57 protein-coding genes and 1 tRNA gene (1 of these 58 only partly in view) are annotated in these 55041 nt (G+C 68.9%); 25 read left to right on the plus strand and 33 right to left on the minus strand.

Features of this window, described 5'->3' with window-relative positions; translation table 11 throughout:
• A partial coding sequence (locus AB0E69_RS21520; protein WP_360150074.1) for an IS3 family transposase occupies positions 1 to 163 on the plus strand: 163 nt, incomplete at its 5' end.
• Between the two features lie 334 nt (positions 164 to 497).
• On the opposite strand, the gene AB0E69_RS21525 is transcribed toward AB0E69_RS21520, so the two are convergent.
• From AB0E69_RS21525 to AB0E69_RS21535, 3 genes are all read right to left on the minus strand, one after another.
• Positions 498 to 580: transfer RNA gene (locus tag AB0E69_RS21525), tRNA-Leu, on the minus strand.
• 19 nt (positions 581 to 599) lie between these two features.
• The gene (gene def, locus AB0E69_RS21530; protein WP_360148550.1) at positions 600 to 1151 is read right to left on the minus strand and encodes a peptide deformylase; all 552 of its coding nucleotides are present in this window, start codon (positions 1149 to 1151) and stop codon (positions 600 to 602) included.
• A gap of 74 nt (positions 1152 to 1225) precedes the next feature.
• Positions 1226 to 1732 (minus strand): ACT domain-containing protein, encoded by a 507-nt coding sequence (locus tag AB0E69_RS21535; protein ID WP_360148553.1) that lies wholly within the window; start codon positions 1730 to 1732, stop codon positions 1226 to 1228.
• A 104-nt stretch (positions 1733 to 1836) separates the two neighbouring features.
• Here AB0E69_RS21535 and AB0E69_RS21540 point away from each other — a divergent pair, with 104 nt between their 5' ends.
• Both AB0E69_RS21540 and AB0E69_RS21545 read left to right on the plus strand, forming a co-directional pair.
• On the plus strand, positions 1837 to 2949 hold the full coding sequence (locus tag AB0E69_RS21540; protein ID WP_360148556.1) for a histidine kinase: 1113 nt from the start codon (positions 1837 to 1839) through the stop codon (positions 2947 to 2949).
• A complete protein-coding gene (locus tag AB0E69_RS21545; protein WP_360148558.1) occupies positions 2949 to 3608 on the plus strand; it encodes a response regulator transcription factor in 660 nt (219 codons plus the stop codon). The genes AB0E69_RS21540 and AB0E69_RS21545 overlap by 1 nt, the downstream gene beginning before the upstream one ends.
• Positions 3609 to 3710: 102 nt before the next feature.
• Here the strand turns inward: AB0E69_RS21545 and AB0E69_RS21550 are convergent, their stop codons facing one another.
• From AB0E69_RS21550 to AB0E69_RS21560, 3 genes are all read right to left on the minus strand, one after another.
• Positions 3711 to 5018: an NAD(P)/FAD-dependent oxidoreductase gene (locus AB0E69_RS21550; RefSeq protein WP_360148561.1), complete on the minus strand. Its 1308-nt coding sequence runs from the start codon at positions 5016 to 5018 to the stop codon at positions 3711 to 3713.
• Between the two features lie 486 nt (positions 5019 to 5504).
• Entirely contained in the window at positions 5505 to 5975 is a 471-nt protein-coding gene (locus AB0E69_RS21555) for a GNAT family N-acetyltransferase (protein ID WP_360148564.1), read from the minus strand.
• Positions 5972 to 6472, minus strand: a complete 501-nt coding sequence (locus tag AB0E69_RS21560) for a DinB family protein (protein ID WP_360148567.1) — start codon at positions 6470 to 6472, stop codon at positions 5972 to 5974. The genes AB0E69_RS21555 and AB0E69_RS21560 overlap by 4 nt, the downstream gene beginning before the upstream one ends.
• Positions 6473 to 6535: 63 nt before the next feature.
• Here AB0E69_RS21560 and AB0E69_RS21565 point away from each other — a divergent pair, with 63 nt between their 5' ends.
• The 3 genes from AB0E69_RS21565 (at position 6536) to AB0E69_RS21575 (ending at position 9545) form a co-directional block, all read left to right on the plus strand.
• Entirely contained in the window at positions 6536 to 7297 is a 762-nt protein-coding gene (locus AB0E69_RS21565; protein WP_360148570.1) for a DUF4118 domain-containing protein, read from the plus strand.
• A gap of 177 nt (positions 7298 to 7474) precedes the next feature.
• Positions 7475 to 8296, plus strand: a complete 822-nt coding sequence (locus tag AB0E69_RS21570) for a Bax inhibitor-1/YccA family protein (protein WP_360148573.1) — start codon at positions 7475 to 7477, stop codon at positions 8294 to 8296.
• Between the two features lie 97 nt (positions 8297 to 8393).
• Positions 8394 to 9545 carry a VOC family protein gene (locus AB0E69_RS21575; protein ID WP_360148575.1) on the plus strand — a complete coding sequence of 384 codons (1152 nt, stop codon included), beginning with the start codon at positions 8394 to 8396 and terminating at the stop codon, positions 9543 to 9545.
• Between the two features lie 70 nt (positions 9546 to 9615).
• On the opposite strand, the gene AB0E69_RS21580 is transcribed toward AB0E69_RS21575, so the two are convergent.
• Together AB0E69_RS21580 and AB0E69_RS21585 are read right to left on the minus strand one after the other, a co-directional pair.
• Positions 9616 to 9846: a DUF4287 domain-containing protein gene (locus tag AB0E69_RS21580; RefSeq protein WP_360148577.1), complete on the minus strand. Its 231-nt coding sequence runs from the start codon at positions 9844 to 9846 to the stop codon at positions 9616 to 9618.
• A 130-nt stretch (positions 9847 to 9976) separates the two neighbouring features.
• Entirely contained in the window at positions 9977 to 10999 is a 1023-nt protein-coding gene (locus AB0E69_RS21585; RefSeq protein WP_360148580.1) for an SGNH/GDSL hydrolase family protein, read from the minus strand.
• 77 nt (positions 11000 to 11076) lie between these two features.
• On the opposite strand from AB0E69_RS21585, the gene AB0E69_RS21590 reads away from it, so the two are divergent.
• Positions 11077 to 12450, plus strand: coding sequence for a cystathionine beta-synthase (locus AB0E69_RS21590; protein WP_360148583.1), 1374 nt, complete (start codon positions 11077 to 11079; stop codon positions 12448 to 12450).
• Between the two features lie 400 nt (positions 12451 to 12850).
• Here AB0E69_RS21590 and AB0E69_RS21595 read toward each other — a convergent pair whose 3' ends face one another.
• Together AB0E69_RS21595 and AB0E69_RS21600 are read right to left on the minus strand one after the other, a co-directional pair.
• On the minus strand, positions 12851 to 14302 hold the full coding sequence (locus tag AB0E69_RS21595; protein ID WP_360148586.1) for an NAD(P)/FAD-dependent oxidoreductase: 1452 nt from the start codon (positions 14300 to 14302) through the stop codon (positions 12851 to 12853).
• 22 nt (positions 14303 to 14324) lie between these two features.
• On the minus strand, positions 14325 to 15572 hold the full coding sequence (locus tag AB0E69_RS21600) for a lactate racemase domain-containing protein (protein WP_360148589.1): 1248 nt from the start codon (positions 15570 to 15572) through the stop codon (positions 14325 to 14327).
• Between the two features lie 167 nt (positions 15573 to 15739).
• Between AB0E69_RS21600 and AB0E69_RS21605 the strand changes: the two genes are divergently transcribed.
• Positions 15740 to 17110 (plus strand): FAD-binding oxidoreductase, encoded by a 1371-nt coding sequence (locus tag AB0E69_RS21605; protein WP_360148592.1) that lies wholly within the window; start codon positions 15740 to 15742, stop codon positions 17108 to 17110.
• Here AB0E69_RS21605 and AB0E69_RS21610 read toward each other — a convergent pair.
• Entirely contained in the window at positions 17076 to 17624 is a 549-nt protein-coding gene (locus AB0E69_RS21610) for a hypothetical protein (protein WP_360148595.1), read from the minus strand. The two genes, AB0E69_RS21605 and AB0E69_RS21610, sit on opposite strands and share 35 nt — an antisense overlap.
• Positions 17625 to 17929: 305 nt before the next feature.
• Here AB0E69_RS21610 and AB0E69_RS21615 point away from each other — a divergent pair, with 305 nt between their 5' ends.
• Both AB0E69_RS21615 and AB0E69_RS21620 read left to right on the plus strand, forming a co-directional pair.
• The gene (locus tag AB0E69_RS21615) at positions 17930 to 18340 is read left to right on the plus strand and encodes a nuclear transport factor 2 family protein (RefSeq protein ID WP_360148598.1); all 411 of its coding nucleotides are present in this window, start codon (positions 17930 to 17932) and stop codon (positions 18338 to 18340) included.
• Between the two features lie 61 nt (positions 18341 to 18401).
• On the plus strand, positions 18402 to 19232 hold the full coding sequence (locus tag AB0E69_RS21620; RefSeq protein WP_360148601.1) for an AAC(3) family N-acetyltransferase: 831 nt from the start codon (positions 18402 to 18404) through the stop codon (positions 19230 to 19232).
• Here the strand turns inward: AB0E69_RS21620 and AB0E69_RS21625 are convergent.
• From AB0E69_RS21625 to AB0E69_RS21635, 3 genes are all read right to left on the minus strand, one after another.
• Positions 19218 to 19940, minus strand: coding sequence for a DinB family protein (locus AB0E69_RS21625; protein ID WP_360148604.1), 723 nt, complete (start codon positions 19938 to 19940; stop codon positions 19218 to 19220). The two genes, AB0E69_RS21620 and AB0E69_RS21625, sit on opposite strands and share 15 nt — an antisense overlap.
• Before the next feature lie 5 nt (positions 19941 to 19945).
• A complete protein-coding gene (locus AB0E69_RS21630) occupies positions 19946 to 20446 on the minus strand; it encodes a GNAT family N-acetyltransferase (protein ID WP_360148607.1) in 501 nt (166 codons plus the stop codon).
• Between the two features lie 65 nt (positions 20447 to 20511).
• Entirely contained in the window at positions 20512 to 21336 is an 825-nt protein-coding gene (locus AB0E69_RS21635; protein WP_360148610.1) for an alpha/beta hydrolase, read from the minus strand.
• A gap of 113 nt (positions 21337 to 21449) precedes the next feature.
• Between AB0E69_RS21635 and AB0E69_RS21640 the strand changes: the two genes are divergently transcribed.
• Positions 21450 to 21956 carry a DinB family protein gene (locus AB0E69_RS21640; RefSeq protein WP_360148613.1) on the plus strand — a complete coding sequence of 169 codons (507 nt, stop codon included), beginning with the start codon at positions 21450 to 21452 and terminating at the stop codon, positions 21954 to 21956.
• A 41-nt stretch (positions 21957 to 21997) separates the two neighbouring features.
• Entirely contained in the window at positions 21998 to 22888 is an 891-nt protein-coding gene (locus AB0E69_RS21645; protein WP_360148616.1) for a GNAT family N-acetyltransferase, read from the plus strand.
• Here the strand turns inward: AB0E69_RS21645 and AB0E69_RS21650 are convergent.
• The 4 genes from AB0E69_RS21650 to AB0E69_RS21665 form a co-directional block, all read right to left on the minus strand.
• Positions 22864 to 23823, minus strand: coding sequence for a protein phosphatase 2C domain-containing protein (locus AB0E69_RS21650; protein ID WP_360148619.1), 960 nt, complete (start codon positions 23821 to 23823; stop codon positions 22864 to 22866). The two genes, AB0E69_RS21645 and AB0E69_RS21650, sit on opposite strands and share 25 nt — an antisense overlap.
• The gene (locus AB0E69_RS21655; protein WP_360148622.1) at positions 23820 to 24452 is read right to left on the minus strand and encodes a VWA domain-containing protein; all 633 of its coding nucleotides are present in this window, start codon (positions 24450 to 24452) and stop codon (positions 23820 to 23822) included. Before AB0E69_RS21655 ends, AB0E69_RS21650 begins: the two co-directional genes overlap by 4 nt.
• A gap of 88 nt (positions 24453 to 24540) precedes the next feature.
• Positions 24541 to 25980: a hypothetical protein gene (locus tag AB0E69_RS21660; protein ID WP_360148625.1), complete on the minus strand. Its 1440-nt coding sequence runs from the start codon at positions 25978 to 25980 to the stop codon at positions 24541 to 24543.
• An 11-nt stretch (positions 25981 to 25991) separates the two neighbouring features.
• A complete protein-coding gene (locus tag AB0E69_RS21665) occupies positions 25992 to 26345 on the minus strand; it encodes a hypothetical protein (RefSeq protein ID WP_360148628.1) in 354 nt (117 codons plus the stop codon).
• Between the two features lie 193 nt (positions 26346 to 26538).
• Here AB0E69_RS21665 and AB0E69_RS21670 point away from each other — a divergent pair, with 193 nt between their 5' ends.
• Positions 26539 to 27297: a class I SAM-dependent methyltransferase gene (locus AB0E69_RS21670; protein WP_360148631.1), complete on the plus strand. Its 759-nt coding sequence runs from the start codon at positions 26539 to 26541 to the stop codon at positions 27295 to 27297.
• 21 nt (positions 27298 to 27318) lie between these two features.
• Here the strand turns inward: AB0E69_RS21670 and AB0E69_RS21675 are convergent, their stop codons facing one another.
• Complete coding sequence (locus AB0E69_RS21675) at positions 27319 to 29619, minus strand: CDP-alcohol phosphatidyltransferase family protein (protein WP_360148634.1); 2301 nt, start codon at positions 29617 to 29619, stop codon at positions 27319 to 27321.
• 144 nt (positions 29620 to 29763) lie between these two features.
• Here AB0E69_RS21675 and AB0E69_RS21680 point away from each other — a divergent pair, with 144 nt between their 5' ends.
• Together AB0E69_RS21680 and AB0E69_RS21685 are read left to right on the plus strand one after the other, a co-directional pair.
• Positions 29764 to 30792: a glycosyltransferase family 4 protein gene (locus tag AB0E69_RS21680; RefSeq protein ID WP_360148637.1), complete on the plus strand. Its 1029-nt coding sequence runs from the start codon at positions 29764 to 29766 to the stop codon at positions 30790 to 30792.
• A gap of 91 nt (positions 30793 to 30883) precedes the next feature.
• On the plus strand, positions 30884 to 31816 hold the full coding sequence (locus AB0E69_RS21685) for a lysylphosphatidylglycerol synthase transmembrane domain-containing protein (RefSeq protein WP_360148640.1): 933 nt from the start codon (positions 30884 to 30886) through the stop codon (positions 31814 to 31816).
• A 66-nt stretch (positions 31817 to 31882) separates the two neighbouring features.
• Here the strand turns inward: AB0E69_RS21685 and AB0E69_RS21690 are convergent, their stop codons facing one another.
• The 3 genes from AB0E69_RS21690 to AB0E69_RS21700 form a co-directional block, all read right to left on the minus strand.
• Positions 31883 to 33550 (minus strand): hypothetical protein, encoded by a 1668-nt coding sequence (locus AB0E69_RS21690; RefSeq protein WP_360148643.1) that lies wholly within the window; start codon positions 33548 to 33550, stop codon positions 31883 to 31885.
• Between the two features lie 172 nt (positions 33551 to 33722).
• Positions 33723 to 34367, minus strand: coding sequence for a peptide-methionine (S)-S-oxide reductase MsrA (msrA, locus tag AB0E69_RS21695; RefSeq protein ID WP_360148646.1), 645 nt, complete (start codon positions 34365 to 34367; stop codon positions 33723 to 33725).
• An 83-nt stretch (positions 34368 to 34450) separates the two neighbouring features.
• The gene (locus tag AB0E69_RS21700; RefSeq protein ID WP_360148649.1) at positions 34451 to 35878 is read right to left on the minus strand and encodes a PLP-dependent aminotransferase family protein; all 1428 of its coding nucleotides are present in this window, start codon (positions 35876 to 35878) and stop codon (positions 34451 to 34453) included.
• Between the two features lie 62 nt (positions 35879 to 35940).
• On the opposite strand from AB0E69_RS21700, the gene AB0E69_RS21705 reads away from it, so the two are divergent.
• Positions 35941 to 36609: a hypothetical protein gene (locus tag AB0E69_RS21705; protein WP_360148652.1), complete on the plus strand. Its 669-nt coding sequence runs from the start codon at positions 35941 to 35943 to the stop codon at positions 36607 to 36609.
• A 19-nt stretch (positions 36610 to 36628) separates the two neighbouring features.
• On the opposite strand, the gene AB0E69_RS21710 is transcribed toward AB0E69_RS21705, so the two are convergent.
• The 3 genes from AB0E69_RS21710 to AB0E69_RS21720 form a co-directional block, all read right to left on the minus strand.
• Positions 36629 to 37063 carry an SRPBCC domain-containing protein gene (locus AB0E69_RS21710; RefSeq protein WP_360148654.1) on the minus strand — a complete coding sequence of 145 codons (435 nt, stop codon included), beginning with the start codon at positions 37061 to 37063 and terminating at the stop codon, positions 36629 to 36631.
• 93 nt (positions 37064 to 37156) lie between these two features.
• Positions 37157 to 38899, minus strand: coding sequence for a hypothetical protein (locus tag AB0E69_RS21715; RefSeq protein ID WP_360148657.1), 1743 nt, complete (start codon positions 38897 to 38899; stop codon positions 37157 to 37159).
• A gap of 8 nt (positions 38900 to 38907) precedes the next feature.
• Entirely contained in the window at positions 38908 to 39489 is a 582-nt protein-coding gene (locus AB0E69_RS21720) for a hypothetical protein (protein ID WP_360148660.1), read from the minus strand.
• A 192-nt stretch (positions 39490 to 39681) separates the two neighbouring features.
• Between AB0E69_RS21720 and AB0E69_RS21725 the strand changes: the two genes are divergently transcribed.
• Genes AB0E69_RS21725 through AB0E69_RS21735 form a run of 3 tightly spaced genes read left to right on the plus strand, consistent with a single transcriptional unit; the run spans position 39682 to position 43464 of the window.
• Positions 39682 to 40836, plus strand: a complete 1155-nt coding sequence (locus tag AB0E69_RS21725; RefSeq protein WP_360148663.1) for a cystathionine gamma-synthase — start codon at positions 39682 to 39684, stop codon at positions 40834 to 40836.
• Positions 40833 to 42200: a glutamate mutase L gene (locus tag AB0E69_RS21730; protein ID WP_360148666.1), complete on the plus strand. Its 1368-nt coding sequence runs from the start codon at positions 40833 to 40835 to the stop codon at positions 42198 to 42200. The genes AB0E69_RS21725 and AB0E69_RS21730 overlap by 4 nt, the downstream gene beginning before the upstream one ends.
• Before the next feature lie 31 nt (positions 42201 to 42231).
• Positions 42232 to 43464: an AI-2E family transporter gene (locus AB0E69_RS21735; protein ID WP_360148669.1), complete on the plus strand. Its 1233-nt coding sequence runs from the start codon at positions 42232 to 42234 to the stop codon at positions 43462 to 43464.
• On the opposite strand, the gene AB0E69_RS21740 is transcribed toward AB0E69_RS21735, so the two are convergent.
• From AB0E69_RS21740 to AB0E69_RS21770, 7 genes are all read right to left on the minus strand, one after another.
• Positions 43444 to 43875: a hemerythrin domain-containing protein gene (locus AB0E69_RS21740; RefSeq protein WP_360148672.1), complete on the minus strand. Its 432-nt coding sequence runs from the start codon at positions 43873 to 43875 to the stop codon at positions 43444 to 43446. The two genes, AB0E69_RS21735 and AB0E69_RS21740, sit on opposite strands and share 21 nt — an antisense overlap.
• A 68-nt stretch (positions 43876 to 43943) precedes the next feature.
• Complete coding sequence (locus AB0E69_RS21745; protein WP_360148675.1) at positions 43944 to 45074, minus strand: hypothetical protein; 1131 nt, start codon at positions 45072 to 45074, stop codon at positions 43944 to 43946.
• Between the two features lie 10 nt (positions 45075 to 45084).
• A complete protein-coding gene (locus AB0E69_RS21750) occupies positions 45085 to 45666 on the minus strand; it encodes a hypothetical protein (RefSeq protein WP_360148678.1) in 582 nt (193 codons plus the stop codon).
• A gap of 165 nt (positions 45667 to 45831) precedes the next feature.
• Positions 45832 to 46173 (minus strand): hypothetical protein, encoded by a 342-nt coding sequence (locus AB0E69_RS21755; protein ID WP_360148680.1) that lies wholly within the window; start codon positions 46171 to 46173, stop codon positions 45832 to 45834.
• Positions 46170 to 46763: a hypothetical protein gene (locus AB0E69_RS21760; protein ID WP_360148682.1), complete on the minus strand. Its 594-nt coding sequence runs from the start codon at positions 46761 to 46763 to the stop codon at positions 46170 to 46172. The genes AB0E69_RS21755 and AB0E69_RS21760 overlap by 4 nt, the downstream gene beginning before the upstream one ends.
• 146 nt (positions 46764 to 46909) lie before the next feature.
• Complete coding sequence (locus AB0E69_RS21765) at positions 46910 to 48523, minus strand: MDR family MFS transporter (RefSeq protein ID WP_360148685.1); 1614 nt, start codon at positions 48521 to 48523, stop codon at positions 46910 to 46912.
• On the minus strand, positions 48520 to 49116 hold the full coding sequence (locus AB0E69_RS21770) for a MarR family transcriptional regulator (protein WP_360148688.1): 597 nt from the start codon (positions 49114 to 49116) through the stop codon (positions 48520 to 48522). Before AB0E69_RS21770 ends, AB0E69_RS21765 begins: the two co-directional genes overlap by 4 nt.
• A gap of 216 nt (positions 49117 to 49332) precedes the next feature.
• Here AB0E69_RS21770 and AB0E69_RS21775 point away from each other — a divergent pair, with 216 nt between their 5' ends.
• A complete protein-coding gene (locus AB0E69_RS21775) occupies positions 49333 to 50130 on the plus strand; it encodes a type II CAAX endopeptidase family protein (protein ID WP_360150077.1) in 798 nt (265 codons plus the stop codon).
• A gap of 4 nt (positions 50131 to 50134) precedes the next feature.
• A complete protein-coding gene (locus tag AB0E69_RS21780) occupies positions 50135 to 50857 on the plus strand; it encodes an SDR family oxidoreductase (RefSeq protein WP_360148691.1) in 723 nt (240 codons plus the stop codon).
• Between the two features lie 506 nt (positions 50858 to 51363).
• On the opposite strand, the gene AB0E69_RS21785 is transcribed toward AB0E69_RS21780, so the two are convergent.
• Positions 51364 to 52137: a class I SAM-dependent methyltransferase gene (locus AB0E69_RS21785; RefSeq protein ID WP_360148694.1), complete on the minus strand. Its 774-nt coding sequence runs from the start codon at positions 52135 to 52137 to the stop codon at positions 51364 to 51366.
• A gap of 93 nt (positions 52138 to 52230) precedes the next feature.
• Between AB0E69_RS21785 and AB0E69_RS21790 the strand changes: the two genes are divergently transcribed.
• The 4 genes in view from AB0E69_RS21790 to AB0E69_RS21805 are tightly spaced (at most 37 nt apart) and all read left to right on the plus strand, a layout consistent with a single transcriptional unit that may run on beyond the window.
• The gene (locus AB0E69_RS21790) at positions 52231 to 53178 is read left to right on the plus strand and encodes an ATP-binding cassette domain-containing protein (RefSeq protein WP_360148697.1); all 948 of its coding nucleotides are present in this window, start codon (positions 52231 to 52233) and stop codon (positions 53176 to 53178) included.
• 1 nt (position 53179) lies between these two features.
• Entirely contained in the window at positions 53180 to 53965 is a 786-nt protein-coding gene (locus AB0E69_RS21795) for an ABC transporter permease (protein ID WP_360148700.1), read from the plus strand.
• Positions 53965 to 54768, plus strand: a complete 804-nt coding sequence (locus tag AB0E69_RS21800; protein WP_360148703.1) for an ABC transporter permease — start codon at positions 53965 to 53967, stop codon at positions 54766 to 54768. Before AB0E69_RS21795 ends, AB0E69_RS21800 begins: the two co-directional genes overlap by 1 nt.
• Before the next feature lie 37 nt (positions 54769 to 54805).
• Positions 54806 to 55041: the start of a hypothetical protein gene (locus AB0E69_RS21805; protein WP_360148706.1), read on the plus strand. It continues 859 nt past the right edge of the window; the window shows 236 of its 1095 coding nt (coding positions 1-236); its start codon is at positions 54806 to 54808; its stop codon lies beyond the right edge, outside the window.

Raw genomic sequence — 55041 nt, forward strand, 5'->3', positions numbered from 1 at the left:
CCTCTACCACCGCCAAACCTGGCCCACCCGCACCCAAGCACGAACCGCGGTCGCCGAATACATCGAAATCTTCTACAACCGCCAAAGACTCCACTCCACCCTCGACTACCAAACCCCGTTCGAAGCCCTCACCAACCACCAACGAACAACCCCCGCCGCCTAACCAACCACCCACCACAACTGTCCAAGATCCTTGACACAGCCCACACGCGCGCGCCAGCGCGCGAGTCGCCGGCGCCAGCCGGTAGCCCGGCGCAGCCGAACAACCGGCGCCAGCCGGAGGGACCCGGCGCGAGCCGGCAGCCCGGCGCAGCCGAAGAACCGGCGCCAGCCGGAAGAGTCCGGCGGCAGCCGGATGCCCGGCGCAGCCGAGGTACGGCGCTAAGCCGGGGGTGGGTGGGAGCGCGTGGAGTGGGCGCGGTGAGGAGCGGAGCGACGAACGTAGCGCCCGCGGAACGCGCGTGGGTCGGACCTTTCCCCGCGCGTGGGCCTGCTCGTGCCCGGGACGGGACTCGAACCCGTATGCCTGTTAGGGCCGCGAGGTTTAAGCTCGCTGCGTCTGCCGTTCCGCCACCCGGGCGACCTGATGAGAGTACCGGTTATTTGTAGGTCTTTCGGGGGTAGATGGCGTGGGCGCCGGCGACCCGGTCGAGGAACAGCTTGCCGTTGCAGTGGTCGATCTCGTGCTGCAGGGCGCGGGCCTCGAAGGCATCCGTGGTGAGCGTGACGGTGGTCGTCGTACCAGGCAGGACACCGGAGACCGTCAGGCGGGTGGCGCGTTTGACGTCGCCGGTGAAGTCCGGCACGGACATGCAACCCTCGCGGGCCTTCTCGTTGCGGGAGGACTCGACGACGACCGCGTTGCAGAGGACGAAGACGCCGTGGCACGTGCGCGTCTTCGGGTGATCGGTGACGTCCAGCGAGAACATCTGCGCGGCGACGCCGACCTGCGGGGCCGCAAGCCCAACACAGCCGGGGGAGACGCGCATGGTTGCGATCAGGTCAGCGGCCAGCTGGATCATCGACGGATCGAGCGGGTCGACCGCGGCGCCCTCGGTCGCCAGCACGGGATGCGGTGCGCGTACGACGTCCAGCACCGAACCCGTCGTACCAAGAACATCCGGCGACCACTCCGCGATCTCCGGGCTCACCGGCAGCGGATCGCGAACCGGCCCAGCATCGGTTCGAACCGGAGCCGCTCCAGCAGCTGCTCGAGGATCTGCGGTCACAGGTCGTCGCTCTCCGCGGCCCGCAGGGTGACGCCGACACCGAGCTCCTCGGCGGTGATCTCCAGCGCCCGATCCAGCATCTCGAGCTCGGCCGACGCAGGCAGCTCCACCTCAGCCGTCAGCACATAAAGGTCGCCACTCAACCGAGTCGCGAGATCCGTGATCGTCCCGCCGGCCGCCGCGATCATCCGCGTCACTGCGGCGACGATCCCCGGCCGGTCCGCGCCGTGGACGCTCAGCATGTACGGCGCTCCGATCGGCGCGTGCTCGTGCTCCGGGCCCATCTTCCGGACCGTGATCACCAGCTCGCCGCGCAGCGGCTCCAGCGCCGACTTCACCTCGTCGAACGGGCCCGAGCAGACGATCATCATCGCGAAATGACCGCGCAGCAACGTCATCGTGGAGTCCTCGAGGTTGACCCCGGTACCGGTCAACGCCTCCGTGACATCCGCGATGATGCCCGGGCGGTCCGGGCCGATGACGGTGACGGCGAGCTGACTCATGCTCGTCAACTTATCGTTGACCAAAGTAGCCGACGAAACCGACTTCAGTATCCGGACGGCTCGCACTGGCCCGGAGAGCACTTACCCACCGCTACATTCGACCCATGGCCGAGTCCCGACGCAGTAGGCGCGACTGGGTCGTGGACAGCGTCGTGTTCGTCGTCGCGATTCTGTCCGGCCTGCTGCTCTACAGCGACGGCGAGAAGGATCCGATCAGCCCGAGCCTGCTCGCCGTCGACTTCTACGCCGGTACGGCGCTCTGCCTCGCCCTCTGGTTCCGCCGGCGCTGGCCGGTCCAGCTGGCGCTGATCAGCGCGGTCATCAATACGTTCTCCGACATGGCCGGCGGTGCAAGCCTGCTGCTGATCCTGACCGTGGCCGTCTACCGCCCGCTCCGGACCACGTTGCTGATATTCGTAGTGAACGCCGTCAGCCTGCTCATCTACATCGACGTCCGCGACAAGGCCGACGGACCGGCCGCGATCCTCGTTGCGGCAGTCTCCCTGTACGTCGCCGTCGCCGGCTGGGGGCTGTACATCCGCTCCCGCCGCCAACTCCTCCAGACGCTCCGGGACCGTGCCGACCGCGCGGAGACCGTCGCTCGCCTGGAGGCCGAGCAGGCGCAGCTCCGGGCGCGGGAGGAGATCGCCCGCGAGATGCACGACGTACTAGGTCATCGCCTCTCGCTGCTCAGCGTGTACGCCGGCGCACTGGCGTACTGGCCCGACGCATCCACCGACCAGGTCGCCGAAGCCGCGGAGGTGATCCGCGCCAGGGCACATGAGGCACTGCAGGATCTGCGCGAGGTGATCGGTGTACTGCGAGCTCCTGTCGGCGAACTGCCCCAGCCGGCATTCGCCGATCTTCCCGCCTTGATCGAGGGCTCACGGGACGCCGGCATCCCGGTCGATCTCGTTCTGGACGCGCCGGGTCCGTTGCCGGAGCACGTCGGACGTACGGCGTACCGGATCGTGCAGGAGGGGTTGACCAATGCCGTCAAGCACGCGCCCGGCGAGCAGGTGACGATCAGCGTCTCCGGTGCCCCCGGCAACGGCCTGTCGGTCGAGGTACGCAACCCGGCACCGAACCGCAGGCGAGGAGATGGGCAAGGCTTGAAGGGACTGGCCGAACGCGCGGCCTTGGTCGAGGGCCGCCTCGAACACGGCCGCACCGCAGAAGGCGACTTCCGCCTCTTCGCCTGGCTACCGTGGCCCTGATGACTATTCGGGTGCTGATCGTCGACGACGATCCGCTGTTGCGGGCCGGGCTCAAGCTGATGCTCGGCGGGGCCGAGGATCTTCGCGTGGTCGGCGAGGCCGGCGACGGATCCGGCGTACCGGGTCTGATCGATCGGCTCGCGCCGGACGTGATCCTGATGGACATCCGGATGCCTGGCACCGACGGGCTGACCGCGACCGAGACGGTACGCCGGCGTCCGGGCGCGCCGGAGATCATCATCCTCACCACGTTCGACGCCGACGAGCATGTACTGCGGGCGCTCCGCGCCGGCGCGGCCGGGTTCGTTCTCAAGGACACCCCGCCGGGCGAGATCGTGGAGTCGGTACGCCGGGTGGCGCGCGGACAGCCCGTCCTCTCGCCGACCGTGACGAAACGCCTGATCAGCCGCGTCGCCGCCTCCGGTCACGATGATCGCAAGGCGAAGGCGCAAGCCCGGCTCGGCGGGCTGAACGACCGCGAGCGGGAGATCGCGGTCGCGGTCGGCGAGGGGAAGTCGAACGCGGAGATCAGCGCGACGCTGTACCTCAGCGTCCCGACGGTGAAGACGCACGTCTCCCGGATCCTGACCAAGCTCGACCTGAACAACCGGGTCCAGATCGCCCTCCTGGTCCACGACGCCGGGTATCTACACGAGTAGAGACGCTGCCCTCTACACGAGTAGACACGGGGGGTTTCTACACGAGTAGATCGTGCGGGTCTACACGAGTAGATGGCCGTTCTACTCGTGTAGACCGCTCGCCTAGGACTCGATCGCGCGCTTGAACTCCTCGCGCGGCATCTGCAGGCTGCCCAGGCTGGTGACCTCGCGGCGGAAGAACAGCGCGAGGGTCCAGTCGAGGATGACGCGGGCCTTGCGGTTCGTGGTGGGGACGCGGGACACGTGGTACGTCCGGTGCAGGAACCAGGCCAGCCAGCCCTTGACCTTCACGCCGTACAGCTGCGCGACGCCCTTGTGCAGGCCGAGGCTCGCGACGGAGCCGACGTACTTGTGCTTGTAGTCCTGCGGCGGCTGGCCGTCGATGACGCGGAGGATGTTCGCGGCGAGGCGGTTGGCCTGGCGGACGGCGTGCTGCGCGTTCGGGGCGCAGTACGCACCGGTCTCGCTGGTCAGATCCGGTACGGCGGCGTTGTCGCCGGCGGTCCAGGCGTCGTTGACACCCTCGATCCGGAGGTTCGCCAGCGTCTTGATCCGGCCCTTCTCGTCCAGCGGGAAGTCGGTCGCGGCGAGCGCCGGGTTCGCCTTCACGCCGGCGGTCCAGACGATCGTGTCGGCGTCGAACTCGTCGCCGTCGCTGAGGATCACGTGGCCCTTCTCGCAGGACTCGAGCCGGGTCTCCAGCCGGATGTCCATGTTGCGCTTGCGGAGCTGCTCGACCGTGTACTTGCCGAGATCCGGGCCGACCTCCGGGAGGATCCGGTCGGTGGCCTCGACCAGCACCCAGTGCATGTCCTCGGGCTTGATGTTGTCGTAGTAGCGGGTGGCGTAGCGGGCCATGTCCTCGAGCTCGGCGAAGGCCTCGATCCCGGCGTACCCGCCGCCGATGAAGACGAAGGTCAGCGCGGACTTGCGCAGCGCGGGGTCGGGCTGGCTCGACGCGACGTCGAGGCGGTCCAGGACCTTGTTGCGCAGGGCAATGGCTTCTTCGACGTTCTTGAACCCGGTGGCCTCTTCGGCGAGGCCGGGGATCGGCAGGGTGCGGGCGATCGAGCCGAGCGCGACGACGATCTGGTCGTAGGCGAGCTCGTACTCCGGGCCCTCCTCGGGCATCACCTTCGCGACCTTGTGGGCGTGGTCGATGCCGGTCACGCGGCCGGTGACGACGCGGCAGCCCTTGAGGGTCTTGCGCAGCGGTACGACGACGTGGCGGGGTTCCACGGAGCCGGCGGCGGCCTCCGGGAGGAACGGTTGGTAGGTCATCACCGAGCGGGGGTCGACGACAGTGACGCGGATCTTGCCTTGTCTGGCCGCGCGGCGCAGGCCGTACGCGGTGTACATCCCGACGTAACCGCCTCCGACGACGAGGATGTGCGGCACCTGGGCTGTCATGCGGTTCACTCTCCCTGAGTGGTTCTCCGACTTCATGTTCACTTCAACGCTAAACGCTCGTGAAAGATTTCACAAACCCTCTCCCGAGTGATCTCACCCACCGAACATCCCCCACCCGAGGGACCACCCATGCCCCTCATGCTCCTGCCTCAACCCCGCCCCACCTAGCCCCCCACCCACCCGTCACCGAACCGCAAGAGCGTGAGGGGTAGGGAGGAGATGACCGGGTGGGGAGGTGGTGAGGGGGCGGGGAGGTTGGTGAGGGGCGGGCGGTGAGGAGATGAGCGCGCGGTGAGGAGGTGGGCGGGTGGCGAGGAGTTGAGTGCGTGGGAGGTGGTGAGGCGGGGTGCATCTCGGGTCGCCTTGCAGCTCGGGTCGCCTTGCAGGGGCGGCAGCTGCTGGGGGCTGGAGTGGGAGGCGGTGGGTGAGGCCGGGGGCGGGCTCGAAGGTGGTGTCTGCAGCGGGCGAGGTGGGAGGAGGGGTTCTTCAGGCTGTGCTGTCGGGGGGCCACTGGAGGATGGCTTCGGGGCCGTCCTGGGCTATCTGGGTGAAGCCGAGGCGGTGGTATAGGCGGCGGGCGGCGGGGTTGTTTTGTTCTACGTTCAGGCGTAGGGGGACGCCGCGGGCGGCGGCTTCGGCTTGGAGGTTCTGGATGATTGCCGTACCGATGCCCTGGCCCTGGACGCGGGGGAGCAGTTGGATGCCGGACAGCTCAATCAAGTCGGGGAAGCGGGTGATGCGGAGGCGGCCTACGGGTTTGCCATGCTGTTCGACGACGTTGACGCTCGTGGTGGGGTCATCGAGGGTTTCGCGGGTCCATTCTTCGAAGCCGTCGCGCCACTCGGCTTCGTCGAAGTCGGCGGGGAGGCGGCCCTGGGCGCGGGTTGCCTCGATCGAGACGTCGGCCAGGAAGGTGACGTCCGAGGACAGCGCGGGCCGGACCTCGTACTCCGTCACTGGCCGACCTTGCCGTCCGTGGACTCGCGGAGCAGGTCCAGGTGGCCGAGGTGCCGGCCGGTCTCCTCGATCATGTGGACCAGCGCGTACCGCAGCTTGAACGTCATCCCCTCCCCACGCGCGAGGTCATCGAGCGACGCCGCGGCCACGACCTCCCGAGAGCGTGCGCACTCGGCCCGGTACGCCGTCAGCAGTCCCTCGACCGTGTCCTCGGGAGCGATCTCGAAGGCCCCGTTCGGATCGTCGTCCGGCCACGGCCACTCGACATCCAGCCCGGCGAAGTCGATCGCGAACCAGAACCGCTCCGTCCCGGTGAGGTGCTTGACGACACCACCCGGCGTCAGCGAAGTGGGGTGGATCGGATGCGCGAACGCCTGCTCCTCGGTGAGGCCGGCCAGCTTGACCTCGACACCGGAGCGGAGGAAGTCGAGTACGCCGTTCAGTGTGGCGCGCTCGTCGGCGGCTTGGGGCGGGCGGATGCGCGTGATCTCGGACACCCGGATCACGGTATTGGCCGATAGACCTTCGTGAGAAGGGTTGATCGCTGAGCGTCAACGCGGGTGAATGGAAGAGTGAAGAACTACCGCGGTCCGGTGCTGCTGGCTGCTCTGGTGGCGCCGGCGGTTGTTTGTGCGCTGATGACGCCGTTTCGGGACAACTTCGACAACGCGAACGCCGCGCTGCTGCTGGTCGTCGTGGTCGTCGCCGTCGCCGCCTGCGGGATCCGGGCGGCCGGTGTGGTCGCGGCGATCTCGAGTGCGTTGTGGTTCGACTTCTTCCTGACCGTGCCGTACAACAGCTTCACGATCGAGAACGGCGACGACGTCGAGCTGGCCGTCCTGCTGCTGGTGATCGGCGCGGCGGTCACCGAGCTCGCGATCTGGGGCCGGAAGCAACAAGCCCGGGCGTCGCGGCAGCGCGGGTACCTGGACGGCGTGCTGACCACCTCGCAGGCGGTCGCGGCCGGCGGGTCGACGGACGAGCTGATCGACCAGGTCCGCGCGGAACTCACCGCCGTACTGGACATCGACGGGGTGAAGTTCGTTGCCGGTGACAAGCAAACGGACGCGCCGCGGCTCAACCTGGACGGGTCCGTGACGCGCGGATCGCACGTCCTGAAGGTGGAACGCGACGGCCTCCCGACGAACACCGAGATCGAGCTCCCGGTCCACCACGCCGGTGTGACCCGCGGTCGCTTCCTCCTGATCGCCGCCACCCGCATCGCCCGCCCCGACCTCGAGCAACGCCTGGTCGCCGTAGCCCTCGCAGGCCAGGTCGGCGCCGCCCTCACCACCCAAGAACCCCTCCACCCCCACCTCTGACCGGCCTCGGGGAGCACCACGCCCCGGGCTCGAACATCCGGGACCGATTGAGTTCCGCAACCGCTGGGAATGCAGGGGTTTTGGTGGGGGAACATAGATGTGATTCTCAGATGTTGTTAAGGGTGTGACCGTAGTATCGCGGTACTGGCCCCGGATGTGGGTCTTCAGGAGGATGAGATGCAGAGCAGTAACCCGGTCCTGAACCGGTCGAGTGCGTTTGCGCCTGGCCATGGCCAGGCCTATCCGGGGGCCGCTCCGTACGGCCAGCCGGGAGTCGGGTACGGCGGGCCGGGTATGCCACCGCAGCAGTACCACAACGCACCGGCCGCCAGCCGCCCGATGACGATGGACGACGTGATCCTCCGGACCGCCGCCACCCTGGGTGTCGTCGTGGTCGTCGCCGCGATCGCCTGGAACACCGTCCCGCTCAGCCTGGTCACCCCGGCGTTCTTCGCCGGCGCGCTGGTCGCGTTCGTGATCGCGATGGTGCTGTCGTTCTCCCGCCGGGTCAACCCGGCGCTGGTGATGCTGTACGCCGCCGCCGAGGGGGTGTTCCTCGGGATCGGCAGCAAGTTCATCGGCGCCTGGGTCGGTAACGACGTCATCGTGCAGGCCGTCCTGGCCACGATGGTGACGGCCGGCCTGACGCTGGCGACGTACAAGTACTTCGCGATCAAGGTGACGCCGCGGTTCACCAAGATGGTGATCATCGCGACCATGGGCTTCGCCGGCGTGATCCTGATCAACTTCGTCGCGAGCCTGCTCGGCTTCAACTCCGGGATCGGCGGCTTCGGCCCGATGGGCCTGCTGTTCGCCGCGATCGGCGCCGGACTAGCGGTGTTCAACCTGATCCTCGACTTCGACATGATCGAGCAGGGCGTCCGCCAGGGCGCCCCGCAGAACGAGGCCTGGCGGGCCGCGTTCGGCCTGACCGTCACGCTGGTCTGGCTGTACTGGAACCTGCTGCGGATCCTCGCGATCCTGCGCGGTGGCGACTGAGCTCCCACGACAAGTACGACGGAAGGCCGGTCCAGGTGGGCCGGCCTTCCGGCTTTCCGGACGGGTTTCGTCCGGTAACTGTTCTAGGTTGAGACGCATGGATGACTGGCGGGTGGTGGATGGTGCGCTGAGCGTCTGGTACGACGCTCCGTCGCACGCGGCGGGTGCTGCACTGGTGGGGCGTTTCTCCGGGCTGGATGCGGAGGTGCGAGCCCGCGGGGTGCGGGTGCGGATACCTGGGACGCGCGTGGAGGACGGCGTGGTGCTGGCCCGCCGGGTCTCGGAGGCGGCCGCTGAGCTTGGGTTGCGGGCCGATGCTTCCGCGCTCCAGACCCTACGGGTTGCTGTGGAGGCCGCCGAGCCCGAGGTGGTGCGTGCGTGGTGGGGGACCGTGCTGGGGTACGAGTGGATCGGCTTGGGCGGGCTGGATGACGCGCTGAGCCGGGATCCAGGAGTTCTCGTGCGACGGTCCACGGACTCGACGCGACTGCGGAACCGGATCCATCTGGACGTGGGTCGGCCCGCCGAGGTGGTGCAGCAGGCTAGGGCGACCGTCGGGCAGGAGCCGTACGGCGTGTACGGGCTGACGCTGGCCGATCCCGAGGGAAACGAGCTGGATCTGGTGCCAGGGGACGAGTTGCCGGGAGCGGGCGACTGGGTGGCCCAGTTCGGGGCCATGACGTTCTACCCGGGAGCGGCGGCAGAGTTCGTGCATGCCGTGGCAGAGCTTGCGGATGCTGCCGGGATCGAGCTACTCATCGACGTCCGGGCGGATGGAGTGGCGATCGACAGTGGGAAGGATCGATGGGAGGACGGCGAGGGCGACCCGGTCCCAGCGTTCGTCGCGTTGGCGCAGGAGATCCAGCAGGCCGCACGGGGGATGGGGCTGACCACGGCGCCCGACCGGTTGCGGTTCGTGCAGGTCGCGTTCGACGCGGTGGACATCCCCAAGGTCCAAGGGTTCTGGCTCCAGGCGCTCGGCTACGAGCATGATCCGCGCGAGTACCTCGCCGACATCTACGACCCGCGCTGGTTGAGCCCGGTGATCATGTTCCAGCAGCTCGACGCCGCCGACGCGCGCTTGCACGAGCGGAGCCGGATGTTCCTGGAGCTCGCCGTACCGGCAGATCAAGCAGCAGCCCGCATCGACACGGCCGTAGCGGCAGGTGGTCAGATCCTCCAGAACGGCGAAAAGCGTTGCCTGGTTGCAGATCCGGAGGGCAACGAGCTCGCGATCAACTGGGCGTAGAGCAGGAAAGACCTGCCCCTCCACCTGAGGGGGCAGGCCTTTCCGGAAAGTTGACTCCTTTGGGTGCGGTTCAGCCCATTCGCCGGTGCGCCTTCACGAGGTCGTACTCATGCACGATGGCTGTCGCGTGCCCGTGCGCGAGTTCGTACTCGCCGGCAAGCCATCGCACTCTGTCGTCGAAGCGCAGGAACGACGGTCCGTCGTTCATCAGCTGGAACCACTCTGTCATGCCGCGACCGGTGCATCTGGGCACTGCCTCCACCAGCCGCTGATGTGTCTCCTCGGAGTGGTTCAAGCCCATCTTCGCCTCCCGCTCATCGGGGTACCGCGTAGTTATCGACTGTGCACCACCGAGCTGCCTGGAATCAAGACTCCCTTCATGAAAGAAGAGAGCTCAGTAGAAAACGAAGCCGCTCAGCGGACACACAGGTCTACAACGATTGGCCCACTGGTACGGCGTCCGCGGGCTCCTCGACCCGCTCGACCTCGACCTTGGGGTGCCGCCTGCGGTGGCGGAGGGCAGCCCAGCGCCCCCGCGGACCACCGGGCCTACCAGCCACCTCCGTAGCGGCCACCTCGGTCCCCGCAGTACGCACAGCCTGTACGGCGGCCTCCGCGATCGGGAGGATCGCCTCGCCACGGAACGACTCCGGGTGCACGAACGACTCCGGCCCGACGCCCATCGCGGCCGCGACCGACGGCAGCAGCGCCGCCGAGGCAGCGGCGTACCCGGTCGCGGACGGGTGGAAGTTGTCGCGGCCCCACATCGCCGGGTCGGTCTTGAAGACCGGTCCGAGCAACGAGCCCAGGGAAACGGACCGGCCGCCTGCCTCGACCACGGTGATGGTCTGAGCGGCGGCCAGCCGGTGGCTCCAGGCCCGCGCAACCTGCCGCAGCGGCGGCATGATCGGCGGGACCACGCCCAGGTCGGGGCAGGTGCCCACCACCACCTCACAGTGCGCGGCGCGCAGCCGGCGGACCGCGGCAGCCAGCAACTGCACGGAAGCTGACGGGGACATCTGCGCCTTGACGTCGTTCGCACCGATCAGGATGACCGCGACGTGCGGTCCGGCCTGCAGCGCGGTGTCCACCTGTACGGCGAGGTCGGTCGACTTCGCCCCGGTCTTGGACACGTCGACGAGGCGCACCGGCCGGTGCGCGAGCTCGGCGAGCCCGGAGGCGAGCATCACTCCGGGCGTGTCGTCCGGCGACTCGGTGCCGTACCCCGCGGCGCTGGAGTCGCCGAGCATGGCGAACGTGATCGGAAGTCCTGGATACCGGCCGTACAGGCCGCCCCCTGGAGTCGGGTAGTACCGCATCGGTCCCACCACGCGCTTTGCATACTCGGCCTCAGCGGTCAGTACGCCGTACAGCGCGGCACCGATGAGTCCGAGTCCCCCGCCCCCGAAGGCTGCGGCCTGGGCCAGCTTCTTGGCTGCCCTGGCTCTACTCATGAGTACAAGGATTACACGCCGTGACGTACAGGCAAGCCAAATAACCGAAAGGCGCGCGTATCACTACAGTAAAGACCGTGCGCTACGCAGACTCTCTCCTGGACCTCGTCGGCAACACCCCGCTGGTGAGGCTGTCCAAGACCACAGACGGGGCAAAACCCCTCGTGCTCGCCAAAGTCGAGTACTTCAACCCCGGTGGCTCGGTGAAGGACCGGATCGCGGTCCGGATGATCGAGGCCGCCGAAGCTTCCGGCGAGCTCAAGCCCGGCGGCACGATCGTCGAGCCGACCTCCGGCAACACCGGCGTCGGGCTGGCGATGGTCGCCCAGCAGAAGGGCTACAAGTGCGTCTTCGTCTGCCCGGACAAGGTCAGCGAGGACAAACGCAACGTGCTCAAGGCGTACGGCGCCGAGGTCGTTGTCTGCCCGACCGCCGTCGCCCCCGAGCACCCGGACTCGTACTACAACGTCTCCGACCGCCTGGTCCGCGAGATCGAGGGTGCCTGGAAGCCGAACCAGTACGCGAACCAGAACAACCCGCGCTCGCACTACGAGACCACCGGTCCCGAGCTCTGGGAGCAGACCGAGGGCAGGATCACCCACTTCGTCGCGGGCATCGGTACCGGCGGCACGATCAGCGGCGTTGGCAAGTACCTCAAGGAAGCCTCCGGCGGGAAGGTGCAGATCATCGGCGCCGACCCGGAGGGCTCGGTGTACTCCGGCGGCACCGGCCGGCCGTACCTGGTCGAGGGTGTCGGCGAGGACTTCTGGCCGGAGACGTACGACCGGACCATCTGCGACCGGGTGATCGAGGTCTCCGACGCGCACTCGTTCGCGCTTACTCGGCGGCTGGCCCGCGAAGAGGCGATGCTGGTCGGCGGTTCGGCCGGGATGGCCGCCGCGGCCGCGATCCGGCTCGCGCACGAGCTCGACGACCCCGAAGCCGTCATCGTGGTCCTGCTGCCGGACGGCGGCCGCGGCTACCTGACGAAGGTGTTCAACGACGAGTGGCTGGCGCAGTACGGCTTCCTCGCGCACGCCCGGAAGGGCAAGACGCTCGGTGACGTGCTGGCTGGCAAGGACGGCAGCCTGCCGCCGCTGGTGCACACCCACCCGCACGAGACGATCGCCGAGGCGGTCGCGATCCTGCGCGAGTACGGCGTCTCCCAGATGCCGGTGGTCCGCGCCGAGCCACCGGTGATGGCGGCCGAGGTGGCCGGGGCGGTGTCGGAGCGGACGCTGATGGACGCGCTGTACTCCGGCAAGGCCCGGCTGGCCGACATGGTCGAGCTGCACATGGACCCGGCGCTGCCGTCCCTGGGCGCCGGCGAACCGGTCACCAAGGCGGTCGAGCTGCTCGAGGGTCGGGACGCCCTGATGGTGCTGGACGACGGCAAGCCGGTGGGCGTTCTGACCCGGCAGGACCTACTGGTCCACCTGTCCGTCGACTGACTCCCCGCAGGGAGACTTAACTCAACGGTCTACGACCGAGGGCACGATGGCGATCAGTGCCGTGACGACGATGCCGACCACGATCACGACCGCTCCGAGAACCTGAAGGATTTCCATACCTCAAGAGTCCTTCAGAACGGCCGTCCGGGCATCGGTCCTCGGATCGGTCTTCCGCTCATCCCAAGGTCGTACAGCCGATCACCCGGACTCCTACTTGGGGAGTCCGGGTAACCCCTAGGGCGTGTCTCCCGATCCCACGCCTACTGCGCTGCACTCGGCACGGCACCTCGGCGCACTGGAGCAAAGGCCACGATGGAAAAACATCGAGGCCTTCACTCCAGCACACCGAGGCACCGCACCGAGCACATGCTCGCTACGGCGTGGGATCGGGAGACACGCCCTAGTGGACCAGGACGTAGTCCGCGGGATCGAGCCGGCGGGTACGGCGCCAGTACGACACCGTCCACTCCGGCCAGATCGTGGAGTTGCGCCCGGACGCGTCCATGTACCAGCTGCTGCACCCTGACGCCCACACGGTCGAGTCGAGCTCGCCCTGGACCGAGTCGACGAACCGCTCCTGGACCTCCTCGCGGACCTCGACGTACGCCGCGTTCCGGCGCCGGAGCAGGTGCAGGGCCTGCATCACGTACCGGACCTGGGCCTCGATCATGAACACCATCGACGAGTGGCCGAGGCCGGTGTTCGGGCCGACCAGAAGGAACAGGTTCGGGAAGCCGGCCACCGTGATGCCGAGGTGGGCGCCCATCCGGTCGCGTTTCCAGTGCTCGCCGAGGTCGACGCCGTCCTTGCCGAGGATCGGCATCCGGGTCAGGTTCGCGGAGACGTCGAACCCGGTGCCGAACACGATCGTGTCGCAGGCCCGCTCGGTGCCGTCCGTGGTGACCACGCCGGTCGGGGTGACCCGGGCGATCGGGGTCGTGACGAGGTCGACATTCGGCCGGGCGAGCGCAGGGTAGTAGTCGTTCGAGATCAGGATCCGCTTGCAGCCGATCTGGTAGTCCGGCGTCAGCTTGGCGCGCAGCTCGGGGTCGGTGACCTGCTTGCGGAGGTGGCTCTTGGCCTGTAGTTCGAGACCCTTCATCAGCTTGGGGTTGCCGGCGAACCCGGCGCCGCGGCCCTCGAGACCCCAGTAGACCGCGTTCCGGATCACCCGCTGGCCGGCCGGGAAGCGCGCGTGCAGGCGCTGTTCCCAGGGCTTGATCGCGCGGTCCGGCTTCGGCGTGATCCACGGTGGCGTCCGCTGGTACACGTCCAGCTGCGCGACCTCCGGCGCGATCTGCGGCACGAACTGGATCGCCGACGCCCCGGTCCCGATCGCCGCGACGTTCTTGCCGCGCAGGTCCACCGAGTGATCCCACTGCGCCGAGTGGAACGCCGTACCCGCGAAGGAATCGAGGCCCGGGAGGTCCGGCACCTTCGGCTCGTGCAGGTTGCCGACGCCGGTGACCAGGGCCTGGGTCTCGATCGTCTCGTCGCCGTTCACGGTGACGGTCCACCGGCCGGTCGCCTCGTCGAAGACGGCCTCGGTCACCTCGGCGCCGTACCGGATCTTGTCCGTCAGCCCGTACTTCTCCGCGCAGTGCCGCAGGTAGGCGAGGATCTCGTCCCAGGGCGCGAACATCCGCGTCCAGCGCGGGTTCTGCTCGAACGAGAACGAGTAGAGGTACGACGGGATGTCGCAGGCGCAGCCGGGATAGGTGTTGTCCCGCCAGGTGCCGCCGAGGTCGTCCGCCTTCTCCAGGATGACGAAGTCCTCACAACCGGCCTGACGCAGCTTGATTCCCATGCACAACCCGGCGAACCCGGACCCGATGATGACGACTTCAGCCATACCGCCAGAGGTTACCGGTGGGTCACTCGGCTGGGAAGGTGTGTGCGAGCCGGTGCAGGGTCTCGCCGGCATTCGGTACGACGAGGGTGTCCGGATCGGCCGCCAACGCATCGAGGTCGACGTCGGCCGGATCGAGGTAACCGAGGTTGGCCCGCAGTACGACGTCCTCCGGGATGCCGGTCGCGAGCGTGACGTTGACGCGGAGGTGCTCGCCGGTCGCGGGATCCCAGGTGCCGGCGCCGCGGAGGTGGGTCGAGTGCGCGAGCACACCCCAGTGCAGGTCGCGGAACTTGTCCCACTGGCCGATGAAGTAGTCGCGGCAGTGGTACCCGATCTCCTCGATCTCGGGGTGCATCGCGGCCAGCTGGGTCACGTGCGGCGCGTAGAGGATGACCTCGCCGCCGTCCGCGACGACCGGCTCAACCTTGTAGAAGCCCTTGGCCGCGGTCCAGATGTCGGCGTACTTCGAGGGCATCACCGAGACCACGCGCTGGACCGGGTGCTCGAGGTACTTCACGTGGGTCCGCGCGGAGATCTCGGCGGCCGCGGCCCACGACGAGATCGTGTCACCGAAGGCGATCGCGTGCAGCGCGTCGGTGCCGGACTGCGCGACCACCGACAGCGCGAGCTTCTCGGCCGGGATCATCGAGGCGGCCTCGTCGATCAGCGCGCGGACCGGCGTCGTGCCCGGCGTACCGATGATGGTCGAGCTGGTGATCAGCGCGCCGAGCCAGTGCGACAGGTCGATCACTTCCTGGCCGGCCACGCCGGGAAAGAAGTACTTGTTACCGCCGGAGAAGCCGACCACCTCGTGCGGGAAGACCGGGCCGAGCACGAGCGCGACGTCGTGCTCGACGACGGCGCGGTTGAGGCGGACCGGTACTTCGTCGCGCAGCATCTCGTCCGAGATCTCGCCGACCCGGTCGGGGGTGATCGTGCCGAGGTCGGCGAAGGTGTCCGGTTTCCACCACTCGTGGTTGATCACGTTCGGGTAGTCGGCGCCGAGGTGCTTGCGGAGCTGCTCGCCGGTCAGCTCCGCATGGGTGCCGAGGGCAATCAAGATGGTGACCTTGCTGGCCCGGCCGTCGAGTGCTTCGGTGACCGCCTTCAGGAGCAGCGGGAGCGGGCAGCTGCGGGTCGCGTCGGGGACGATCACGCACACGCTGCGGCCCTCGAGCCCGGCGCCGGCCAGCGCGTCGCCGATGAACGCCGTCACCTCGTCCTCGGTGAGGACCTGGCCCGCACCGCCGATCACCGCCGCAGTAGTCACGTTCTCGACCCTACCTACCTGGAGACCGGTCGGCAGCCGGTCGGCGATTGTTGCCTCGGTCGAGGCGCGCTGTGAACGGGTGCGAACCCTTGGTAGTAAGGGCATCGGGGGCGTTGACCGGTGGTCGGGTGTGACGGACCATCGGAGCAGCGAGGGGGGAGCTTGCGATGGTCGGTCGTTCCAGGCCGCCGGGGTTCGGGGGTGTGCTGCTGCGCGGCGGGGATCCGGCGTACGACGAGGCGCGCACGGTCTTCAACGCGATGTTCGACCGGAAGCCGGCGCTGATCGCGCAGTGCGAGTCGGCCGCGGACGTCCAGGCGGCGGTGCGGTACGGCGTGGCGCACGAGCTGGAGCTGGCGGTCCGGGGCGGCGGGCACGGGGTGACCGGGGCTGCCGTGACGGACGGCGGGCTGGTGATCGACCTGCGGCGGCTGAACAGCGTGCAGATCGATCCGTTCGCGGGGATCGCTCGGGTCGGTGGTGGGGCGCTTTGGCGAGATCTGGATCGGGCGGGGGCGCAGTACTGCCTGGTGACCACGGGTGCGCGGGCGCCTGGTACCGGGGTGGCCGGGGTGACGCTGGGTGGGGGATCGGGGTGGCTGGAGCGGAAGCTCGGGCTGGCCTCGGACGCGTTGCTCTCGGTGGAGCTGGTGACTGCGGACGGGCGGTTGATCATCGCGGACTCGACCAAGAATCCGGAGCTGTTCTGGGCGTTGCACGGCGGTGGCGGGAACTTCGGGGTGGCGACGGCGCTGACGTTCCGGCTGACGCAGGTGGTGACGACGTCGTTGGCGTTGCTCGTGTGGCCGGTGGCGGCTGGGCCGACGGTTCTGCGGTCGTATCGGGATTTGATCGAGGGTGGCGCGCCGGAGGAGCTGGGCGGCGGGGTGATCTTCGTGACCGCGCCGGCGGCGGACTTCGTGCCGTCGGGGTTGTGGGGGCGGCCGGTCGTGGTCGCGGTGGCGGTCTATGCGGGTGAGGTGGCCGAGGCTCGGGAGGCGTTCGGGCCGCTGTTCGCGTTGGCGCCGGAGGGGTCGTTCGCCGCGGAGATGCCGTATGCGGACATCCAGGCGGCGTTGGTCGATCCTGCCGGGTACCGGAATTACTGGTCGGCGGAGCAGTTGTCTGCGTTGCCTGATCCCGCCGTACTTGCGTTGTGTGATCGGGCCCGGGAGATGATCACGCCGTCACCGTCGCGTCAGCTGGTGCTGCCGTGGGGTGGCGCCGTACGGCGGAAGGCCGGCGTGTGGCCGCAGCCGCATCGGTCGGCGGCGTGGGTCGCGCATCCGGCGGGGGCGTGGAGCGAGCCGTGTGACGATATGCGCGGGATCCGGTGGGTGCGGGACGTGTGCGCGGATCTGGAGCCGTGGGCGACCGGCGACGTGTTCCCGAACTTCATCGGGAACGAGGGGGAGTGCCGGGTGATCGCCGGGTTCGGGGCGGAGAACTACGACCGGTTGGCCCGGGTGAAGTGTGAGTACGACCCCGAGAACGTGTTCCACCTCAACCAGAATATTGAGCCTGCTTGGCGGGGTTAGGTGTTCGGGACCACTGGATTGCTGCGGTGGCGGCGTAGGTCACGGCCGCGACCGGTGCTGCCCAGAGGTGGATGATCGGGAACTTCGCGGTGAAGGCGGTCAGTAGGTAGATGACGCCGACGACCGTGACGCCGACGATCGCACCGCGGCGTCTGCTCGCTCTTGGCGTGCTGGGAAGCGGACCCAGGTGCCGATCGAGGACGGTCGCCAAGGCGCTGACCACGAAGAGGATGGCGAAGACGAAGCCGATGACACCGCCGAGGCCGCCGAACACGATCGCGAAGAGATTGCCGAAGTACAGGACGGCGACGGCGATCCCCAAGTCGAGCGCACCGAACGTGAGCTGATTGCGCCGGCGCTTCCTCAAATCCACACCGTCGGCTGTCCGCAGCGGCCCGGGATCGCCTCTGAGCTTCTGCACACTCAGCACCACGCCGACCACCAACACGAGAAGGATCAGACCAGCGACCACAGACAGTACGACGGTCTGCGCTGCCGAAATGTACGGACGCACCTCGCCCCCGACGACACAGTCAGCCGACGGCGGAAACCAGTTGGTCCGGACGGCAATCGACCGCTCGTCCCCCACCGCCCGCCGCGCACAGGACCCCGCCGGATCAAACCAATCCGGCATCATCCCCGTCACCACCACAGCCCAACCCAGCCCCGCCCCCACCCCGCCACCCAACACCCACCCCGCCCGCATCCCCATACCCGCACTCTCTCACCAGTGCTGGCCTTGTAGGTTCCTGGGTGGATTCCCGGGTGGGCGGGATGGGGTCCCTGGTGGGGGTGGGGGGTTGGGCGTTTGATCGGGGTATGGGTGAACGGGATGAGTTTCTGAGGTGGTTCGGGACGGAGCTTCGGGCTGCGGAGGTTGCTGTGCACAACGGGGACGCTGGGCAACGCCGGGCGCTCTGGTCGAGCCGGGATCCGGTCACGATCTTCGGGGCTTGGAAGACCGCGACGAATTCCGCCGAGGTGGGAGTCGTCTTCAAGCTGCTCGAAGACTCCTTCTCCGACAGTGTGTCGTTCGACTACGAACTGGTGTCTGCGGACGTGGCCGGCGATTTCGCCTACACGATCGGCTACGAACACACGGTCACGCATGTCGACGGCGAAGCCCGCACCTACTCACTCCGCGTCACTCAGCTCTACCGCCGCGAATCCGGCGCCTGGAAGGTCTTCCACCGCCACGGCGACCCGCGCACCGAGGACCAGAACCTGTAGTTGCCTCAGGCAACCAGAAAACCAGGGGCGGGGACGAGGGCGGGAATGGGACAGTAGGAGCATGTCCACCGGTGTCTCGTTCAGCGAGCTTGTCGACGGGTTTCAGCAGCTGGGCCTGGATCAGACGTCGAGCGTGCTGGTGCACTCCTCGCTCAGCTCCTTCGGGTACGTCGACGGTGGTGCGGAGGCGGTCTGTCGCGCGCTGACCGCGACGTGCGGGACCGTGATGATGCCGAGCGGCACCTGGGATCTCACCGGCATCCCCGCGCCGCCGGGTCTCGTCCGCCCGCACAACGCTTACTGGACTGCCGAGAGCTGGATCGACTTCGACGAGCGGTTGTCCCAGGCAACTGCCTTCCATCCGGACCTCCCGGTGGACCGTTGGCTGGGGCGGATCCCTGACGTCTTCCGCCAGACCTCCGCACCGGTGCGCGGCGACCACCCGCTGTTCGCCTTACAGGCGGCGGGTCCCGAGGCCGAACGACTGATCGCAGCCCAACGTCTCGACTGGCCGCTCGGTCCGATCGAGGCGCTCGACGGCGACATCCTCCTGATCGGCGTCGGCCACACCTCGAACACCACGATCCACCTGGCCGAGCAGTACCTCAACCGCTCCAACTTCTACCGCTACGCGAAGACCGCCGACGGGGTCTGGGCCGAGTTCCCGAACGTCTCCGGCGAGAGCCACCGCTTCGACGCCATCGAGCCCCTCGTCCGCTCCGCCACCCGCGAGGTCCGCATCGGTCAGGCGCGCGTACGCCGCATCCCGAAAGACGCCGTACTCACCGCAACCCGTGACCTGATCCTCGCCGACCCCGCCGCGCTCCTCTGCACCGACGATCCCGCGTGCCGGTGCGCCGCAGCGCTGGCGCAGCGGCTAGCGGTGGTGTGACTCCAACACCTGGAGATCGCGCTCGGCGTACAGGCGGTGCTGCCACTCCTCGTTGTAGACGATCAGCAAACACTCCCGCACCGGGAAACTCTCCGCCGGCGGCCACCCCGGACCGTCGACCGGCACGGTGTCGGCGGCGAGCAGTTCGTCGGTGAGGCTGTCGACGTACCGCCGCACCATCCCCATCCGATCCGCCCGCAACGCCAGCACCTCCTCGAGCGACGCCCGCACGTCGCGATCCCGCGGCACACCCTCCACCGCACCCAGCTCGTCGAACGGCAGATCGAGCGGATGCCACGGACTCGGATCCCCCTGGATCACCCGCCCGACCCACGCATCCGTCGCGAACGCGAGGTGCCGCAGGGTCTGCACGAACGACCACTCGCCTTCCACGCTCTCGTGCAGCATCTCCTCCGGCAACCGCCGCGCCCGCTCAACTGTCCCCGCCCACAACCGCTCGACGACGTCCCACCCCTCGCGGAAGCCGGCAGGGTCGGTCGGCCGCAGCTTCGCCCGGTCCGGGTACCGCCGATCGAGCTCGGCATCGATCAACGGCCACACCTCGACGCCGTTGACCATCAGCCCGTCGACGACCCCGTCGATCTCCGCCTGGCTCAGATCGACCCCGCGCATCCGCGCGTCCCGCAGGTCGACCCGCTGGAACCACGCCCCGCGCAGATCGACATCCCGGAAGACTTGCTTGTCCATGGGAGTTACTTGAGGGTCTTGGTGAACATCAGGGTGGCCCAGTCGTCGTTCTTGACGGTTTCCAGTGGGGGGACCTGCTTGCCGTCGTAGATCAGGCCGCGGCCGTCGGGGATGTAGCCGCGGCGGACGTACATGCGTTGGGCCTGGCCGTAGTCGGGGTAGAGGCCGACGCCGATGCCGACGACGTCCGACCGCTCGGCGACCAGTGCCTCGGCCGCGTCCATCAGCGCGGACCCGTACCCGCGCCGGCGGTACTTCGGCAGCACGTTGAAGTCCTGGATCTCCGGGATCCCACCGAACGGCTCGTACGGCGACACCCACCGCACGGTCACGTACCCGACGTACTCCTCGCCGAGCGTCCCGACGAGCACGTCCCGCACGCCGTCACGCTGCTGATCGAGGTACCGCTGGTACTGCTCCAGCGGCTTGTTCCACCCGATCGCGGCCATCGCCCCCGAGATCAGCTCCGGATCGCCTTCGCGCAGCTTGCGGATCGTGAGCTCCATGCCAAGGAGCGTAGCGATCGATCCGTGGTGGGTCGCCCGAATATCTCCGGGCGACCCACCCCGGGTCAGGACTGGAAGAATTCCAGCAGGTCCGCGTTCACCACGTCGGCGTGCGTGGTGGGCAGGCCGTGCGGGAGCCCCTGGTACGTCTTGAGTACGCCGTTCTTCAGCAGCGCGGCCGCCTTCGGCCCGGAGTCGGCGTACGGCACGATCTGGTCGTCCTCGGAGTGCACGACCAGGACCGGGATGGTGATCTTTCGCAGGTCCTCGGTGAAGTCGGTCTGGGAGAACGCGATGATGCCGTCGTAGTGCGCCTTCGCGCCGCCCATCATGCCCTGCCGCCACCAGTTCGCGATGACGGCCTCGGACGGCTCCGCGCCGGGCCGGTTGTAGCCGTAGAACGGACCCTCGGGAAGCGCCCGGTAGAACTGCGAACGGTTGGCCGCGAGCTGTGCCTGCAGGTCGTCGAAGACCTCCTTGGGCAGACCCTCCGGGTTCGCGTCGGTCTTCACCATCAGCGGCGGGACCGCGCAGAGCAGCGCCGCCTTGGCGGCCCGATCCTCCCCGTGCCGGGCCAGGTAGTGGGCGACCTCGCCACCACCGGTCGAGTGGCCGACGTGGATGCAGTCGTGCAGGTCGAGATGGTCGACGACTGCCTTCAGGTCGTCGGCGTAGTGGTCCATGTCGTGCCCGTCGCTGGTCTGCGTCGAGCGGCCGTGCCCGCGGCGGTCGTGCGCGACCACGCGGTACCCCTTGGACAGGAAGAACAGCAGCTGGTTGTCCCAGTCGTCGGCCGACAACGGCCAGCCATGACTGAACACGATCGGCTGACCCGACCCCCAGTCCTTGTAGAAGATCTCCGTACCGTCGCCACTGGTGACAGTTCCCACTTGAGAAGCCCCCTTGCCGCTGGATCGAACCGGACCCCAGGTCGTCCGGCTCAGCGTATCCCCGGATCTAGTAGAGGACAGTAGCTGGCCGGTACCACGCTTAGGGTCGGGGTATGACGATCAATGGTGAACGGGCCGACCTGCTCGAATTCCTGGCGAAGCACCGGTACTTCCTGCGGCACACGGCGCAGGGGCTGACGGAGGAGCAGGCGCGCGAGCGCAGTACCGTCAGCGCACTCTCGGTCGGTGGGCTGATCAAGCACGTGGCGGCGACCGAGAAGCACTGGGCCGAGTTCGCGCAAGGAAAGGACACGGGTACGCCGACGGAGTACACGCCCGAGGTGATCGCGGCATGGGAGAACGCGTTCCGGCTGACCGACGACGAGACGCTCGAGGGCGCGCTCGCCGAGTACGCCGAAGTGGCTGCCGCGACCGACGAACTGGTCCGCACCCTCGACCTCGACACGACCTACGAACTCCCGGCCGCGCCCTGGCAACCGCCCGGCGTCTTCTGGACCGTCCGCCGCGTCTTCCTGCACATCGCCGCCGAAACCGCCCAGCACGCCGGCCACGCCGACATCATCCGCGAATCCATCGACGGCCAGAAGACGATGGGCTGAACCGCGGTCTCGTGAACCGTCCCCGGGCTTAGGGTCCGGGGATGGAGATTCGGGTCGCCCGGGTGGCGGATCTCGAGCAAGCAGTTGCCTTGAGCAACGTGGTGCGGCCGTACGCGTTCGGGGTGCGGCACCGGCTCGAGCGCAACCTGATCGAACGGCTGGGTACCGATCGACATGCGGCGTTCGCGGCGGAGGTCGACGGGCAGGTGGTCGGCTGGGCGACCTTGTCGCCGGCCGACTGGCTCGGCATGGCGCATGCCTTTTCGCTGGACCTCATGGTCCATCCGGAGTACCGGCGCCGAGGCGTGGGGACACGGCTCCTACAGGCTTGTGACGAGTGGCTCGAGCGGCTGCCGTCGTCCTTCGTGCAGTCCTATGCGGACAGGGCGGGTACGCCGTTCGCCGTCGCCGCCGGGTTCACGGCGGCGGAGCAGCTGACGTACGCCGGCCTCGAGCTCGACGACTCGCTTATCGCCCCGCCGGTTCCGGCCGGGTTCACGCTGGTGCCGATCTCGCAGCTCGAGGCCGTCGACGTCTACCCGGCGTACCGCGCCACCGCGGCCGACACACCCGGCATGGCGGGCGTGGACTGGCCGTACGAATGGTTCAGCAACGACCTCTGGAAGGGGGAGCTGCTCGACCGCGACCTGAGCCTGGCGCTGGTGCGCGACGGCGTCGTCGCCTCCTTCACGCTCACCGATCGCGAGGGCGACCGGATCTGGTCCGACATGACCGGCACCCTCGCCGAGTACCGCGGCCGGGGTCTGGCCGCCACGGTCAAACTGACCTCCCTGGCTGCCGCTCGAAAGTCCGGCGCCACCCACGCCTACACGATCATGAACCTGACCAACGCCCCCATGCTCGCCATCAACACCCGCCTCGGCTACCGCACGGTCGACCTCCGCACCTACGTGACCAGGTCCCGTCCCTGATCAGCGGCGGCGCGCCTCCAGACGACCACGCCGGTGCGGTCGTCGTGTGAGCCCTGCCGGCGGTACCGGAGGCTGTCGGCCATCGCATAAGGGCCGACCGGCAGACGCCATTCCTCGGCGAGCCACTCCCGCAGGCTGGCGGAGTTCCGCAGGTCGGTCGCGAGTCCGTCGGTGGTCAGAACGATCTGGCCGTCGCCACTTGCCCGGACCTGTTCGGGCGCGGGGGTGCCCTTGCCCGGCAAGAGTGCGGGCACGATGTTGAGGGCCGCATCGTCGTGCTGGAACAACTCGGTGAACGAACTATCAGCCGCGAGCGCGAACGCGGACACGTCCCCGACACGCGCGATATCGACACTCTCTCCGTCGGTTTCGCTGAACACGGCCACAGCACCGACGAAGGAAATCTCGTCGTCAGTCAGACCGTAGTTGTGCTCGGCGATCGTGCTGGTCTGGACGGTGGCCTGCAGCAGGTACTCGGCCGCGGTGCAGTCCGTCGTACTGCCCAGGATCGTCACCTGCTCGCAGAAGATGCGCGAACCGACCTGCGCAGCCTGCCGCGAACCAAGACCGTCGACGATCACCACGACCAAGCGGCCCGTGGGTGTGAGTACGAAGTCGTAGGCGTCTTGGCGCGGTTCGCCCTTGATGAGGTGTGCGGTGCCGGCCTGCGACGCTGCTGCGACGTGGAAGGGACCTGCGATCAGTCCGTCGAGGGCGACCGTCGGCGTCCGATGTGCCACACCGGCGCTCACGTGCAGTGGCGGCAACGGTCGCACTTTGCCGATGACCGGCGCCGAGGTGGTCAGGTCACGGGCGTCCAGGCTTCGGTCAGGCTCCTCGGATACTTCGATCGGCGGCTGATCGGCCGAATCCGCCGGCGACTCGGTCTGCTCGTGCTCTGCCGGCTCGAGCTGAGCTTCCGGTCCGGCGGTCACAGCGACATCTTCGGTAGCGGTGTGAAGAGGGCGCTCGGCGCGTCGATGTGCAGGCCGTCTGCCTGGTTCGGATCGTGGAAGCTGCGCGAGGTCGTGCGGATGCTGCTGATCAGCGCGTTGATGATCTCCTTGACGGCGGCCGCCGGGTCGGTGTCCTTGGCCATGAACGCGAAGCGGGTCGCGATCTCTTGGAGCGCTTCCTTCCTGGCATCCCCCAGACCGAAGGACACGACCTCCGGGGCCAGCTTCCAGCTCGGGTCCTTCAACTCGGACAGCGCCTGTCGGTAGTCCTCCCGGGCGATGTGCTCGCCGTCGCTCATGAAGAACACCACCGGACGGTAGAACGGCGTCCCCTTCGGCAGGGAGCGCAGCCCGCTGTCGATGGCGGACTTCGCCTCGCGGAAGCCGGCCGCGAAGTTCGTCCCGCTCTCCACCATCACTTCCGGAATGCTCGCCTCCGCCAGGTCGCAGAGCGGGATGACGGTCCGGGCCACGTCCGAGAACGTCACCAGCGCGACCCGCGCGATCTCGCCGACGGTCGGGTCCGAGAGCATCGCCTTCTGGATCTCCGGCATCGCCGCGTTCAGGGCCTCGATCGGTCCGCCGGCCATGGACGCACTGACGTCCACCAGCATAAAGATCGGGAAAATCGTATAAGATTCTGAGTTTTCGCTCATTGTTTTTCTCTTTCTGCGGATTCAGCTGCGGGTTGATGGGTCAAGAACCGGCCGAGAAATAGCTCAGGACGACGAGGGCCGCGAATCCGCCGTAAATTGCCAGACTGATCCGGGCCCGTTTCACCCCGGGGAATCTGGAATCGGCGCGAGTCAGCTGGAGGAGCCCGATGATGCAGTAGATCAACGCGATCGGGGTCAGCAGGACGACTGCCAGCACACCCTTCAGGTACCAGGCGGGACCACCGAGGACCGCCCGCTGGGCCACGCCGCCGCGAGGCGGGGAGATGACTTCGTAGTAAGGGTTCGGAGCGCCCGGATACCCGTACGGGTTGACTGGCGGTGGTGGGTACCAAGGCTGGGGAACAACCGGTGGTGGCGGCGGTGGTGGTGACCACTGTTGTGGTGACCACTGTTGTGGCGTCGGCGGGGTCGGCACGGGCCGTGGTGGTGGAGTCGGTACGGGCCGCGGCGGTGGCGGTGGCTGAGGTGTTCCCTGATTCCAGTTCGTCGGCGGAAACGGATTGAACCTGGCCGGCGCCGGTTTCGGAGTGGGTTTCGGCTGCTGCTTCGGGGCCGTGATGGTGTCGAGTTCACGCAGCGCCTTCAGGTTGAACTGTCCGCCCGGGACGTAGGCGCGGACCAGCGCGTCGACCCACTCCTTGGGTCGCGGCCGCCGGTCCTGGTCCAGCGCGGACAGACCACGCCGCATCAGGCCGGCGATCTCCGGATCGAGCTGGCGCGGGATGCTGCCGGGCTCCGGCCAGCTGCCGTCGGCTGATCGGTCGAGCCGGCCCGGGGTCAGCAGCAGCCCGCGGTACATCGCGAGCGCGAGGCAGTACCAGTCGCTGTAGTGATCGTGCGCCGGGATCGCCCTGGTCACCACCCGGGGATCGGTCCAGCCGGCGGCCGCGACGCCCGTCTGCGGCGGCGGGTCGCGCAGGACCATCCCGTCACAGTCGATCAGGTACATGATCGGCTCGGGCTTCAGCGTCCAGGCGAGGTTCTTGGCGTTGAGGTCGCCGTGCACGAGCTGCTGCGCGTCGACGAACGCGAGGATCTCGGCCATCCGGAGCAGCAACGCCATCCGTTCCTTGGCCTGCGGCGGCCGGGCCCGGGACATGATCAGGAAGTCGAGGGTGCGGACCGTGCCGAGGTCGAGGTTGAACAGGTTGTCGGGAATTGCCGGCAGCAGTACAGCCGTGACGGTGTCGCGCCGATCGAGCACGAAGTCGACCGGCCAGTTCACCGAGGACTCTGGGGTCTCGCCCGGGCGCCTTCCCTGGGTGACCAGCACCTCGCGGCCGACATTGATCAGCGGAGCGAGCTGGGCCTGACTCGGCGCCTTGGCCGGACTGAAGTAGCGCTTGAGCACGAAGTGCGGGTCATCGGTCCGGTGGATCGAGCCCACTCCACCCTTGGCCAGGGTTGCCTGGTTCACCCGGTAGGTGCCGAACTGGCCGCGTTCGAGGTCGAATGCCATCGCCCCGCCTCTCAGCTGCTGCCGGTCGTCGAGATGGATTCGATGGTGCCGTCCGAGACCTCGCCGCGGTTGCCGCAGGTGGGGCAGGTGAAGTCCGGCCAGCTGTTGTCCCAGCACCCCAGGCTCTGACAACGACCGCACTGGACGAAGCTGTCGGCTCCGCAGCTCGGACAGCCGGTGTACGCCGGTCCGCGGACGAAACCGCCCGACTGCGACTGTCGCTCCGCGGCCACCGGACTGCTGTCAGGTCGCTGCCGCGACGCTCCGACGAGCTGCCACTGCTCGGCCTTCCACTCGAACCTGGCCACGCCAGGATGGCGGGTCGAGCTGCAGGTGAAGTTCACGAACAACGGCTGTGCGTTCACCATTCGCTCCGGCCCGGCCGCGCGCGAAACTCTTCCATGTGCATCCCTCCACGCCCCTGATTCCGCCCGCGCTGTACGACAGCCACGGGCCCGCCTCGACGTCCTTCGCCTGTCCCTGACGGACAGCGGGTCACGCCCTGTAGGTCGGGAAAATGGCGAGCGGTGGGGGATTGGGAGCTGTCAGGATGCTGGGATGGTTGCGCGGGGGTTGAGCTTCGGGGCGGTTGCGGCGGCGTACGAGCGGTTCCGGACCGGGTATCCCGTGGAGCTTCTCGAGCTGGTGATGGCGTACGCCGGTGAGCCGATCCAGACCGCTCTCGAGATCGGCGCCGGGACGGGTAAGGCGACGCGGCTGTTCGTGCAGGGAGGGATCGCGGTCACGGCGACCGAGCCCGACGCGGCCATGCTCGCGGAGCTGCGTAAACACCTGCCGGCGAACGTGACGACCGTACAAGCCGCCTTCGAGGACCTGCCGCTGGATGCGTCGTACGACCTGGTGTTTTCGGCTGCTGCGCTGCACTGGACCGACCCTGAGGGCCGGTGGGACCGGATGGCCGTGCTCGTCCGGCCGGGTGGTGTGTTCGCGTCGTTCGGCGTACCGATCCAGCTGGCCGACCCGGCTCTCAAGGAGGCGGTACGCGCGGCGCGTGCGCCGTACCTGGAGGACGACGGCGTCCCGTCGCCCGACGGCACACCTGCGGATCGCCCGATGCAATGGCCCGGCACCGAGCTGCAGCAGTCCGAGTGGTTCACGGACGTCCGGCAGTCAGTGATCGAACGCCGGCTGACGATCAGTGCCCAGGACTACATCGGACAACTCTCGACGGTCTCGGCGTACGTGCTCCTCCCGCCCGCCGACCGAGACGAAGTCTTCCGCCGAACACTCCAGGTGCTCCCGGAGACGGTGGAACTCAACGCCGAGATCACCGCTCACCTCGCCCGCCGCCACTAGTAGCTGGTCGAGCACGGCGAGCTAGTGGCCGTAGGTGATGAGGAAGCGGTCGCGGAAGGTGTCCATCGGCGAGACCGGTGCGCCGGCGTCGGGTCGCAGCCCGGTCTGCCAGCCCCAGTCCGCTGCGCGAGCCGTCACGGCTGGGTCGGCGGCGATGATGCTCACCGGTACGTCGTGGCTCGCCTCGTTGCCCGACACGATGCTCGCCGGCTGATGATCGCCGAGGACGACGAGCACCAGGTTGCGGTCGTGGAGCTGCTGGACGAACGAGGTCAGGGCGTCGAGAGAGTAGGCGATGGACTGTGCGTAGGCGGCCTTCACCCGGTCCGGCTGTCGCCATACGTCTTCGGGCGAGTCACCCTCAGCCGGCATCGGGTCGAAGACCGAGCCGTCACCCAGCTGGCTCCAGTCGACCAGCCGGGGGAGCGGCGCCCATGGCGTGTGGCTGGAAACCAGGTCGACCTCGGCCATGACGGGCGCGCGGTTCGGCTTGTCCAGCTCCAGCCGCTGGAGGGCGGCCAGGGTGTACTGGTCAGGCATCGAGGCATAGCTGAACGCCGGTCCGGCGTACCCCACGTTCCGGCGGTCGTAGACCATGTCGTAGTGGTAGTACGTCCTGGCCACCGACCAGTCCTCGTTGTTGGACGGTACGTCGGCGACTGTCCGCCACCCGGCCCGGCCGAACGCGTCGGTGAGGGTGACCCGGTCGAGGGTGACGAGGTGGTCGTACCGCTGCTGGTTGTTCACCCACAGCCCGGACTGCAAGGTGGAGTGCGCCAGCCAGCTGATGCCGCCGAACGTCGGCGAGGTGAGGAAGCCGCTGCGCGCGGAGAAGCCGGCCTGCTGCAGCCGTCGGTCCCCGGCCTCGAGCGCCGACCCGACGACAGGAGAGTCGAGCGCAGTACGTCCGTAGCTCTCGACGAAGACCAGGAGCACGTCCTTGCCTCTCAGGCCGGTCAGTAGGTCGTTGCCAGGGGTGTCGCGGAAGGGGTCCTGCTCGAGCGCCCGTACGAACTCTCGCTGGTCGCGGAGGTCGGCACGGACCTGTGTGGCGAGCCGGGCCGCGGAGGCCGACGCGGGCCGTCGTACGGGCTGCGGCCCGGCGCCGGTCAGCGCGGGCACGATCGAGATCGCGGCCAGGACGGCTACGACCCGGATCGTCGGCCGCCGGTATCTCGCCACGAGCCGGGTCACCCGCAGTGCCGACAGCGGCAGCAGGGCGAGCAGGACCACGCAGAGGAGTCCGGCTCCGATAAAGACTGCGATCGCGCCGACACGGCCGATCGAGTCGCCGAGCAGGCCCAGCGCGGAGCCGGCGTACGCCGCGTCGTACACGGGATGGAAGGCGCGGTCGAAGGCGAAGTAGAAGCCTCTGTCGAGCAGCCGCAGAATCAGCAGCACCCCAAGGATGAGACCGCCGATCAGTGCGAGGACCCGCGCGAGTCTCGACGGCAGTACGCAGACGAGGAGGATGAACACCAGGCCCTCGAGCGGGATCCGGAGGAAGGCGGCCGGCGACAGGTGGCCGGTGTGGTCCGGCAGGAGGAGCGCAGCCCAGAGCAGGAGGATCGCGAGCGCCGACGTCACGGTGGCACGAGTGCCGCGCGGGCTTCCGGCCTGGCGCCAGAGCCCCCAGATCTGACGGCCGAACGATTCGGCCAGCAGTCCCAGCGCGATCAGCACCAGCACCGTGGTCACGGCATCGGGCAGGATGCCGGCCACAACGACGGTCAGGGTGATGCCCTGGATCGCGGCGACCACCTTGGCCCAGTAGCGAGGCGGCAGCGAACCGCGCAGCCACGGCAACGCCCAGCCGGCGGCCACGAACAGATAGCGAGCCGCACCGATCGCGAGCACCCACCAACCTGTCGTACGGGCGACGTACACACTGAGGATCAGGATCAGGAACGCGTCGACTTCCATGTCGAAGCGCGCGCCGAATGCCGAAGCGGTGCCGGTACGCCGAGCGATCCGGCCGTCCACCCCGTCGAGGACCAGCGCGATCGTCGAGAGCGTCACGAGGATCGCCACCGGCGCCCGGCCGCCGAACGAGTCCGCCGTGAGCGCCGCGACCCCGCAGGCGAGGACCGCGCGAGCCAGCGTCACTCTGTCCGCGGGTCCAAGTCCGTCACGACGGTGACGGGCCATCGCTCGGGCGAGCAGCGCGGCAAGGCCGGCTCCGGAGACGACGCCGGTTACCCAGCCGGCGACGCCGAGGCCGGCGACCGCTGCGAGCCCGCCGAGGAGCACGAGCAGACCAGCGAAGCCGGCGAGCGGGCCGGTCGGGATGCGGCTGCGCACTCGACCCTGAACCAGACGCACAATGCCTCCGTATCTTCGGGTAACGAGCGTCATACGAGAACAGCGTCGCACCGGTTCATCCGGGCGGGCGAAGGAGGCTGCGGTGCCGACCGAAGCACGGGGATTCTGGATCGGCGAACTCGGCGCCGGCTGCGAGCGGTCGTTGTGAGACAGGTGCACGTCCTGGTCCCCGATGGGATCGACGATCCGCTGCGGCCGAGCGGCGGCAACGTCTACGACCGCCGCGTCTGTCGCGGGCTCATGGCACTCGGCTGGGCGGTCCACGAGCACGCCGTGGCCGGCCAGTGGCCCCGCCCCGACACGGCGGCCCGCTTGGCTGCGGTCGCGGCGCTGGCCCGGGTGCCGGACGGCGAAGTGGTGTTGGTCGATGGCCTGCTGGCTTCCGTGGTCCCGGAGCTGCTGGAGCCGGAGGCCGACCGCCTGCGGCTCGTCGTACTCCTCCACATGCCACGGGACGATGCGCGCGAGGTCGCTGCGCTGTCCGCGGCATCCGCGATCGTGGCTACGAGCGACTGGACCCGGCGGTGGCTGTTCGACCACTACGCCCTGGACCGCGTGTACGTCGTCCGGCCGGGCGTCGACAAGGCCGACCTGGTCTCGGGCTCGGTGTCCGGTGGGCGGTTGCTCTGCGTCGGAGCGCTCACCCCGGCCAAGGGCCCAGACCTCCTGCTCGAGGCGTTGGCCACGGTGAACGATCTGGCGTGGAGGTGCGTCTTCGTCGGTTCGTTGAATCTCGACCCGGAGTTCGTCGATGTGCTGCGCCGGCAGGCCAGGGACCGGCGGCTAGCCGACCGGGTGTGCTTCACCGGCCCGCTCACGGGGGCCGAGCTCGAGCACGCCTACGCAGAGGCGGACGCCTTGGTGCTGGCCTCCCAGTTCGAGACCTACGGCATGGTCGTCACCGAGGCGCTCGCCCGCGGGCTGCCGGTCGTGGCCACGAAGGTCGGCGGCGTACCGGAGGCTCTCGGCCACGCCGCCGATGGCAGCCGACCGGGCTTGCTGGTCGAGCCGGGCGATCCCAACGCTCTGGCGCAGGCGCTGCGAAGGTGGCTGAGCGATCCAGTGGAGCGCGCCCGGCTGCGCGTGGCGGCCAGCTCGCGGCGCCTGACGCTGTCCGACTGGGCGCAGACTGCACGCGAATTGGCGGTCGTGCTGACGGAAGTCGCCGGATGAACCAGCGGCAGGCGACAGCCGTGTTACTGGTACGAGCCCCAACTACGAGATCGGACCCGCCATCAGCCGAAACATCTGGACCTGGGCGCGCTTGGCAGGCGGCGCCGCGATCCTCGCCCTTCTTGTGTGGCGGGTAGGCACCGGCCCGTTGGTAGACGGGCTCCGGCTGACGACCGGTTGGCCGGTCGCCGCCGCGGTCGCGATCACGGCGCTGACCACGTTGTGCTGTGCCTGGCGGTGGCGGCTCGTCGCCGGCGGACTCGGCGTCGAGGTGCCGCTGCGGACCGCGGTGGCGGCGTACTACCGGTCCCAGTTCCTCAACGCCACGCTGCCGGGCGGGGTGATGGGCGACGTACACCGCGCCGTGCGTCACGGGCGCGAGGTCGGCGACCTGGGGCGTAGCCTGCGGGCCGTCGCGTGGGAGCGGGCGTCGGGATTTGCGGTACAGCTCGTGCTGACGGTGGGCGTACTGTTCCTGCTGTCCTGGCCGGCCCCCTCCTTTGTTCCTTCGGTCGCCGTGACGGTCGTGGTTGTCGCCGGGGTGGCGCTGATCGCCGTACCCCTTTGCCTGAACCGACGTCGCCTCTCCTCGCGGATCGGACGCGCCTTCACCAGCGATCTCCGTGGCGCGGTTCTCGCTCCGCGGGCCTGGCCGGGCATCCTGCTTGCCTCCACCGTCGCCGTGCTCGGCCACGCGTTGGTGTTCCTGATCGCGGTGCGAGCGACCGGGGCAGATGTTTCCCCGGCTCGGCTGTTGCCGCTAGCACTGGTTGTACTGACGGCCTCCGCGGTGCCGACGAATATCGCAGGCTGGGGCCCGCGCGAGGGCGCGGCCGCATGGGCGTTCAGCTCGGTCGGGCTCGGCGCGGGGCTGGGCGTCACTGTCGCGGTGGTGTACGGCATGCTCGCGCTGGTCGCAACGCTGCCGGGAGCCGTCGTCCTGCTGGTCGCGCGTCGGCACGCCCGGTCCGGCGCGCCCGGCCGGACCGATGCGCCGGAACTCGTCCAGCGCAAATACGCCTGACGCCCCTGAACTCGGAGAGTCCAGGGGCATCAGGCGTCAGCCGGCAACTTTGCGCCGGGGCTGCCTTCAGTGGTGGGTGGGGAGGATCTCCCAGGTGGTGTTGTCGCCGTGCTGCTGGGTCCAGAACAGGCGCCAGCCGGCGCGGAACGGCGTAGGCACCTTCGCGCCCAGGATGCCGTGCTCGGAGGCGTCTCCGTCGGACATGTGAATGCCGGTGATCTCGTTGTCTCCGTCGTTCTGGAATCCGGTCATGCCTGAAAACGCGGAGTCGATGGTCGCCGACGGGTCCCGGCCCTCGGCCAGGAAGCGCACCGGCTGCGCGCCGTGGGCGTAGTCGGCGTGGACGTCGAACAGGTAACCGGAGTCGAGCAGGCCGCGCTGGGTGTGGAGGCCGTCGCCGGCGTCCTCGACGTACGCGACGTGGTTCGCGTCGATGAAGGTGATGTTGTCCAGACCGGTGTGCGCCTTGTCGCCGTTGTAGACCAGCGACAAGCGGCCGGTGTCGGCCGTCGGGCCGGACTGGGTGAGCTTCAGGACCGCACCCCAGCCGCCGAACCCGTTGTTCGCGGTGCTGTCGGCGTTGGTGTCACCGGTCTCCTCGAACCAGAACTCGCCGAAGTGGGTGCCCGGCCGGAACTGGCCGTTCTCCGGTCGCTTGAACGGCGTCGCCTTGGCCGCCTTGGCCAGGGCGTTGGCGTCGAACGCGTTCCCGGAGGTGTCCGTGGCGGTGTCGTGGACCGTCACCCACCGCGTGCTGAACGAGAGCCCGTAGGTGTGCAGGTCCTTGGTGTCATCGCTGAACGTATTGCCGGTCGGGTGCGCGGCGTCGATCGGCTGGAACGCGATCGGCTGCCCGGTACGCCGCGAGATCACCTGCAGGGCCTGCAGTTTGCCGTGCTTGAGGTCGCCCTTCGCCACCGGTAGGAAGCGGTACACGAAGCTGTTCGGGAGCTTGGCCTTGTCGCCGGCGATCGTCGCGCCACCGGTGTCCTCGACCAGCCACACGTTGCCGGCGGAGTCGTTCTGCACACCTTCGTAGCCGGCCCGCCCGGTGGCAGCCGAGATGTCCTCGACCTGCGCGCCGACGGCGAGCGTCGACTGGTACACCCCGCCGTTGGCCCCGTTCTCGGCGGTGAGCAGCAGCCGCTTCGCCCACGGGTCCCAGGTGGATCCGTCGAACGGCGGCAGCGCCTTGCCGTCCGTGGTGGCCGTCGCCAGCAGGGTCACACGGTGGGCCGCGTCGGCGTCCAGGTTGATCCGGGTGAGCTCGCCGTCGCCGGAACCCTCGTGGCCCTGGAAGACGAAGTGGGTGCCGTAGTTGTAGTTGGGGTCGGCACCGTGCTGGCCCTTGAGTACCAGGTAGGTGTTCTTGTCCGGCTCGGTCTTCCCGGCCTCGACCTTGTGCGTGGCCGTCGGCAGGTCGCCCGGCGCCGGCAGCATCGGGCCGTCGCCGCGGTACCCGTAGAACGGCAGGTTCGCCGTACCGTTCTCCAGCTTGTCCGACCCCTGCGCGGCCACCTGCAGCGCCAACCCGGGCGACAGGACGTCAGGACTGCTCATCCCCGCGACCTTCGCGTTGGCGGGGACCGAGGTCAGCCGCGGGCTCCCGGCAGGCGCGGGCCCTCCCCGCGACCCGCCGCCGTCCGCCTGGGCGCCGGACTCGACTGCTCCGACCAGCGCCAGCGCCCCGATGGCGCCGACTGCCGCCACGCCGGCGATCGACCTGCTCTTCATCTACCCCTCCAGAAAGTTGATCCAGCAACAACCGCCATTCGATTCCAGCGGCGATCCTCGGGGCAGGTCAGACAGATGACATCTCGATGTACGTCCGGCCAACACCGAGCAACACGAGCAGCACACAAAACGAGGGCCCCACCGATGGTGGGGCCCTCGGTCTGCAGGAAACTCAGACGTCAGCCGGGAACTTCGCGCCGGTGTTGCTGTGGCAGCGGTAGCCGTTGGGGTTCTTGTACAGGTACTGCTGGTGGTAGGGCTCGGCGTAGTAGAAGGTGGTGGCGGGGGCTATTTCGGTGGTGATGTCGCCGTAGCCCAGGGGCTTGATGACGGGGGCGTAGAAGTCTCGGGTGCGTTCGGCTTCGGCGCGCTGGGCGTCGGTTGTGTAGTAGATGGCCGAGCGGTACTGGGAGCCCAGGTCGTTGCCCTGGCGCATGCCCTGGGTGGGGTCGTGGGTTTCCCAGAAGACCTTGAGGAGGTCGGTGAAGGTGGTCTTGGTGGGGTCGTAGACGACCCGGACCGCCTCGGTCTGGCCGGTGCGGCCGGTGCAGACCTCTTCGTACGTCGGGTTCGGGGTGTAGCCGCCGGCGTACCCGACCGCTGTCGTGTACACGCCGGGCTGCTGCCAGAAGATCTCCTCGGTGCCCCAGAAGCATCCGGTGCCGAACCAGACCTCCTCGAAGCCCTCGGGCGCGGCGGCGGTCTGCGGCGTGTGCAGGACGATGTTCTCGTCCGGTACGGCGAAGCCGGGAGTCTCCCGGCCGGGCAGAGCGGCCGTGGGCTCGACCATGGCGGTGTTGCGGCTGAAGAACGACATTCTCACGCCTCTCGCAGAGTTGCTTTCATGGTCTCTCAACGCCCGGGGTAAGGCGAACCTTCCCCACACCCCTTACGCCGCGATTACGCGATCATCACCGGCGCGCGGCGGGGCGCCGGCCCGACCGTCAGCGAGTCGTACGACGCGGCAAGCCGGCGTACTCCGTCACGCAAAGCGTCCACGTCGACCGTGAACGGCAGGCGGATGAACGACTCGAGCCCGCCGTCGGGGGAGAAACGCGACCCCGCCACCAGCAGTACGCCGTTCCGCTGAGCCACCCCGACCAGGCTGGAGCCGACCGGCTCGGGCAGCTCGCACCAGAGTGACAGCCCGCCGCCGGGCAGCCGGAAGCGCCACGACGCGAGGTCGGAGGCAACCGCCTGGGCCAGCACGTCGCGCCGATGAGCCAGTGAGGCCCGGCGCTCAGGCAGCAGGGTCGAGCGCTCGCGCAGCAACCCCGCCACCACGAGCTGCTCCAGAACGGGCGCGCCGAGATCGAGAGACGCTCGCGCGTCCAGCACCCGCGCGACCAGCGTCTCCGGCACCCGCAGCCACCCGATCCGCAGCCCGCCCCAGAACGACTTGCTCACCGAGCCCACCGTGATGACCCCGGCCGGGTCGTACGTCGCGAACGGCGGCGGCAGCTCCTGCCCGTCCAGCGACAGCTCGAAGAGCGTCTCGTCCACGATCGCCGTGGTCCGCGCTCGCGCAAAGGCGATCGCCAGCCGCTGCCGATCGGCCGCCGGCATCAGAAAACCGGTCGGGTTCTGGAAGTCCACCACCAGCCACGCCGCCCGCGGCGCCGTCTGCCGAATCGTTGCCTCCAGCAACGGTAGGTCCCATCCGCCCGGCGACATCGGTACCGCGACCACCCGGCACCCGCTGCGCCGGATCGCGTCCACCGAGTTCGGGTGGGTCGGGCTCTCGGTCAGCACCCGGTCCCCGATCTGCGTCATCGCGCGGACGGCGATCGACGTCGCCGCCAGAGCGCCGGCGGTGACGATGATCTGGTCCGGTGACGTCGGCAGCCCTCGTTCCGCGTACGCGGCCGCGATCTCCTCCCGCAGTACCGGCAGCCCCTGCGGGTGGTACCCGGGCGTCGCCAGGTGCCGCGGCAGTTCCAGAGCCGCCGACGTCACCGCGGTACTGATCCCCGGTACGGCGGCCGGCGCCGCGCAGGTGAAGTCGTACAGCCCGTCCGTGTCGATCCCCGGCGCGTGGTGCCGCCCGAGCTCCGGCTCGATCTTCGACGGCAGCGCGGTGACGCTGCCCGACCCGCGCCGACTAATCAGGTAACCGCTGTCGCGCAGTTCCCGGTACGCCGACGCCACCGTCGTACGGCTGACCCCGAGCACGTCGGTCAGCTCTCGCTCGCTCGGCAGCCGCGAGCCGGGCATGATCCGCCCGTCCGCGATCAGCAGGCGGAGCCGCTCGGCCAGGACCCGGTACGCCGGACCCGGTCCAGCCCAGTCGCCCAACAGGCCGGACAACGTGCTCGCAGGAAGGTGCATGCAGTCCACTATCCACGAATTGGCTATCGGAAACCAGGCCACTTGCGCGGGAAACTGGATCAGTGACCGCCACCTCCGACGCCCCACCGCGCCAACTCGCGCCGATCAACCCGATCCAGCAGCTGAAGGCGGGCCACCTGCCGCGCCGCCTGGTCCAGCTGTACGTCGGTCTGACCCTGTACGGCGGCTCGATGGGCCTGATGATCCAGGGCAACCTCGGCCTGGACCCGTGGGACGTCTTCCACTCCGGCCTCACCAAGCACCTCGGGCTGAGCTTCGGCACGATCGTGATCGCGGTCAGCTTCGTCGTCCTGCTGGCCTGGATCCCGCTCCGCCAGTGGCCAGGTCTCGGCACGATCAGCAACGCGATCGTCATCGGTCTGGTCACCGACCTGACGCTCGCCACCGTCGACCGCCCACAGCAGCTGTGGCTCCGGATCGTCTTCATGCTCGCCGGTGTCGTCGTCAACGCCCTCGCCGGCGCCCTCTACATCGGTGCCCAGTTCGGCCCCGGTCCTCGTGACGGCCTGATGACCGGGCTGGTACGCCGTACCGGTCTGAGCGTCCGGCTGGTCCGCACCTCGATCGAGCTCACCGTCCTGGCGACCGGCTTCCTGCTCGGTGGCTCGATCGGCGTGGGAACCGTCGTCTACGCGCTGTCCATCGGCCCGCTGGTCCACTTCCTCCTGCCGCTCTTCACCGTCCGGCTGAAGACCCAGCCGGCCGGCTGACGAGCAACGCCCTGGTGGTTCAGGCGGTCTTGTCGAGGTACTCGGCGAGTTCGCCGAGCTCGCTGCCCCAGCCGTCGGTGTTGGCGCTGAACGCGGTCTGGTACTCGTCGTCGGGGAGCTGGGAGAAGCCGGACTCGATCACCGTCAGCCGGGTGCCCGAGGTGACGGGCTCGAGGGTGAACTCGACGTACGTCCGGCGCGGGTCCTCCGCGGGGAGGCCGTAGATGTGCCAGGTGAAGCCGAACGTCGTCGGCTCCTCGATCCGCTCGATCCGCATCTCGGCCCGGTCGCCGCTGGACCAGGTCATCTCCGCGGTCCCGCCCGGGCGCAGGTCGATCGTCGCCGTATGACCGAACCAGGTCCCGAGCCCCTCCGCGGTGGTCAGCGCCGCCCACACCTTGGCCGGCGGATGCGCCAACTCGACCGTCCGCTCAATCCGATCAGGAAACCCCATCACAACCTCCAAGTGGCAACCAGCAAGTTGCGATCAATGTATGGCAACTTGCTGGTTGCGTCAATTTCTCGTCGGGGTTGGTTGCCGGTGTCGCTAACTTTCGCGGTTGGGCTGGTTGTTGGTCTTGGCGGCGGCCGTCTGCGGACCGCGCTGGGTGCCGGCTGCAGATGCTGAAGCGGCCTGCGTCGCCAGCTTGGGGTCGACGGTCTTCAGCGGAGGCTGGCCGGCGGTGGCCTTGTCCATGGCGCTGACAGAGTCTTCCTTGGCGGTCCGCTGCTGGTCCTTGGTGGGAATGGCCTCACCCTGCGCGTTCCGCTTTACGTCGCCCGCCGACTGGAACACCGGCTGTCGCACTGGCTCCCGCGCCGGTGCCTGCTGCGACGGTGCCTGCGCATTTGCTGCGGCGTTGTCCGTATCGACTGTCGGCGAGGCCGGCTCGTTCGTCACCGCCGGCTGTACCTGTGCCGCTTCGCCTGGCTGGGCCTGTGCCGCTTCGGCCGGCTGAGCCTGGGCCGCTGCGGCCGGCGCGGCTTGCGCCTGGGCGTTGGTCTCCGCGGCCTGCTCGGGCTGCGGCGTGAGGACCTCCGGTGGGCGCTCGGCGTCGTTGCCCACGGCGTTCCAGGTCTCGGTGGCGTTCTCCGCGGCTACCGGTTCAGGCCCGCCGCGAGTCTCCGCCTGCTGCGCGGCGTCCTGCTGAACCGCCGGCTGCTCGCCCGTACGAGCATCGACAGCAGGTCCCTGCTCTCCCAGCCGCGCCTCCCGGTCCTGGAGCTCCGCCAGTTGCGTTGCAAGCTGCTGTTGCAGGGCCTGGAGCGCCTCTGTGCGCTGGTCCAGGTCGACGCCGTCGCGAACTGCATGGGCGTAACCCGCGGCATAGGCCTCGTTGACGACCTCCCGGTCCTGCCCCGCTCCCTGCTGCTGGTAGGCATTGAAGGCTTCGTCCATGTTGGCGAAGGCCTCGGAATAGGCCTCAGGCTCCGCGCCGGTGACCTGCGGCCCGGTGACCTGCTGACCCGTGACCTGCACGCCGGTGGCCTGTGCGAGCTGGTTCTGTAGCTCGGCCATCAGCTGCTGTTGCTGGACGAGCAGCTGGTTCGCCATCTGGATCAGCTCGAAGATGGCCGGAGCCGCCCGGCGCAGTTCTTCCTTGAGCGCGCCGCCGAACCCCTGCTGCTGTCCCTGGGAACCTTGCGCCGGTGCGGCTTGCTGCTGGGCGTGGGCGTGCTGCTGCCGGTCGATCGGGCCTTCCTGCTGGCCTATGTAGCCCTGTTGCTGACCGGTCGCGGGGGAGTAGTACGACCCGCCGAGTGCGTCGGGCTGGAAGGTGTCGAAGATCTGGTTGTTCACCATGTTCGCGACGTCGGTCGGAGTAAACGCGGACTCGCCGTAGGCGCGGCGAACGTTCGCGTCCTGCCTCCTGGCGTTGTGGGCCGCGATCGACAGCCCGCCCTTGAGCCGCTTCCGGCCGCGCCGGACCGCCCGCATCTCGGAGACGGCGTTCCGCATACCGACGAACAGCCCTCTCCGCATGGGCTGGTTCTCCATGGCCTGCTGCGCGAGCTGGTTCAGCGCGTAGGCGGACCGGTCGGCTGTCTGTTCCCGGCGCGGATCTGCCGTTGCGGCGAGCTGGTGGTGGGCCAGGCGGGCCAGGTCGCGCTTGCTGAGCTTCGCCCGGCCCACTGCCTCGAGCACGTTCCGGTCGAAGTTCTTCGCGTTCTTGGCGGCCGCGGCCAGGGCGGCCTTGGTCTTGTTGGTGCCGGCCTGCTGCGGGTTGTGGGTCTCCGCCGACTGCCGCCACCGGTTCGACGAGGCGGACTCGGGAGGTTGCGCGCTCATCTGGACTCCTAGTCGATGTACACGGCGTAACTGACGCCGACGGCGGTCGTGAGCGGGTCCTTGGTCGGCTTGGTGCTGTAGAGGTGGATCTGGGCGCCCGGGCGCAGCCAGACGGCCAGGTGTCGCCGTCCGGTGCCGGCGCCCGGCTCCCACTCGTCCACGAAGGTCGGGCTGTTCTCGTCGCCGAGGTAGTCCGGCCGGCCCCAGTGCCGGGTCGCGAGCGCGAGGTGGTCCGGCCAGTGCTGGTCCAGCCCGGCCTCGGCCTCGGCGATGTCGTCGGGGCCGATCTCGTACGCCGACCAGCCGCTGTCGGGGCAGTCCGGGAACGCGAGGCCGTCGAACACGATCATCGTGGTCCCGCGCCGGGTGACGAAGCCCCAGGAGACCATCTCGGGGTCGATCACCTCGCCGGGCTCGAGCGGCCACGGCTGCCAGGGCGTATGCCGCATCACCCGGTGCACGAGCGCGCGCACGACCGCCGGACCGGACTCGTCGTTGTCCGGACCCGCGATCACGGTCCAGTCCGGAACCTCGGCGAGGTCCGCCATCGCCAGGTCGTCCTGGTCGAGCGGCCTGTCCTGCGTCTTCATGCCGGCCCGTCGTCCTTCCTGCTCGGTGTCCCGCGGCAACCACTGTGCGCAACCGTAGGCGGCGGAGTGGGTCATCCGCCAGCCGGTTCGACGCAGCTGTGGACAACCTGGATCCCTCCGGACGGCGGCAACCCGCTCCGCGCGCGTGGACGGGTGCGCGGAGCCGATCAGACCAGGCCGTACGCTGGTCCGGTGAACAAGGAACACCACTACGGTTTCGAGACGCTCGCCATCCACGCCGGGAACGAGCCCGACCCGACCACCGGTTCGGTGGTCCCGCCGATCTACGCGACCAGCACCTACAAGCAGGACGGCGTCGGCGGGCTGCGCAACGGGTACGAGTACAGCCGGTCGGCGAACCCGACCCGCACCGCACTGGAGGAGTGCCTGGCCGCGATCGAGGCGGGCAACCGCGGGTTCGCGTTCGCCAGCGGGCTGGCCGCCGAGGACACCCTGATCCGCTCGCTCTGCGTCCCGGGTGACCACGTGGTGTTCCCGGACGACGCGTACGGCGGCACGTTCCGGCTGTTCGCCCGCGTCCTGGGCAACTGGGGCGTGGAGATGACGCCGGCCGCGGTCACCCACCCGGAGGCGATCCGGGCGGCGATCCGGCCGGGCAAGACGAAGGTCGTCTGGCTGGAGACGCCGACCAACCCGCTGCTGAACGTCGCGGACATCGCGATCGTCGCGCAGGTCGCGCACGACGCGGGCGCACTGCTGGTGGTGGACAACACGTTCGCCTCGCCGTACCTGCAGCAGCCGCTCGAGCTCGGCGCGGACGTGGTCGTGCACTCGACGACGAAGTACATGGGCGGTCACTCGGACGTCGTCGGCGGTGCGCTGGTCGTGCGCGACGCCGAGTTGGCAGAGAAGATCGCCTTCCACCAGAACGCGATCGGTGCGGTCGCCGGGCCGTTCGACTCCTGGCTGGTACTGCGCGGCATCAAGACGCTCGGCGTGCGGATGGACCGGCACAGCGACAACGCGGAGAAGGTCGTCGAGTTCCTGCAGCGGCACAAGTCGGTCAGCCAGGTTCTGTACCCGGGCGTCGACGGGCACCCCGGGCACGAGACGGCCGCGAAGCAGATGAAGCGGTACGGCGGCATCGTCAGCTTCCGCGTCGCCGGCGGCCTCGAGCACGCGCTGGACATCTGCAACAAGGCGGAGGTCTTCACGCTGGGCGAGTCGCTCGGCGGCGTCGAGTCGCTGATCGAGCACCCGGGCAAGATGACCCACGCCTCGGTCGCCGGCACCCCGCTGGAGGTCCCCGCCGACCTCATCCGCCTGAGCGTCGGCATCGAGACGGTCGACGACCTCCTCCTCGACCTCGATCGTGCCATGGCGTGAGCCTGGTTGTAGCTGTCGACTTCGGGTCGACCTTCACCAAGGCGGTAGCGGTTGATCTCGGCTCGGGTGACCTGGTTGCCCGGGCCGAGTATCGGACGACGATCGACACGGACGTCATGGACGGCTGGCAGGCCTGCCGCGCGGTCCTGCGCGAAGCCGACCAGGCAGTCGACAAGGCTGAGGTGCTGGCCTGCTCCAGCGCCGGTGGTGGGCTGCGGATCGGTGTGGTGGGCAACGAAGAGTTGGTGACTGCTGAGGCCGGGAAGCGGGTTGCGCTCTCCAGTGGCGGGCGGGTCGTGGCTGTGGTGAGCGGCGGGTTGAGTGCCGGCTCGCAGAAGGAGCTGCGGAAGGAACGACCCGACGTCGTGCTCTTGCTGGGCGGGACGGACGGCGGCAACTCGGCGGTACTCGTGCGGGCCGCGACCACGCTGGCGAAGTACAAGTGGCGGAAACCGGTCGTTGTCGCGGGCAACATCGACGCGCGGGACGAGGTCGGCGGCCTGCTCGCGGACGCCGGTGTACCGCACGTGCTGGCGGACAACGTCGTACCGGAGATCGGTGTCTTCGCCCCCGACAGTGCGCGCGCGGCGATCCGCGAGATGTTCCTGGAGCACGTCATCGGCGGCAAGAATCTCTCCCGCGACCCGTCCTTCCAGCAGCTGGTCCGCGCCGCGACGCCGGACGTCGTACTGCGTGGTGTCGAGGTGCTGGCCGGCCTGCACGGGGATGTGGCCGTCGTGGACATCGGCGGGGCGACCACGGACGTCCACTCGGTGATCGAGCTCGACCCGGAGGACGCCAACCTCGGCCGCGAGGTCGTCGCGACCCACCCGGTGACCCGGACCGTCGAAGGCGACCTGGGCATGCGCTGGAGCGCCGTACCGGTCGTGGCGGCCGGTGTAGAGGCTGGGCTGGTCTCGGACAGCGGCCTGCGGGCAGCGGCCGAGCGGCGGCACGCGGACCCGGCGTACCTGCCTTCGACCGACCAGGAGGCGACGTACGACGAGCTGCTGGCCGGCGTGGCGGCTACGGTCGCGCTGCGGCGGCATGCGGGCCGGCAGCGGATCGTGTTCGGGCCAGGCGGGCGAGTGATCGAGCGGTCCGGGAAGGACTTGCGGGAGGTCGACTTGCTGGTCGGGTCCGGGGGAGTACTGCGGCACAACCCGCCCGAGGTTGCCGCCCGCATCCTCGGTGCGATCGGGACGAACGCCCAGGAGGAGGGCTGGCTGGTCCCGCAGCGCGCGGAGGTGTGCGTGGACAAGGACTACGTGCTGGCCGCCGTCGGCTTGCTGGCAGAGGACGAACCGAAGGCCGCGGAAGGGCTTGCCGCCCACATTCATAGAACCGGCATTCTCGGGCACTAGTCTCTGCAGCAGACCGAGCTGCGGAGGTGGGATGAGCAACACGGGGCGGGACGAAGCAGAGCGCGACGAAGAGAGTCCGGTCGCGGACAACCAGGTTCTGGAGGGGGTACCGGCGGAGACCCCCGAGCCGTACGCTCCGGTGGACGAGGCCGGGGTGACGCGGGGGATGTACATCGCCAGCACCTGGGCGTGGCGGTTCCTCGTGGTCGTTGCCGCTGTGGCCGTGGTCGGCTACGGGATCCGGTACCTCTCCGAGGTGTTCGTCCCGATCACTGTCGGCGTACTGCTCACCGCACTGCTCGTCCCGATTACCAACGGCCTGCAACGGCTGCGCCTTCCCCGTGGCCCGGCGGCCGGTATCACGGTGATCGCAACGATCGTCGTGGTCGCCGGTCTGCTCACCCTGGTCGGCACGCAGATCGCGGGTCAGTTCGACAGCCTTTCCACTCAGGTCGGCGAGGGCGTGCAGAGGCTGCGCGAGCTGGGCCGGATCAACTTCGGGCTCACCGATCAGGACGTCACCAACGCCATCAAGGCGGTGCGCGAGCAGCTCGCGTCCGGTGGCGGACTCGGTCACCAGGCGGCCGCGGTGGGTACGACGGCCACGCACGTCATCGCCGGGCTGTTCATCTCGCTGTTCTGCCTGTTCTTCTTCCTGTACCAGGGGGAGCAGATCTGGGCCTGGCTGGTCCGGCTGTTCCCGCGGCGCGCCCGCGACAAGGCCGACTCGTCCGGCCGGAAGGCGTGGGTCTCGCTGACCGCGTTCGTCCGCGCGACGATCATCGTCGCGGCCGTCGACGCGATCGGGATCTCCCTCGGCGCGGCGATCCTCGGGCTGCCGCTGGTGAGTGCGATCGGCATCCTGGTCTTCGTCGGCGCGTTCGTGCCGGTGGTCGGCGCACTCGTCAGCGGTATCGTCGCGGTCCTCGTCGCGTTGGTTGCCAAGGGCCCCATTGTGGCGATCGTGATGCTGGCGGTCGTGATCGGCGTACAGCAGCTGGAGGCGCACGTCCTGCAGCCGTTCCTGCTCGGCCGCGCGGTCAGCGTCCACCCGCTCGCCGTCATCCTGTCGATCGCCACCGGCGTCGTCATCGCCGGCATCGTCGGAGCCCTGGTCGCCGTCCCGACCGCCGCCGTCCTGAACGCCATCGTCAATCACCTGGCAGGCAACGACGTGGACCCCGAACCACCACGCCCGTTGCCACCCCTCCCCAGACGCAGGAACCGCACTGCCGAGCCGGCGTCATCGGAAGGGGAGAGCTAGCCGTCCGCTCCCGTCGTCCTCGAGCGCGTTGAGGGCGGCGGTGAGCTTTCGCTCTTCGTAGGTGAAGTGCGTCTCGATCAGCGCGGCAACGGTGTCGAGCTCCAGCGCCCGCTGCCCTGACTCGAGCTCGTCCAGCTTCTCCAGGCGGCGCAGGGCGTCCGCGATCAGGACGTGATCGCGGGCCAGCTCGTCCAGGACGGGTCGGAGTTCTGGGTACTCCGCCGCGAGCACCGGGAACGCTCCGGTGTCCTCGCCGGTGTGGTGACGGGTCAGTGCTCCGCAGAAGGACAAGCAGTGCGCGACGAGGTCCCGCCCACCCGGCTCGGCCGCGTCCCGCAGTACGTCGAGCTGCTCCCGAAGCCGCTCGTGAAACTCCACCAGCTGACTCCCGAACCCCAGCAGCCTCGACATCACCCGCAGTCTAACGCCCGACCGGCCGCCCTCCGAAGCGGAGAACGGCCGGTCGAACGAACTGCGGATCAGAGCTGCTTGCCGTCTTTCTTGCCGGGTTCAACGGTCGGGCCGGTCCGCTGCGCCTCGCCGAGGTTCGGCGCCTGCGACTCGTTGGCGAGCTGGCCTGCGTTGGTCTCCGCCGCCTGGCCGGCCGGCAGCATGCCGACCATTGCCGCTGACTGGGCGGTGTCGGTCTCGAGTCGCTGCTGCAGGCGGCCCGTCTCAGCCTGCAGGATCGCGATCCTGCCCTGGAGGTCCGGTGCGGTGGCGTAGGCGCTGTAGAGCTCGCCTGCCTCCTTGGCGTCCCGCGAAGCCACGTCCTTGAGGTTCGGGTCGAACTTCAGCTGAGCGGCGGTCGCCTTGACGCCCTCGGACATGATCGTGACGCGCGTCTTCTGCCGGTCGTACCAGCGCGAGACGGCGCCGGCCACGTCCTTGGCCGTGTCCGCCATGGCCGTACCCGCTGCTACCGCCACGTCGCTGATAGCGCCGCCAGTGGCGACAACCGCCCCGGTCACCGCTGTGCCTGCGGTAACCGCAGCGCCGCCTACTGCCCGGCCGGTCGCTGCCGCCGCGCCGCCGACTGCCCGGCCGGTCGCAACAACCGCCCCGGTCGCCGCCGTGCCTGCGGTGACCGCGGCGCCGCCGACTGCCCGGCCGGTCGCTGCCGCTACGCCGCCTACTGCCCGGCCGGTCGCCACAGTCGCGCCGCCGACTGCCCGGCCGGTCGCCACAGTCGCGTCGCCGACTGCCCGGCCGGTCGCCACAGTCGCGTCGCCGATTGCCCGGCCGGTGGCCACGGTCGCGCCGGCGGCTGCTCTGCCCGTGGCCTTCGCTGCGTCGACGGCGACGTCGCGGCCGGCGAGCGCGTACCGGTGGGCCTGGCCCGGCAGCGCGACTGCTGCTTCGGAGAGCCGGTGGTAGGTGTCGGAAACCGTCTTGTTCACCGCGGCGACCGCGTTGGCAGCGGTCCGGTGCAGGCGCTCCCTGAGCGGATCCCTACTGAGCACCCGGTTCAGCCGGCGAACCTGGTCGTCGTCCAGGTTGAGAACCATCTCGAGCCGCTGCTGCTGCTGCGGAGTCAAGTTGGACAGGTAGTCCCACGGTTGAACGATGCTCCCCTGCTGCCACAGGGGGCCTTCGCTGGGTTGAGACATCCGAGATCTCCTAGTCGATGTAGACCGCGTAGGTCACACCTACGGCGGTGGTCAGCGGGTGCTCGGTGGGTTTGACGCTGTACAGCTGGAACTGCGCGCCCGGCCGGACCCATACGGCCAGGTGGCGCCGATTCGCCCCCGCGCCCGGACCCCATTCGTCGAGGAAGTTCGGGTTGGTCTCGTCACTCACGTAGTTGGGCTCGCCGAAGTGCTTCTTGGCGAGCTCGAGGTTCGCCGGCCAGGTCTCGTCCAGCCCGGCCTCGGCGGCCGGAATGTCCTCCGGCTGGATCTCGTACGCCGACCAGCCGCTCTCGCGGGTGTCGGCGAAGGCCATCCCGGGGAACACGATCATCGTCGTCCCGCGCGGCGTGGTGAAACCCCACGACGCGGAGACATCGGGGATCTGCTCGCCGGCCTGCAGCGGCCAGGGCCTCCAGTCGGTCGCCGCGGTGACCCGCTGCACGACGGCCCGGACCACCTCGACACCGGTCTCGTCGTTGTCCGGGCCGGCGATCTTGGCCCAGTCCGTGATCTCGGCGAGGTCGGCCATTGCCTGGTCGTCCTGGTCGAGCGGTCTGTCCTGCGTCTTCATTCCGGGCTTGTCCTTCCGTAGCTTCGTCAAGCCGTCGTCGGCCACCGTAGGAGCCGGTCAGGGTCAAGAACAACGGGCTCTTTGTTGCCTGTGGATAACTATTCCGAGTTCCGAATTGGTCCAGTGGCGGCTGCTGAGACGCAGAACGCGGGCGACACGTTCCCGCTAGCGGCCGGAGTGGCTGGGACCGGTGTTGCCGGGACCCCGCTTGTCCGTACCTCGGTTGGCCGGGCCGGTGGTGCTGCCGCGGGCGCCGGTGTTGTCGCCGACACTGCGGACCTTTCCGGGCGCGGGCATGCCGGCCAGGAAGGCAGGGTCGTCCGCCAACGCGGTACCGGCGCTTCGTCCGGCGGGTCCGCCGGCCGAGATCGAGGCCACCGCCTCCGGGCTGAGGGTCCGTGGCCGCTCGGGAGCCTGATCCGGACCGTTCGGGAACTGCTGGGCGTCCCGGCCCGCGATGCGGCGTGCCTGCCTGGTCGACACGTTTTCTGGGGCGGCTTCGGTCATGTCCCCTCCTCGTTGAGGTAGACCACGTAGTTGATGCCTACCGACACCGACAGTGGGCGGCGGCGCGGTTTGTTGCTGTAGAGATGAATCTCCGCACCGGGCGGTGTCCAAACCGCCAGGTGCCGCCGGTCGATACCGGCGCCAGGGGCCCACTCGTCGTCGAATCCCGGTTTGCTGTCGAGTCCGACGTACGCCGGCTGTCCCCAGTTCCGGCAGGCGAGGTCGAACTTCACCGGCCAGTGCTCGTCCAGGCCGGCGGCGGCCTCGTCGACGTCGTACGGCTCGATCGCGAACGCGACCCAGCCGCTGAACGGGCTGTGCGGCAGCACCTGGTCGTCGTACACCGCCATCTCGGTGTTCCGCCGGGTCAGGAAGCCCCAGCCGTCGAGCTGGTCGTCGATCACGGTCTTGCGGTTGATCGGCCACGGCTTCCAGTTGGTCGCCGACTTGACCCGCTTGATCAGCCGGCGCACCGGGACCGGGCCGGTCGCCCCCGAGTGCGGCCCACCGAGCCGCCGCCAGTCGCGGACCTCGGCCAGGTCCGCCATCGCCCGCTCGTCGTCGTCCAGCGGCCGGTCAAGTGTCTTCATCCGGTGGATGTCTCCAGTCGCTCCGTCCGTGACCTACCCACATCGAAAACTAGAGGGTCGGCGGGGTCAGCCGGGCGGTTCCGTCTCAGGCAGCAGAACGGCCGCCCCGGGAGATCCCCGGGACGGCCGTTCGTGGTCCGGACCGATCAGTGCATCGCGCCGGCGGCCGATGCCTCGAGCGACTCCTCGCCCGCGGGCTTCGGGCCGTCGTTGCGCCCGGCCAGCTTCTGCTCCGGCGTGATGATCGCCAGCACCAGCGCGATCGCCAGGAACGGCAGCGAGACCAGGAACACGTCGCCCATCGCGTCGACCAGGCCGTGCAGCGCCCAGCCCTTCATCGGCTCCTTCAGCATGTGCAGTGCCTGCACGCTGTTGGCCGCCTCGGCCAGCTTGCCGACCATGCCCTGCGCGGCCTGCGGCACCAGGTCGCCCAGGTGCACCTTGAGCCGGCTGGTCAGGACGGCACCGAAGACCGCCGTACCGATCGCGCCACCCATCGAGCGGAAGAACGTCATCGTCGAGGTCGCGGTCCCCATGTGCTGCCGGGGAACGCTGTTCTGCGCGGCGGTGACGGTGATCTGCATCGAGAGGCCGAGACCCGAGCCCATGATGAACATGTAGATGGCCAGGTGCCAGTAGGGCGTGGTCAGGCTCAGCGTGGACAGCAGCAGCATCGCGCCGCTGACCAGGATCGCGGAGATGATCGGGTAGATCTTGTAGCGGCCGGTCCGGCTCATCAGCTGGCCACTCGGGATCGAGGCGGAGAAGATGCCGACGATCATCGGCAGCAGCGCCAGGCCCGAGCGGGTCGGGGACAGGTCCTTGACCGCCTGCAGGTAGAGCGGCAGGAAGATCAGCGCGCCGAACATCGCGACACCGAGCAGGAACGCGAACCCGGCGTACCCGGAGAAGATCCGGCCCTTGAACAGGTCCATCGGGACGATCGGCTCGGCGACCCGAAGCTCGATGAAGACGAATGCGACGGCGAGGACGACGGCGGCGACGAGCAGACCGATCGTGGTGCCGGTGCCCCAGCCATTGGTCGGGCCGCTCCAGGAGATGGCCAGCAGCAGCGTGGTGACCGCGGCGGTCACGACGGCCGCGCCGAGGTAGTCGATCTTGTGCGAGCGCTTCACGTGCGGCAGCCGGAGCACGGCGCCGACGATGCCCAGGGCAACGAGGCCGATCGGCAGGTTGATCCAGAAGATCCAGCGCCAGCCCGGACCGTCGGTGAGCAGGCCGCCGAGCAGCGGGCCGGCCACCGAGGAGAGGCCGAAGACGGCGCCGAAGTACCCCATGTACTTACCGCGCTCGCGCGGCGGGATCACGTCGCCGATGGTGGCGAAGGCCAGCGACATCAGACCGCCGGCGCCCAGACCCTGGACGGCCCGGAAGCCGATCAGCATCTCGATGTTCTGCGACAGCGCCGCCAGCACGGAGCCGGCCAGGAAGGTGACGATCGCCGCGATGAACAGCGGGCGGCGGCCGTAGAGGTCGGAGATCTTGCCCCACAGCGGGGTGGAGGCGGTCGAGGTCAGCAGGTAGGCCGTGACGACCCAGGACAGCTTGTCCAGGCTGTTGAAGTCGCTGACGATCCGGGGCAGCGCCGTACCGACGATGCTCTGGTCGAGAGCGGCCAGGAACATACCGGCCATCAGTCCGCCGAGGACGACCAGGATCTGCTTGTGCGAAAGGTAGTTCGGACCGCCGTCGGACGGAGCTGAAGCTCCGCCGGCGGTGGCGGGCTCTGTGGTGCTCATGTGGTGCTCTCCAGGTTCTTCTCGGTGTTCCCCCGGGCGGTGTCGCCATCGGCCGGGAAGTCTGTGTTCAATTCGGTACGGCGCTCCGCGCTGAGCCGGGGCGCGACCGCGGCCCAGCCCTTGTCGGCCCAGGCGCTGTTCGCGGGGGCGTCGGTGTGCGCGGCGACGCCGTCGGCGAACCGGGTCATCAGCCGCTCGAAGGTCCGCATGTCCTGCTCGGACCAGCCCTCCATCGCGGCGCTCAGTAGCTCCATCCGGCGGCGGGCGCTTTCCTCCCACTGCTGGATGCCCTCGTCGGTGAGCTCGACCCGGAAGGCGCGACCGTCGTCGGGGTCGGGGGAGCGCTTGACGAGGCCCAGCTGCTCCAGGGCACGGATGTGGCGGCTGGTCGTCGAGGCGTCCAGCTCCATCCGGGCGGCCAGCTCGGACAGCCGCAGGGCGCCGCTGCACCGGAGCACGAACAACGCGATGTGCGCGCTGTGGTCGATCGTGTCGCCGGGCTGCTTGGCCTTCAGTCGGCGTCCGACTCGGGAGAACGCGTGCATGACACCCTCGATCGGGGTCTGTGGCGTCCACGGGTCGTTTGCTTGCATGTTGCAAGCATATACATGCTTGCGTGATACACGCAAATGAGTTTCCAGATTCTTTGAGTGAGTCGCTACTCATTTACTTGCTGTAGCGGAGCGGCTACGGATTGCGACAGGTGGGCTTACGTCCACCCGGGTGGGTCGGTCCAGCACCCTCGCTGCGCCCGCCTCCGGCGGCGAAGAGTTACCCCGACGACAGGGATTGGGGAGCGCAGCGTGACGATGACCAGCGGCCTGGTGACGGGTAGCGCGACGACGACGAGACGACGACTGATCGAGTTCGGCGTGATCTGTGTGGTGCTGACCTGGGTGCCGTGGGCGGCGCTCGGGGTTCTGGGGGTGGAGCTCGACGGGGGACCGGGGCAGCTGGTCTTCGGGCTGGCGGCCGCTGGGCCTTCGTTGGCCGCACTTTTGATGTTCCTGTGGCACCGCGAGCGGCGGCGTGGTGTCCAATGGTCGCTGCGGTGGCCGGTGACGGCTGTGGTGGTCGGGGCGTTTGCTCCGCTGGCCGCGACTGCGTTGGCCGGGGATCTGCCGGAGCTACCGGGACATGCGTCCTCGGTGATCGCCGGTGCGGGCGGTTTGCTGGGTGCGGCGGCGTACACGTTCTTGGCTGGGCCGGTCGCTGAGGAGTTCGGCTGGCGCGGGTACGTGCAGCCTCGGCTGCGGGAGCGCTTCGGGCCGCTGGCGACGACGGCGATCCTCGGTGCGGCGTGGGGGCTGTGGCACGTGCCGCTGTACTTCCTGCCCGGCACCGGCCAGCACGACGACGGGTTCTTCACCGCGCAGGGTGTGACGTTCTTCCTCGGGCTCTTCCCGCTGACCTTCATCATGCTGACCGTGACCGAGCGCCTGCGGGGCGGCGTACCCGCGGCGATCCTCATCCACGCCGCGTTCAATCTGACCGAGGAGCTGGTGCCTCCGCTGGGCAAGGGGGTGTGGGTAGAGCTCTTGGTACTCACCGCTGTTGCTGCCGCGTTGCTGCCATTCTGGAGGGCAGACCGACGACGCGAGAGGTGACGGGATGACGCAGGTGGCTGTGGTGACCGGTGGCGGCTCTGGACTAGGGCGAGAGATGGCATTGGCCCTGTCCGCCGCCGGCTTCCAGGTGTGGGTGACCGGTCGGACCGAGGACACGCTGAAGGAGACCGCTGCGCTCGGAGGCCTGTCGTACGCCGTCCTGGATGTTGCTGACGGTACGGCGGTCCGCGAGTTCTTCGGCGGGCTGGAGCGGATCGACGTACTGGTGAACAACGCGGGGACCGGTGCGCCGGCTGCCGCGGTACCGGACGTCACCGAGGCGGACTGGCGACGGGTGGTGGACACCAACCTCACCGGGTCGTTCCTGTGTGCGCAGGCAGCCTTCGAGCTGATGCTGCGGCAGGAGCCGAAGGGCGGGCGGATCATCAACAACGGCTCGATCTCGGCGCACGTACCGCGGCCGCAGGGGATCGCCTACACCGCCAGCAAGCACGCCGTGACCGGTCTGACCAAGGGCCTCGAGCTGGAGGGCCGCGCCCACGGCATCACCGCCTGCCAGATCGACATCGGCAACGCCGCCACCCCGATGACCGCCCGGATGAGCCAGGGCGTCCTCCAGCCCGACGGCTCGATCGCCGTCGAACCCACCTTCGACCCCAAGGTAGTAGCAGCCTTCGTCGTCCAGATCGCCCAACTCCCCACCACAGTCGCCGTCCCCACCCTCACAATCATGGCCGCCACCATGCCCTACGCCGGCCGCGGCTAACCCCCGCGGTGCTACGCGCGGCTCCTTCGTCGCCGTGCTGCGCGCCGCTCCCGCCCACCCTCCGGCGAGTGCCGGCAACCTGCGAGCTGCCGCTCGCGTGCTGCCAGCTGGCGCTGGCGTGTTGCGGGCTGGCGCCCGCGGCTTGCTCGCTGCGCTCGCGGGCGACTACGGCGTGGTCGCGCCGTGCTGCTGGGGCTTCAGGTGCTCGTGGTGCGTGGTGTCGTTCTCACGCGGTGCTACGCGCGGCTCCGTCGTCGCCGTGCTGCGCGCCGCCGCACCCGCGCCGCCGCACCCGCGCCGTCACACCCGCCCCGGCCGCACCCGGCCCGCACATGGGCTGGCGACCCGCGGAGGGGGTTGCTGCTCCGCGTTGTCCGTTCGGCGCCGGGGTTCGCTCGCTGCGCTCGCGTAGTCGCGAGCTGGTGCTCGCGGGTGACTACGGCGTGGTCGCGGGTGCCGCTGGTGGCTGGAGGTGTACGTGGTGAGGGGCGTCTTCCCATGCGGTGCTAGGTGGGGCGGGTGGCTGTTAGGTGGTAGGTGGCTGGGAGTTGGGTGGATTGGGGGCCTAGGGCTGGGTAGGACTCTGGGTGGGGGAGTTCTTGGAGGGAGGTGAGGGTCAGGCCGGCGGTGAGGGTGGCTGTGACGATCGCGCCCAGGTTGTGGACGTAGCTGCGGTGGGGGAGGTCGGGGGTGCCGAGGTGTTGGGTGATCTGGGGGGCTTTCAGGGGGTCGGTGTAGCCGTCGCGTGGGGTTCCGAAGTAGTCGGTGGTGATCGACAGGGTGTTGTCGCCGCGGACGGTCAGTACCTCCCAGAGGGGATGGTGCTCGCTGATCAGTAGCGTGCCGCCGGGGTTGAGGCGGTCGGCGATCGAGTGTGTCCAGCTGGTGAGGTCGGGGACCCAGCACAGGCCGCCCCAGGAGATGTAGATGACGTCGAAGCCGGTGATGCTCGGGTCCAGCGTCATCATGTCCTGCTCGACGAAGTCCACGTCCACGCCGACGGCTGCTGCTTTCGACCGAGCGGTGGCCAGGTGTGACGGCGCGATGTCGACGGCGGTCACGGTGGCACCGCGCTGTGCGAACGTCACTGCCTCATCACCCACCGAGCAGGCCAGGTGCAGCACCCGCCGACCGCGTACATCCCCGAGGAGCGCAAGCTCAGGGTCCGTCAGCGCGCTCCCGCCCTCGAGAAAGAACCGCACCGGCTCACCAAGCCGATGCGGAGCCAGCCGCTCCCAGTACTCCCGGTTCTGCCGCACAACCTCACTCTGCTCAACCACAACACTCTCCATCTTCCTAGTACGCGGTCCGTCAGCTCAGGTATGCCCAAAACGACAAGAAAAGTGTCGGGTGGCCAATCTAGGGTCAGAGCTGTGAGTGAGCAGCGGGAGTCTCTGGTTCATGCGCGCGGGCTGCGGAAGTCGTACGGCGACTTCGAGGCGGTCCGTGGGATCGACCTGGACGTGTGGAAGGGCGAGGCCTTCGGGTTCCTCGGGCCCAACGGCGCGGGCAAGTCGTCGACCATGCGGATGATCGGCGCGGTCTCGCCGAGCAGCGGCGGGACGCTGCGGATCCTCGGCCAGGACCCGGCCACCGACGGACCGGCGATCCGGGCCCGGCTGGGCGTGTGCCCGCAGGACGACACCCTCGACACCGAGCTCACCGTCCGGGAGAACCTCACCATCTACGGACGGTACTTCGGTTTGAGCCGCGCCGAGTGCCGCCGCCGCGCCGACGAGCTGCTCGAGTTCGTGGCGCTGACCGAGAAGGCGACCGTGAAGGTCGACGAGCTGTCGGGTGGCATGAAGCGGCGGCTGACGATCGCCCGTTCGCTGGTCAGCAAGCCCGACCTGCTGCTCCTCGACGAGCCGACCACCGGCCTCGACCCGCAGGCGCGTCACCTGCTGTGGGACAAGCTGTTCCGGCTCAAACAGGCTGGTGTCACGCTGATCATCACCACGCACTACATGGACGAGGCCGAGCAGCTCTGCGACCGGCTCGTGGTGATGGACGGCGGACTGATCGCGGCCGAGGGCTCACCGGCCGAGCTGATCCGCGACTACTCGACCCGCGAGGTGACCGAGCTGCGCTTCGGCCCGGACGTGATGCTCTCCGACCACGACGCGCTCGCCGGCAAGGTCGAGGACCTCGCGCAGCGCATCGAAGTGCTGCCCGACCGCCTGCTCCTCTACACCGACGACGGGGAGCGCGCCGTTGCCCAGGTCCACGAGCGCGGCCTGCAGCCGGCCGCGGTCCTGGTCCGCCGCTCCACCCTCGAGGACGTGTTCCTGAGACTGACCGGCCGGACGTTGGTGGACTGACATGGCCGCAGTAGCCGTTGAGAACGGGCGGCGGATGTTCGACTACTGGCTGACCGTCTACAAGCGGACCTGGAAGGGGACGATGATCAGCAGCTTCGTGCTGCCGTTCCTCTACCTGGCCGCGATGGGGATCGGGCTCGGCTCGTTCGTGGACAGCAACGGAACCGGTGCGCTCGGCGGCATCAGCTACCTGCAGTTCATCGCTCCCGGCCTGCTCGCCTCGACCGCGCTGCAGATCGCGGTCGGCGAGGCGACGTACCCGGTGCTGAGCGGTTTGAAGTGGCAGAAGTTCTACTACTCGATGATCGCGACGCCGCTGCGGCCGGCCGACGTGGTGTACGGGCAGCTCGGGTTCATCGCTTTCCGGGTGTTCACCTCGTGCGCGGTGTTCCTGGTGGTGATCACGCTGTTCGGCGGGCTGCGGTCGCCGCTCGGGGTGCTCGGGCTGCCGGTCGCGCTGCTCGTCGGGATGGCGGTGGCCAGCCCGGTCGCGGCGTACGCGACGATCCTCGACAACGACTCTGGCTTCGCGATGATCTTCCGGTTCGGGGTGGTTCCGGCCTTCCTGTTCTCCGGTGCGTTCTTCCCGGTCTCGCAGCTGCCGGACTGGATCGAGTGGCTGGCGTACGTCAGCCCGCTGTGGCACGCCGTCGACCTGGCCCGCAACCTGAGTCTCGGCACGGTCAACCCGTGGCTGGCGCTCGTCAACGTCCTCTACCTGCTCGCCTGGTTCGTGATCGGCACCCGGCTCGCCGTCCGCGGCTTCACCAAGAGATTGATCGGCTGATGGCAACCATTGCAGCCCGGGTAGTCCCGGTTCCGGTCCGGCTCGGTGGGGGACGGCACATCGTCGAGCGGAACTTCCTGCTCTACCGGCGGTCCTGGGTGGTGTTCCTGTCCGGCTTCTTCGAGCCGGTGTTCTACCTGCTCTCGATCGGGATCGGCGTCGCCCACCTGGTCGGCGACTTCACGCTCGCCGACGGGACCAAGATCGCGTACGCCGCCTTCGTCGCGCCGGCCATGCTCGCCAGCTCCGCGATGAACGGCGCGATCTTCGACTCGACGTACAACATCTTCTTCCGGATGAAGTACGCCAAGCTGTACGACTCGATGCTCGCGACCCCGTTGCGGCCCTGGGACGTCGCCACCGGCGAGGTGACCTGGGCGCTGCTGCGCGGCGCGATCTACTCGGCGATGTTCATCGTCGTGATGCTGATCATGGGCCTGGTGTCGTCGTGGTGGGCGCTGCTCGCGCTGCCGGCCTCGGTGCTGATCGGGCTCGCGTTCGCGGGCGCGGGGATGGCGCTCACGACGTTCATGCGCAGCTGGCAGGACTTCGAGTTCGTGCAGCTCGCGATCATGCCGATGTTCTTGTTCTCGGCCACCTTCTACCCGGTCGAGACGTACCCGTCCGCGATCCGCTGGCTGGTCGAGATCACCCCGCTCTACCAGGGCGTCGTACTCGAACGCGCCTTCACCACCGGCAACGTCAGCTGGTTCCTCCTCGTCCACGCCGTTTACCTGGCCGCCATGGGCACCCTCGGCATGTACGTCGCCTCCCGGCGGCTGGGCAAACTCCTGCTGAAGTAACCGGAACGCGCAAGCGACCAAAGGCGTCGGACCCGGCATGACTGAAGCGTTCCAGGACCGCTACCGCGGACCGTCTGCAGCTCTGCCCGGTCAGCCTCGGCAGTGGATCGAGGATTCGCTGCGCGCACTGACGGAGGAGTTCGGCGACGAGCCGTTGCGCCGGCCGGCGGTCGTACCGGACGAGTTCGTCCCGAGCGGGTACGACGGCTCGGAGGACGCGGCGCGCGAGGTCTGTCTGAAGGTCTCCGAGCGGATGGGGATCTCGCCCGAGCG

Source organism: Kribbella sp. NPDC026611 (assembly GCF_040638345.1).
GTDB lineage: Bacteria > Actinomycetota > Actinomycetes > Propionibacteriales > Kribbellaceae > Kribbella.

Bases quoted from the DNA above. Each gene is read 5' to 3' on its own strand.
- AB0E69_RS21535 (WP_360148553.1), bottom strand. From the start codon at position 1,732: ATGAGTCAGCTCGCCGTCACCGTCATCGGCCCGGACCGCCCGGGCATC.
- AB0E69_RS21540 (WP_360148556.1), top strand. From the start codon at position 1,837: ATGGCCGAGTCCCGACGCAGTAGGCGCGACTGGGTCGTGGACAGCGTC.
- AB0E69_RS21545 (WP_360148558.1), top strand. From the start codon at position 2,949: ATGACTATTCGGGTGCTGATCGTCGACGACGATCCGCTGTTGCGGGCC.
- AB0E69_RS21550 (WP_360148561.1), bottom strand. From the start codon at position 5,018: ATGACAGCCCAGGTGCCGCACATCCTCGTCGTCGGAGGCGGTTACGTC.
- AB0E69_RS21570 (WP_360148573.1), top strand. From the start codon at position 7,475: ATGCAGAGCAGTAACCCGGTCCTGAACCGGTCGAGTGCGTTTGCGCCT.
- AB0E69_RS21575 (WP_360148575.1), top strand. From the start codon at position 8,394: ATGGATGACTGGCGGGTGGTGGATGGTGCGCTGAGCGTCTGGTACGAC.
- AB0E69_RS21580 (WP_360148577.1), bottom strand. From the start codon at position 9,846: ATGGGCTTGAACCACTCCGAGGAGACACATCAGCGGCTGGTGGAGGCA.
- AB0E69_RS21585 (WP_360148580.1), bottom strand. From the start codon at position 10,999: ATGAGTAGAGCCAGGGCAGCCAAGAAGCTGGCCCAGGCCGCAGCCTTC.
- AB0E69_RS21595 (WP_360148586.1), bottom strand. From the start codon at position 14,302: ATGGCTGAAGTCGTCATCATCGGGTCCGGGTTCGCCGGGTTGTGCATG.
- AB0E69_RS21605 (WP_360148592.1), top strand. From the start codon at position 15,740: ATGGTCGGTCGTTCCAGGCCGCCGGGGTTCGGGGGTGTGCTGCTGCGC.
- AB0E69_RS21615 (WP_360148598.1), top strand. From the start codon at position 17,930: ATGGGTGAACGGGATGAGTTTCTGAGGTGGTTCGGGACGGAGCTTCGG.
- AB0E69_RS21620 (WP_360148601.1), top strand. From the start codon at position 18,402: ATGTCCACCGGTGTCTCGTTCAGCGAGCTTGTCGACGGGTTTCAGCAG.
- AB0E69_RS21625 (WP_360148604.1), bottom strand. From the start codon at position 19,940: ATGGACAAGCAAGTCTTCCGGGATGTCGATCTGCGCGGGGCGTGGTTC.
- AB0E69_RS21630 (WP_360148607.1), bottom strand. From the start codon at position 20,446: ATGGAGCTCACGATCCGCAAGCTGCGCGAAGGCGATCCGGAGCTGATC.
- AB0E69_RS21640 (WP_360148613.1), top strand. From the start codon at position 21,450: ATGACGATCAATGGTGAACGGGCCGACCTGCTCGAATTCCTGGCGAAG.
- AB0E69_RS21645 (WP_360148616.1), top strand. From the start codon at position 21,998: ATGGAGATTCGGGTCGCCCGGGTGGCGGATCTCGAGCAAGCAGTTGCC.
- AB0E69_RS21660 (WP_360148625.1), bottom strand. From the start codon at position 25,980: ATGGCATTCGACCTCGAACGCGGCCAGTTCGGCACCTACCGGGTGAAC.
- AB0E69_RS21670 (WP_360148631.1), top strand. From the start codon at position 26,539: ATGGTTGCGCGGGGGTTGAGCTTCGGGGCGGTTGCGGCGGCGTACGAG.
- AB0E69_RS21690 (WP_360148643.1), bottom strand. From the start codon at position 33,550: ATGAAGAGCAGGTCGATCGCCGGCGTGGCGGCAGTCGGCGCCATCGGG.
- msrA (WP_360148646.1), bottom strand. From the start codon at position 34,367: ATGTCGTTCTTCAGCCGCAACACCGCCATGGTCGAGCCCACGGCCGCT.
- AB0E69_RS21700 (WP_360148649.1), bottom strand. From the start codon at position 35,878: ATGCACCTTCCTGCGAGCACGTTGTCCGGCCTGTTGGGCGACTGGGCT.
- AB0E69_RS21710 (WP_360148654.1), bottom strand. From the start codon at position 37,063: ATGGGGTTTCCTGATCGGATTGAGCGGACGGTCGAGTTGGCGCATCCG.
- AB0E69_RS21715 (WP_360148657.1), bottom strand. From the start codon at position 38,899: ATGAGCGCGCAACCTCCCGAGTCCGCCTCGTCGAACCGGTGGCGGCAG.
- AB0E69_RS21720 (WP_360148660.1), bottom strand. From the start codon at position 39,489: ATGAAGACGCAGGACAGGCCGCTCGACCAGGACGACCTGGCGATGGCG.
- AB0E69_RS21735 (WP_360148669.1), top strand. From the start codon at position 42,232: ATGAGCAACACGGGGCGGGACGAAGCAGAGCGCGACGAAGAGAGTCCG.
- AB0E69_RS21740 (WP_360148672.1), bottom strand. From the start codon at position 43,875: ATGTCGAGGCTGCTGGGGTTCGGGAGTCAGCTGGTGGAGTTTCACGAG.
- AB0E69_RS21745 (WP_360148675.1), bottom strand. From the start codon at position 45,074: ATGTCTCAACCCAGCGAAGGCCCCCTGTGGCAGCAGGGGAGCATCGTT.
- AB0E69_RS21750 (WP_360148678.1), bottom strand. From the start codon at position 45,666: ATGAAGACGCAGGACAGACCGCTCGACCAGGACGACCAGGCAATGGCC.
- AB0E69_RS21755 (WP_360148680.1), bottom strand. From the start codon at position 46,173: ATGACCGAAGCCGCCCCAGAAAACGTGTCGACCAGGCAGGCACGCCGC.
- AB0E69_RS21760 (WP_360148682.1), bottom strand. From the start codon at position 46,763: ATGAAGACACTTGACCGGCCGCTGGACGACGACGAGCGGGCGATGGCG.
- AB0E69_RS21765 (WP_360148685.1), bottom strand. From the start codon at position 48,523: ATGAGCACCACAGAGCCCGCCACCGCCGGCGGAGCTTCAGCTCCGTCC.
- AB0E69_RS21770 (WP_360148688.1), bottom strand. From the start codon at position 49,116: ATGCAAGCAAACGACCCGTGGACGCCACAGACCCCGATCGAGGGTGTC.
- AB0E69_RS21775 (WP_360150077.1), top strand. From the start codon at position 49,333: ATGACCAGCGGCCTGGTGACGGGTAGCGCGACGACGACGAGACGACGA.
- AB0E69_RS21780 (WP_360148691.1), top strand. From the start codon at position 50,135: ATGACGCAGGTGGCTGTGGTGACCGGTGGCGGCTCTGGACTAGGGCGA.
- AB0E69_RS21795 (WP_360148700.1), top strand. From the start codon at position 53,180: ATGGCCGCAGTAGCCGTTGAGAACGGGCGGCGGATGTTCGACTACTGG.
- AB0E69_RS21800 (WP_360148703.1), top strand. From the start codon at position 53,965: ATGGCAACCATTGCAGCCCGGGTAGTCCCGGTTCCGGTCCGGCTCGGT.